Raw genomic sequence first — 57671 nt, 5'->3', positions numbered from 1 at the left:
TTGGCACCTTTTAAGGAGGCTCAGGTACTATCAACTACCAACGGTACTATACAGCAGTTGCGGTTTAATTTGGGCGATCATGTTACCGAAGGACAAGTATTGGCCGTGATGGATACCCGTATCGCGCAGCTCGATTTGCAAAAAGCGCAAAGCAACGCGGCTAAACTACGCCGCGACCTCGAAACTTATACCGAACTGTTACAGGGGCAGGCCGCAACGCAGGAAAAGGTGAATGAAATAAACCAGAATTACCTTGATGCGGCCAACCAGGTAAGCCAGATAAAAAAGCAAATTGCCGATGCAGCCGTAAAGGCGCCAACCAGCGGTACCATTTCTGAAAAACTGGTAGAGCAAGGGGTATATGCCAATACCGGTACGCAGATAGCAACAATCGTTAACCTGTCGCAAGCGAAGGTGCAGATAAATCTTACCGAGGCCGAGGTATACCAGGTAAAGCAAGGACAAACCGTTAAGATCAGTACAGATGTTAATCCGGATAATGTATTTATGGGTAAGATCACTTTTATAAGTCCGCAGGCGGATGAAACGCATAACTATCGGGTTGAAGTTACCGCTGCAAACAACGAAAGCAATCCGCTCCGTTCGGGTACGTTTGTTACTGCTGATTTTTCAAGAAAAACCACCCAAAATGTATTGTTCGTTCCGCGGGACGCAATTGTGCAAAGTGTAAAAGATGCATCAGTATATGTAGTGGAAAACAATGTAGCGCATTTGAAACCAGTTCGCACAGGTATCGAACAAAACGGTATGATACAGATCATGAGCGGTATTAAAGCCGGTGAAACCGTTGTTACATCCGGACAAATTAATTTAAAGGACGGCTCTCCAGTGTCTATCTCAAAATAATACAGTAACCATGTCAATAACAGAAATTGCCGTTAAGCGGCCCCTGCTAATCATCGTAATATTCACGGTGCTGTTTATATTTGGTGCGCGGTCATACTTTAGCCTTAACTACAACCTGCTACCTAAAATAGAGGTGCCAACGGTATCGGTGAGTACAATATATCCCGGTGCAGCGGCGGCTGAGGTGGAAACATCCGTAACTAAAAAACTGGAAGACGCTTTTTCATCAGTAGAAGGTTTGGATAAAATAAACTCTACCTCTCAGGAAGGATTTTCAAGCGTAGTTATACAACTAAAGGCCGGTACAGATATAGATCAGGCCGAGCGGAACATTCAGCGCAAGGCGGATCAGATACAGAACGACCTGCCTGATAATGTTGACAAACCGATTGTAAATAAAATAAACCTGGAAGATGCGCCGGTTATTAAAGCCGGGGTTACATCTAAGCAATCACCTAAGGAGCTTTATGATTTTGTTGATAAACAACTGCTGCCATTGCTGCAAAACGTAGCCGGGGTAGGGCAGGTTAATATCATTGGCGGCGATGAGCGGGAAATACAGGTTAACATCGATCAGGATAAAATGAAGGCTTATGGCCTGGGTATAGCGCAATTAACCAATGCCATTAACAATGCCAACCAGTCGTTTCCGGCGGGCAGTATTGAAACGCAGAACGAGCAGCAATCCATCCGTTTTGATGCCAACGTAACCACAACCGAGCAGATCCGTAACGTTATTGTGCAGCAGCGGCCGGGGGGCGGTAGCGTTTATGTAAGGGATGTTGCCGAGGTGGTAGATGCTACTTCAAAAACTACTGCCATAAACCACATCAACGGCATACCGTCTATCGGCGTGCAGATCATTAAGCAAACCGATGCCAACGCGGTGGATGTGAGCGAGCTGGTAAAAGAGGAATTTGCACAGATTGAGGCGCAATACAAAAACGCCGGTTTGAAATTTACGGTGTCTTCTGATCAAAGTGTTTATACCCTCAAATCTGCCGATGCGGTAATGGAAGACCTGGGGCTTGCCGTAGTAATAGTAGGCATTGTGATGCTTGCGTTTCTGCATAGTTTCCGTAGTTCCATGTTCGTGCTGGTGGCACTGCCATCGTCAATCATCCCCACCTTTATCGCCATGTACGCCCTGGGCTTTTCGCTTAACTTGATGACGTTGATGGCCATGTCGCTTGTGGTAGGTATTTTGGTTGACGACTCTATTGTAGTGCTCGAAAATATTTATCGTCACCTCGAAATGGGTTCGGATAAAGAAAAGGCCGCGCTTGAGGGCCGCTCTGAAATTGGCTTTACAGCGTTGGCTATTACCCTGGTTGACGTGGTGGTGTTCCTGCCCATCTCTTTTGCCGGTGGTATTATAGGCTCGTTGCTGCAGGAGTTTTCGCTGGTAGTCGTTTTTTCAACGCTGATGAGTTTGTTTGTGTCTTTCACCGTAACGCCCATGCTTGCCGCCAAATTTGGTAAGGTAGAGGAATTGAATAGGAAAACTTTATGGGGACGGCTGAATTTAGGTTTCGAACATTTTATAGATGTGCTGAAAGAGGACTATGCCAAGCTGCTAAAAGTTGTTTTGGTAAAAAAGCGCTGGTTGTTATCGGGCGTTATTGTTTTGATTATCGGTTCCATAGCTTTGGTGCCTGCCGGTTTTATCGGCGCGGCGTTCATTCCATCTGCTGACCAGGGCGAACTGCTTATTAACCTGGAACTTGCGCCGTCAGCATCAATTTATCAAACCAACATGGTTACACAGGAGGCTGAAAAGATGATTATGAAGCAGCCGGAAGTTACCCGTGTTTTCTCGAGCATTGGTTTTATAAGCGGTAGTGTGGCCGGTACATCAAACAACAGCAACCTGGCCGAAATTACGGTAACCATGGTCGACAAGAAAGAGCGTAACGTTACCGCCGAGGAGTTTGGCGGCATTCTGCAAAAAAAGCTAAGCGCGGTTATCCCAGGGGTAAAAGTTACTTCGGCGCCAACATCAATTACCGGCGGGCCTAACCAGGCGCCTATCCAGATCGCTGTTAAGGGTGTCGACCTAAAAAAGGTAAGGCAAGTGGCTGAAGATTATAAACAGATTGTGGCCACGGTACCGGGTACCCGCTTTGTTCAGCTTTCCGTTAAAGATCAGAAACCCCAGGTGGAGGTAAACCTGAACCGCGATAAAATGACCCTGTTAGGGATAGATGCCAGCCAGGTAGGTACGGCGTTACAAAACGCTTTCTCAGGTAATGATAACAGTAAGTTTAAGGAAGCAGGCAACGAGTACGACATTCTGATTAGTTTGGATAAATACGATCGCTCTGATATTAACAACGTGCGCAACCTGGCATTTACCAACGCTAATGGGCAAACATTTGTGCTAAGCCAGTTTGCTGATGTTAAAGAAGGCTTGGGTGAGAGCGCGCTCCAGCGTATCGACCGGCTGGGCTCAATCACCGTAAATTCCTACGTGGCCGGCAGGCCGTCGGGCTCAGTTACGGATGATATTAAGAAAAAATTAACACAGGTGAAATTGCCGGAGGGAGTATCAGTAGAATTTTTAGGTGATGCCAAAAATCAGGCTGATGCCTTTGGAAGCTTGTTTTTTGCATTGGGTGTTGCCATTGTATTGGTTTACCTCATCATGGTAGCCTTGTATGAAAATGCTGTTTATCCTTTCGTAGTATTATTCTCTATACCGGTTGCATTGGTAGGGGCTTTATTGGCGCTTGCGCTCACCATGCAAACCCTAAATATATTCTCACTGATTGGTGTTATTATGCTGTTGGGTTTGGTTGCTAAAAACGCCATCCTGATTGTGGATTTTACCAACCAGCTTAAAGCGGAAGGCCGCCCGGTTAAAGAAGCCTTGATAGAGGCCGGTAAAGAACGTTTGCGACCAATATTGATGACCACCCTGGCCATGATTTTAGGTATGCTGCCCATTGCCATAGCCAGCGGTGCCGGTGCCGAAATTAAGAACGGCATGGCCTGGGTTATCATAGGCGGCCTTACCAGCTCCATGATTCTTACGCTTTTTGTTGTACCGGCTATGTACCTCATCATAGAAAACCTTTTGCTTCGGTTTAAAAAGAAGAAACCTGATAACGGGCAATTGCTTTTAGAAGCCCACTAAGTAACAATTAATATAACCAGCTAATGCATGTGCCTGCGGAACACCCGCAGGCCTGCACATGGCCGCGCTTTGACCTTTTTTTGCCATACTCACAATGAAAACTCAATCCTTTCTACACATCATTTTCGCCTGTCTCATTTTTAAATCATCCCTTGCGCAATTGCCTAAAGAGGTGGCAATGAAACGGAAGATCGACTCGATAAAACTCGCGGCTTTGGGCGATTATGCCACCAAATATCCGATGTTAAGGCAGGGGGCGTTCGCGGTAGATATGATCGGCAGCCGGCGGGTAAAGGGCGAACTTAACGGCAGCAATCTGTTTGAAGGAAAAACCAATATTACCAGAATACGCTCGAATTTCAATATCCCGCTTGCACAGTTTGGTAAAAACGTAGTTGCCGGAACCATCAGCTACCAACAAATTAATTTTACAACGAGAGATGTTAAAAGCTATCAGCCTGATTTCGCTGCGGTTGATCAAAGCCTGACCAAGCAGACCGTTGGCTTTACCGTATCATTCACCCGGTTAGATAGTTTGTTTAATCGCCCTATCAGCTATTCAGGCAGTTTGTCGGGGTTGACTAATGAGTTTTCTTCAATTAAAAGGCTCAATTACATTGGCAACGTAGTGTATTCGGTGAGCAGAACGCCTACATCATCCTGGGCTGTTGGTCTTGCGGTGGTCATCGATCCATCGTCGGTTGCGCCGGTGGTACCTTTTGTAAGTTACTGGCATCATTACAAGAACAGTAACCTCGATTTGTTTATTGATATGCCAAGCCGTGTTGCGCTCAGAAAACAACTGTCCAGAAAAAGCTGGGCATCCATGGGCAGCGAGCTGGGCGGTAACCTCTATTTTTTTGACCTAGAGCAGGCATCACTGCCACAAAATGCAATTTACTCTACTATCGACTTGCGAACAGGCTTGACATTGGAATATATGCTAACAAGAAAACTGGTTATTGGCATCAGCGGCGGAATGTACACCCTGGCCCGCTCTACCATGTTTGAGCATGACGCTAAAACCAGCGATTACTTTTTCAGAACTAACGGCGGAACGGTCCCTTACCTGACCGTAAGTATGTCGCTTTTGCCTTTTCTTAAAAGCTGGAAATAACAACGCAAATGCGCACTTATCGTGAAGGAGTCAACTAACTATTATAGATATTCTATTGATCAACCACTGTCATAGCGAGGGCTTGACTGCTTTTGGGCCCTGCCAGTCTACTGATCTTGCCGTTAAGCCAGTAAACTGCTTCATAGTCATATAACGAATTGCTAAGATAGCGTACCCCAACCATGTGGAGATCGTCACCGCTAATTGCAATTTTAATAACTGACGATTGGTCTGACACTATTGTTTTAACCCCGTTTTTCCAATAAGCACCATTGTTTGCATCCGGTGCGCCTGTATAAACGTCGCCATTTTTTACCGCTATGGTATTAAAACCGACGTTATTCCTTGATTCATTTGGCTGGGCGTATTTTTGGCTGTTTTTCCAGTAGGTCAGATCTTCTAAGAAGCCGGAAGAACCCGACAAGTAGAAGTTGCCGTCTTTTACAATGGCTTGTGAAATATAGTTGGTTTGAGGGGATTGGAATACTTTGTAAAGGCTGCCGTCGCTGTTCCAGATTACCGGAAACTGGGTTTGCTCGTTTGCGGCGGTACCGCAGATGTAAATTTTACTTTCATCGACGGCCAGAACAGTAGGTTGAAGCTTATCCCGGTCTGTACAACACCCAAAAGGCCGTTCTAAATTGAGTAGTTGCCCGTTTTTCCAAACAACATTAACATATGTTTCTAACGGAGTAGGGTTAATTAGCAAGCCCGTTACAATTACATCATTCCCTACTGCTGCAATTGCTCTTGTGTTCGCTGCACCGCCAGGCAGGCGCACAAGCTTTCCGTTTTTCCAGTAAGCCGCAGTACCGTAACTGCCTTCGTTAATTGTTGCGCTTATGTATAGGTCATCGCCTGTCGCAAATATATCTGACGCTATCGCTCGCGGTTCCAATTGATTGAGTTCGCCGTTTTTCCAAAATACAGGAATGTAACCTTCAGAATCGTAAACATAGCCGCTAATGTAAACGTTAGGCATTATTGTGAAGATTGTTTTAATCGTTCCGGGTTCATATTTGTCATTACCTTGCTGTGAAGCAGTAATCTCAACCGTACCGGCTTTTTTTATTTGTATGCTTTTACCCTTTATTACAGCAACAGAAGTGTCGCTACTGGTATAAGTTATTTCAGTAGGATTATTTGTTTCGGGAGCCGGTATTTCAAAGTCAGGACTTCTGACATATCTTGGCTCAATTGAAAAAGTAGACAAATGTGTCTGCGTTTTATCTGGTTTAGGATTGTTTTTTTTGCAAGAGTAGAAAAGTATGGATACGATTAATAACAAGAAAGCTATACCTTGACGCATGTAGTGATATGGTTTAGAATTTCAAGCAGTAAATATAACATAATTATCTCCCGATTTTAATTCGCTCTGTTGCCTAATAATACTTTCAGGGAATGTGATTTTTTGAGGTCGGGAGCCATCGTAATAGAGTTAGTTTATATTATTTGCTGATGATTGCATAATGTAGATAAAGGTAAAAGAAATGACAAATAACATTTTTGACGAAAGCCTTAAAACAATAGGCATGTTACATGTTGACCATGACAGCTTAAACGTTATTAACTCCGATGCTTACAAATCCTATATTAAGGTGATGTACCTGCCGGGAGGATGTAAGATCAAGGTTGATTTTGATGTTTATCAAACAGATGGTCCGGCGTTGTTTTTTATCGGTCCCAATCAGGTGCTTCAAATAGAGGGACTTTGCCCGCAGCCCGGCTATTTCATTTTTTATAACCGCGATTTTTATTGCATACAAATTCATGATGATGAGGTAGCCTGTGATGGCTTGTTATACAACAATATCAACAATATGCCGATGACGGCCGTGCCGGAGCAGGAGGCAACTTTTATTGATTATTTGTTCAAACAAATTGAGGCGGAATTTATATTAAAAGACGCATCGCAGGAAGAGATGCTGCGTACCTATTTAAAACAGTTGCTCATAAAATCAACAAGATTATGGAAACAGCAGCACCTTGACGGGGTACTAACGGATAAGAGCAACGACCCGGATGCATTTCGCCGGTTTACGCAATTGGTGGAGGCAAATTATAAACAAAAACACACCGTTGCAGATTATGCCGATATGATGCTGGTTGCGCCCAAAACGCTTACACACAAATTTAAACGAATGGGTTTGCCACAACCCGGCGAAGTGATCAAAAACAGGATTATACTTGAAGCGAAAAGGCTGTTAGTACACACCGCGATGACAGCAAAAGAGATTGCCTATGAATTAGGTTATGATGACCCGGCATACTTTAGCCGTTTATTTTTTATAAAGAGCGGCGAATCGCCTTCGGGTTTCAGGGCTAAGTATCTTGGTCAGGCTAATATTTATGCATAAGCTCACATTAAACCGGTAAAAGGAAATTTAAAACGATTGCTTATCAATCGGCATCGATTATTGAAAAATATGTAGAAAGGGAAAAAAGTACAATACACTCAGCGATATGTGCATTCCGCAGGTTGTGGTTTGTGGGCACCTTTGTAATGTCAAACAACAACAAATAATAATAATAACGACATAACAAACAGTAAAAAACTCACAACAATGAAAACACTAATCACAACCATCGCCCTGGCCATCACAATGATCATCAGCCAAAACGTAAACGCCCAAATTAAAAGAGCACCGGCATCAGCAGGCAGGGCGGAATACGTAGAGGTAGAAAAAAATGTGAAACTGCATATAACCGACCTGGGCGAAGGGCAGCCAATTGTACTGATCCACGGCTGGCCGCTGAATGATGCCATGTACGAGTATCAGTACCAATACCTGGTTAAAAAAGGTTTTCGTGTAATTGGTATCTCGCTGCGCGGCTTCGGTAAATCAGACAGGCCTTATGGCAAATACGACTTCGACACCTTTTCAGACGATATAAAAGTAGTACTGGAAAAGCTAAAGATAGAAAAAGCGGTACTGGGTGGATTCTCCATGGGGGGTGCAGTGGTAACCCATTATGCAGCCAAGTATAATGGTGCTCACATCAGCAAACTTGCCTTGTTTGGCGCAGCAGCACCATCATGGAAACAACGTGCTGACTATCCTTACGGCATTACAGACGAGGGTGCGGCAGGCCTGATTAAAACCATTGAAACCAACAGGCAGCAACTGATAGAAGGCTTTGGTAAAGGCTTTGGTGCAACCGAGACCAGCCTTTCAGGCCCAACTGCCAACTGGCTTGCCAGCATCAGCGCGGATGCTTCACCTTATGCTACCGCACAAGCCATAACCGCATTGCGCAACCTTGACCTTCGCCCGGCACTGGGTAAGATTACAATACCGGTAGCCATATTTCACGGCACTCAAGATAAACTGTGTGACTTTGTATTTGCCGAGCAACTGCACAAAGGCTTAAAAAATTCATACATCGTAAAATTTGAAAAAAGCGGCCACGCCCTGTTTGTGGAAGAGATGGACAAATTCAATACCGAACTCGAAAAATTCGCCAGATCATAATTCACCAAATTGGTTTTGCTTAATTACACAGGCAAGTAATATAATTTGATACTTATAAAGCTCTTCAGAAAAACCTGGAGGGCTTTATTTATTAATACCAAACTCCACTTTCAGTATTTTGGTAGCTGATGCTGAATAGCGTACGGCTTTAGCAGTACTTTCTCGGGGCATAATGACAACCAAAGGGTAAAAGGTCTTTCAAACCAATTCAGGCTTAAGCTAATTAATCCGCATTAAAAAAGATAAATTTGTCGAGCCTTTTAGTGGTGGTAAATTTAAGATATGACGTGGTCAGATAAATTCAAGTTAAAAAAAGGGTTAATACAATCTTTAAACGAAGCTGGCTTCGCAGCTCCTAAAGAAATTCAGCAAAAAACATTGGCACGTATCAACGGTGGCCAGGACATAATAGCCGTAGGCCCGGAGGGCTGCGGCAAAACAACCACTTACGTATTAGCCACGCTAAATAAGTTTAACTACATGCCCGATGGTGTGCCTAAAGTATTAATACTGGTGCCCGATAAAGAAAAGGTAGAAGCAGTTACCGCTAAAATTGATCAGCTTAATAAAAACAAAACGCTGTCCGTTGTGCCTTTATTTGCCACCCCGGGTTATGAAGCTCAGATGGACGCTATGGCTGATGGTGCCGATATTGTGGTTGCAACACCTGACAGGGCGCGTGCTATTTATCTTAAGCTTGGCCTTGATTTAAATAAGATAGAGTTATTGGTTATTGACGACGCCGATTTGATTGTTAAGCAAGGCCTACAACTGCCGGTTACTGAACTGGCGGATAGCATATCCAGATGCCAGCACCTTGTTTTTACCGAAGTGCTGCATGAACGCTTAAACAAAATGACAGCGCCCTTTATGAAGCAGCCCGCTGTTATTGAAGTTGAAGAAATAGGACAGCCGCAGTTTAACACCCTGCCCCAGATATTATACCTGCTACCCAACTTTGGCACAAAAGTAAATTTGTTGAACCTGTTTATGCAGGATGAGGATGTATTTACCAAAGTGGTGTTGTTTGTAAATACCCGCCCAACAGCCGAGAAAATATACAAAAGCCTGAACGGCCGCAGTAGCATAGCTGCTTTGCTAAACTCGTGGCATTTTGAGATGGATAGCTTTACATCGCTGGAAGAGTTTAAAAATTCAGCAACCCGCATGCTGATTGTGGTTAATGATGGTGAGCAGCAATTGGACTTGACAGACATCCCGTTCCTGATTCATTTTGAATTGCCGATTGAAAAGGAAACATATATCCAAAGGATGATCAGCGATTCGCAGGATGTTGAAAACGAAACCATAGCCATAACGTTCGCTACGGATATTGAACTGACGACTGTTAAAAAAATTGAGCAAGCTACCGGGCAAAAAATTGCATTAGGCGAGTTGCCCGGGGATCTGATTATTGAAAAGGAGCGCAAGGCTGCTGCTTCTTCCGAAGAAAAAGTCGCCCGGGCTACGGCAGACGATGACACCCGGGGAGGTGCTTTTCACGAAAAGAAAGCCAGCAACGCAAAAACTTACAACTATAGGGCAGGCTTAAAGGCTAAGATGAACAAAAAGAAAAAGCATTAATACTTTTAATGCACTATATCGGCTGGCTTGCGGCTGAAGTATATTAATCTAAATATTAAACGGGGTGGAAACATAAAGGTCTTCCACCTTTTTTCTGGCCCAATCAGTTTTACGCAAAAATTTCAGGCTCGATTTAACGCTTGGATTATCATTAAAACAATTGATACGAATACGGCGCCCTAATTCAGGCCAGCCATAATAGGCCACCAGTTCGTTTAAAATAGTTTCTAATGTTTTACCGTGAAGGGGATTGTTCTTTTGCTGTTGCTCCAATTGATACGGTGCTTTTGATGGCTTAAAAATACCAAAACCTGAAGATATATCGTTGTAGAGTTTTTGCAGCGCAAAAAGCGATAGCAAATGTCTAAGCACTTAGCTTAAATCTAAGTCTAAACTTTATCTTTACGATTTAAACTTTATATCACAATTAATTATCTCTACATAAATGCATAGTAAAAAGCGGGTGTTATTTTATTTGGTTGATGGAGCTCACAGCGAAATAATGCCTGAGCTGATAGCCAACGGCACCCTACCTAACATAAAACGTATTGTAGAAGAGGGCACAATCCGCAAGGCCACCAGTTGCTTCCCATCAACTACAGGGCCGGCTTACCTGCCGTTTTTAACGGGGCACTATCCCGGCACAATGGGCATAACCGGTATACGCTGGTTTGATAAGCAGGAATTTAAGCGTACCCGCTGGAATAAAATGGCCATGCGATCATACTGCGGGCCCGAAGCCGCCTTTTTTAATACCGATATGCCGGCAGACAAGCCAACACTTTTTGAACTGATGGGCGAATCATACAATCTTTATAACATGATTACCCGTAATGTTAAAGATGAGTATGATCTGGGTAAAAAAGGGAAGGGCTTATTATATACCCGCGCTCATTTTTGGAAGCGCCATCACCCGGTAGATCACCAGGGCCACCAACGCGTGATGGAGATGCTGCAATCAGGTAAGGATTTCGATTTTTTGTTTGCCGTTTTTCCGAGTGTTGACTGGGATTCACATTATCACCATGTGCGCGATGAGCGTACTATCGAAGCGTACAAGATAGTAGATACTAGTTTGGGCGAAGTACGTGCCTTACTTGAAAAGCAAGGCAAATGGGACGATACGCTGTTTGTGCTGACATCTGACCATGGCCTAACCCCAACGCATACCCATTTGGATGTAGGAGATTGGTTCACCAATAACGGCCTAAAATCCGTTTACTACCCCGTTATCTGGAAAAGCAACCCGAAATCTGCAGTGATGATTTCGGGTAATTCGTTCGGCGCAGTGCACCTGCTTAACCATGAGGGCGACCACGTACTGCGCGAGAAACAAATATTCGAGCTGATGGGTAAGGAGCGTTTTGATAAGTTGTTGAATGAAAACGCTATTGACTTCGCTACTTATCGTGGCGAGGTTGATAATACGTATCACGTGCACAACCAAAACGGCCGTGCGCTCATAAAAAAAGAAGGGGAGACCTACAGCTACCGACCGGAAACTGCCGACACCCTTAAGCTTGGCGGCGATGTAACCGTAACCGGCCATCGTGCGGCATTAGAGGCAACATTCGAGAGCGAGTACCCTGATGCCTTATTCCAGATACATCAACTATTTCAAAGTCGACGCGCGGGCGATATTGTTTTAAGCGCCAGCCTGGGGCATGACCTGCGCGACTTCTGGGAATATCCGGAGCACCTCGGTTCGCATGGCTCCTTGCACAGGCTGCACATGCACGTACCGCTTATTTATAATCAAAAGGACTGGGCCACTCACCCGGCCCGTACCGCCGACCTTTTCGATACCATTTTGAAATGGAAAGGCATTACACCCAAATCATCCCAAGGCGAACCGCTGTTTTAAACCATGCAAACTAACCCCACCACACCAGCTACTACGGAAACAGATAAGCAGCCCGAAAAAGAATCGGTTTTTAATAAAAAACTGATTATTAAGGGCACGCTATGGTTCGCGCTGATTACTATCATCACCATTGCGGGTATATTTTTTTATAACAATACCGGCGATGCGGTAAAGGCGCTTTCGCATATATCAGGCAAATACATCGCGATATGCCTGCTGATGTTGTTTGTTGACCTGATGCTGGGGGGCTGGCGTAATCACATCTACATACAAAAACTGGCGCCTGGCGTATCGCAATGGGTGAGCTTTAAGGCCAACGTAGCCAATATGTTTATGGGGGCCGTAACACCTGCACACGGCGGTGCCGGGCCTGCGCAAATTTATGTATACACCAGCAATGGTGTGACCTTTATTGATGCCTTTGCCGTGAGCCTCATCAACATGGGCGCTACGTTGATATTTATGCCCGCGGCCGGTTTTATAGCCATTATGCTGATGGATACCAGTTATGTAAGCGGCATAGTACCGGCCATGCTGCAATATGGGTTTATATTTTTCCTGCTGTTTTTGGTGGCTTTTTTACTGGCCTTTTGGAAGCCTACCTGGATCGGTGCAGCCATTAAGCAAATAGCCGTTCTGCTCTCCAAAATATTCCCCAAGAAAAAAGAAAATTTGTACAACTGGGCAGATAAATCGGGAGCTAACATAGCACGTTACCAGCAAACCTGCAGCGTAATACTCAAGCAAAACCCATGGCTGTTTCCTTTGAGTATCCTCATTACTACGGTACTCTACTTAAACAAGTACTGTTTGCAGTATGTGATATTGTTAGGCCTGGGCATTAACACCAGCCTGGTACAGGTTATTTCTATACAGATATTAATTCAGTTTATGATTTACTTTGCGCCAAGCCCTGGTGGTAGTGGCTTTGCCGAGGTAGGTATATCGGTACTGTTTGGCAAAATAGTGCCTAAAACTGCCATCCCGATATTTACACTGCTGCAACGCTCATTTCTGCTGTTTATACCAGCTATGGTGGGGGCTTACGTAGTGATCAGTTTACTGCGAAAACAATCAGTGCGGTATTCTACAACGGAGCGCTAAGCGGTATAGATTAGGTTAAATAGTTAAGGTTTTTTTATTGGTTTTAATACTTTATAAGCAGGATTGAAGCTTATCACTAATGTTAAACTTGTCCCTGGTTTTATTTTCAAGTATTGCAATATAATAAATATAAAATAGCCTGTAAATAAATAATTTACAGGCTTCTATGGCTTTTTTGTGTGAGTGGCAGGATTCAAACTTCTGCTTTAGTGCAGACAATAATGTTTCCATTCTGGATATTTAATTATAACTCAACAGTCCTGATTGTTTGGTGTCTGCTGTTGTTTACTTTGTTTTACAGGGCAGTACTATCAGCACGCTTTATTTGACATTAGCCTAAAGCGGCATAACGTAACTGCTCTAAAAAGCTTCTATCAGTTAACCGGTTCGATAGCAATTTCAAGTCCGTTAACCACTTCGCGCCATTCGTTCAACTCAGGCACACCGGGTTTTCGCTTACCAAACATTTGTAATATCATTTCGCCTTGCTGGTCGTACAACTCTATCGAATTTACGTCGCCATCTGTTGATGGTTTTACAACGTGCCAGGTTTCGGCAATGGCATCCATACGCAGGTGCAGGTTAAATTCCGGATCCAGAACGTTGTACCATGGTCCCATTTCTACCAGTTTGTCAATATTGCCGGTGTGTATTTGTATACAACCGTGATTAGGTACGAAAATCATCACCGGTATATGGTTACCGGCGCATAATTCGCAAGCCTTTTTAAAGTTCTCCGCATTCAATTTCTTCGCAAATCCTTCGGGGGCCAAACGTAGTGCCTGTGTGCGGGATACGTTGAATCTCCTCAGCAATCCAAAAAATTCATGGCTGTCGCCCATGCCTTTCCATGCGGTTTGAAAGTCTTCAACCTGAACGGCTTCGTCAGGCATTTCGGCATTGTGTTTGTCATCTTTATGCGCAACGCTAATTGCTTTTAGGGAGTTATCTACAAAATCATTCAGGAGGTTTTGGTAGGCTTCTTCATTGCTTTTATCTGTTATATATATCTTATGCAGGGCGGTGCCGGCTTTGTCAAAAAACTGCAGGCTTCTTCTACCGTTCTCACTAACCGCAAAACCAAACTGCCAGTGTTGCATAAACAGGCGCAGGTCAATATCTTCACCCAAAACCAAACCGGCATGTGGTGTAAATGATATTTTTTCGTAAACACCTTTACGTTCGCTCACGCAGTATTCGTTACGGGTAAGCGCCATAACATATCCCAGTTCTGGTACGCGTTTAAGCAGGTTTTCAAAATCTTTTTTTAGCGGGATGGCTGTTTCACCAATTCCGGTTGCTACCAGTTCGGCTTCGCTTATATTCAAATCAGCCGCAATTTCACGAATGCGTTTTTTGGGGTTGGCCGCTTTGTATTCGGTGTACCTTTGTTTCAGGTTGTTTTGTGTGGTTTCCATATCCGTAGGGTTTAAAGTTTGTTTATAGTTAAAAGCCACTTCGCGCGGCATAATCATTTGCTTTAATGTAGAAGGATTGATTACGATATCTGCTTCTATTTCAAAAATTTCGTAAACAGGTTTGGGTTGTAATGTTTCATGCGGACTACCGTCATACCATTTGCGGCCATTCTTAAGCATTATCACACGGTCGGCATAATGCGACGCCAGGTTCATATCGTGCAATACGCATATTACCATGTGGCCGCGGCGGGCCATTGCCTTCAGGATAGCCAGCGTTTGCTGCTGGTATAATATATCCATACCGGTAACCGGTTCGTCCATCAGCAACAACGAATTTTTTTGCTGCCATAACTGGGCTAATGCACGGGCCAGCTGAACGCGTTGCTGCTCTCCGCCGGAAAGCGTGAGGTATGATCGGCCGGCCATTTGGGCAATGCCGGTTGCCTTCATTACTTCATCAACCACATTAACATCGTTTGCCGATGGCGAATTTTTAAAGTAAGGGTAGCGTCCCATCATCACCAGCTCGGCTACCGTAAAAGGCAGGCTTACGTTATTTTGCTGATTGAGTACGGCCCGGTTTATCGCAAGATCGGATGTTGTATACTCGCCAAGTAATTTGCCATTGAATAAAACTTGCCCATTTTCCGTTTTATGCATACCGGCAATTATTTTAAGCAGTGTGGACTTCCCGGCACCATTGGCGCCCAGCAAAACCACCATTTCACCGGGGCGTATGCTGAACGATACATCGCTTACCAAGGTGCGGTGCCCCACTTTAAATGATATGTTGTTTACGGTAAGCATAAAAGTTAAATCATCAGTTTTCGTTTATCCCTTATAAGTATATATAAAAATACCGGAGCGCCTATTAGGGCAGTTATTACACCTATTGGTAATTCAATAGGAGCGATGATGGTGCGCGCTATCAAATCAGCAAGTGTAAGCATTAAGGCGCCTGACAGCGCTGAGGCGGGCAGCACATGCGCATTGTCAACCCCGATCAGCAAGCGTACAATGTGTGGTACAAGCAATCCAACAAAACTGATAATGCCGGTTAATGATACTGCCGCACCAACCGCCATGGTTGAAAGTAGTATAACGTGTTTTTTTACTTTATCAACATCAATTCCTAAGTAACCGGCTTGCGCCTCACCAAGTGAAAAGGCATTTAAAGCCTTACCCGAGAATGGTAGCAGAATAGCCGGTAACAGTACAAATGGTGCAAGCGTTATAATGGTTTGCCAGGTTGCGCCACCTAAACTACCCAGCAGCCAAAAGGTAATATTACGCAACTGCTGCTCGGTAGCAAGGTAGGTGATAAGGCCGGTTAAAGCCCCCGCCAGGGCATTTATAGCAATGCCCGCTAACAACATAGTAGTGATGTTGGGCCGCCCCTCATGTTTTGATATATTATATATAATGAGCGCAGTAACTCCCGCGCCGGCAAACGCGCCGAATGCCAGCAGATAATAGCCGAGTAAATTGCTCAAACCGGCAAATAATATGCCTTCAAGACCTATAACCGCTACTGCCGCTAATGATGCACCGGCCGATACACCGATGAGCCCGGGCTCGGCAAGCGGATTGCGAAAAATGCCTTGTATTGATGCGCCCGATATGCCCAGCGCGGCTCCGGCTAATAAGCCCAACAATAATCGTGGTAAACGTACAATGGTTACAATAGCTTCGTGTTGTTGGTTGGCCCCGCCAACTGATCCGGTTATTTTATTCGCTAATATACCGGCTACCTCAGCAGGGGGGATGTGTACTGCTCCCAAGCCGATGGATAATATACCAGCTGTTATGATGCCTGCTATCACAAGTATATAAAAGAGCTTTTTATTCATCAGAGCTTATTATGTAGTTGGATGATGGCCTGATCGAGCCTGGTGCTGAAACCAACCAGCAAGCCCGAATCCATTTGTACAATGCGCTTGTTTTTGCCCGCTGTAGTTTGCAGCATACCGGGTATCTTCAAAATACTTTCAATTCCCCCAAGGCTGTTAAAGCCAAAATCAAACATCAGTATCACATCCGGATCGGCTTCTACAAGCGCCTCGGTAGTAAACGGTTTAAAATCATCAAAGCCGGTTACGGCATTTTGCCCGCCTGCAAGGCTGATCATGGCATCAACACTTGTTTTTTTACCGGCAACCATCATTACACCCGTACCCCGGGCGTAAATAAACAATACCTTAGTTTTTTTGGGATGCTGTTTCACAAAACTTATGACTGTGTTCACTTTGGTTTGCAACGATTTAATAAGTGCCGCACCCTTTGCTTGTACCTGCAATGCAGATGCGACGTCCTTAATTAATTGGTAAGTGCCTGACGGCGAATAAAGTTGTTTAATTTGAACCACTTTGATGCCTGCGGCGGTTAACTGGTATTCAATCTCTTTGTTTATACCACCTTCTGCGGCAAGCACTATATCCGGATCAAATGATAGTAACCCCTCTGCCGACACTGAACGGTTTTTACTCGCTTTCGGGAGTTTTGCTACATAGGCTGGATAGGTGCTGGTTACGTCAACCGCTACGAGGTTTTTGCCCAGGCCAAGCGCGTCAACGGTTTCTGTAAGCGTATTGTTAAGCGTAATGATACGTTTTGGCGATGCTGCTATTGCAGCGTTTAAAGTTGCCAGCCAAAGTAATAATATGAGGACGTGTTTTTTCATGCTCGCATTAGTTGGATTTGTTGATGAAGGCGTATCTAAACGTATAGTAGCCCGCTTCGCCGTCTCCATTTTTATAATAATTTAATATTTCAAGCTTGGCATATTTGCCCGAAGCTGTTTTAACCACAATCACCCGACCGGGTGCTGGATTAACGGTATGGTTAGTCATGTCATACAAATACCAGCCCTGGCCGCTACCGGTTGGCATAGCTTTGCTTTGCGCTGTATCTTCGGTATATCCGTCAGGGGGCGCGATGGTCACTTTATCAAAGGAGGTATTTTTTAATATCTGGGCAGTGGTTGCGCCTTTGCCGCTACTGCCGCTGTTCACTAAAATGCCGGTACGTTGCAGCGCCATATCCCATTTAGCGGTCGCTGTATCTGTTCCGGTTATTGTTTTACCCTCATCAATACTGTAATAAACTCTTGATAAGGCCGGCAGATCTTTTACAATTTTTATGTCGGCAGTGGTTTGTGCTTTTATTTCAAAACAGGTTATAAGTGATAAACCTAATGTTAACCCAAAGCCGATACCGGTATATTTTAAACGCGATTTCATGCCGCAAATGAACCGCTTATTTATAAGCATTCCAAATAAGGAGGAGGAGGCTTACGGAATCGGGATTGTGCAATTCATCTGGGCTAATGTCTCGCTCTTGAGTTTGTGTATTGTGTTATTTGGTTCTATATAAAGTATTTATAATCTTTTTCTCTTTCGGCTTTATGCTTCTCGGGCATACATTTTAGGTAATCCGCCGCGCCTTTTTCCTTAATAATCATCCCAAAATCGTAAAAAATAATCCCGATTTCGGTAATAAACTATCAATTAAACTACACACCTTTGTCTTGTTGTTATTTAGACTGATTAAAAATAATATCAGCCCTTGATTAAATGAAATACACGTACTGCTTGTTACTTATGCTATTATCATCATTACATATCGCCTTTGCTCAAACGCCCTCAGGGCGTATAAGCGGCACTGTTACTGATGATAAAGGGAAGGCAGTGCAAGGTGTGGCTGTCACTATAATTCAAACCGGGCAGGGAGCCGCAACCGGAGATCATGGCGAATTTGTCATTAACAACATTACTGCGGGCAACTATCATGTGCGGGTAAGCGCCGTAGGGTTAAAGCCTCAGGTGGTGAAAATCAGTGTTAAGCAAGGGCAGCAAGTAATATTAGCCATATCGGCAGAAGCAGATGTGAACGCCTTAAACGAGGTGAGCATTAACACTAAGCCTTATAATCCGGATAACCTGATCGATTTTCAGCGCACGGCAATGCCGGTTACAGTTATAACCCGTAAGCAAATTGATCAAATGGGCAGCCGCAGGCTCGATGAGGTTTTAAAAGAACAAACCGGTCTGGCAATTGTGAGCGATGTTGGCGCCGGGCCGCGTGCGGTGGGCTTACAAATGCAGGGCTTTGATAGTGGTTACACCATGATCCTGCTTGATGGCCAGCCTATGACCGGCCGTAATTCCGGTAACTTTGACCTGTCGCGCATCACGGTTGCTAATATTGAGCGTATCGAAATCATTAAAGGTGCATCATCCTGCCTGTTTGGCAGCGAGGCAATGGCGGGCGCGATAAATATTGTTACCCGTCAACGTATATCGCAAAGCCAGGGTATGGCGTCGGTACGCTATGGCAGCTTTAATGTAGTTGATGCTAATCTGGAAGGAGAAATGCCATTTGCAGGCGGTAAAGGATCGGGGTACATAGGCGCAAATTATTACCGTACCGATGGTTTTAATGCCAATCCATATCTTACTGAAGGTAAGACGGTGTATCCATACAGTAGTTATACCATACAGGGCCGTGGCCGTTACGCCCTTAGTGAAATTAATTCACTGAACTTTACCGGGAGATTTGCGTCGCGCGAATCAGTAAACAATAAATCATTCAACACTGCTACGCAGCGTGATGCCATGAGTGAGGATGATCTGAACGCATCGGCAGTACTGAACACAAACCTGAAAAGCGGCTTACGGCTGAAAACACAATATTACCTTACCCGATATTTTACCCGCCAAAACAATACCGACCTTACATCTACCCAAACTTTAACTGCGAATAATTTTACGCAGTACCTGCACCGTGGCGAGGTGCAGGTATCAAGGTCGTGGCATAACGCCTTTACGCTTACCGGCGGAGTAGGTACCCAGTACGAAACAATGAACAACACGCTGTATGGTGGAAACCGTAGTCAGCAAAACAGTTTTGTTTATTCACAAGGAGATTGGCAATTAACCAATAACACTACGGTAGTTGGCGGGCTAAGGCTTGAACACCATAACCGCTACGGCAGCAGCTTAACCCCAAGCATCGGTGTTGACCATAAACTAAGCCATGCTTTTACGTTGAAGGCGGCTGTAGCATCGGGCTTTAAAACGCCTGACTACCGGCAATTGTACATGGTGTTCACCAACTTTGCAGGGGGTGGTTATACCGTTTTAGGCAATGAAGTTTTTGAACAGGAGCTGCAACGCATGCAGCAGAACGGCGAGATATCATCAGTATTCCCGAATGCGGGTCGTGTGGGGCAATTAAAGGCCGAGCGTTCTGTATCGTACAGCGCTGGCTTTGCCTATACTCCCTCGAACAAGGTCAATATGCAGGTTAACGGCTTTTATAATAATGTGCGCAATTTTATCAATACAGAGCAGGTGGCGTCAAAGTCTAACGGGCAGCAGGTGTTCTCTTACTTCAATATTGATAGGGTATTCTTAACAGGCGTCGAGGTAAATGGCATTGTTAAAGCAGCACGCGGTTTAACCATATCGGCAGGTTATCAATTGCTTTACGCTAAGGACAGGGGTGTTATTGATTCAATAAAAGCAGGTAGTGGCGACTTTGCAACAATACACATGCCCGAAACAGCTACAGACAGGCGATCTACCACTTCTGATTATTTTGGCCTTACCAATCGCTCGCGCCATATGGCCAACCTGCGTTTTGTGTACGATTATGAGCCAAAAGCGATAACCGGAATTTTGAGAGTGAATTACCGGGGCAAATACGGCTTTATGGAAGCGGGCAGGCGCAATAATTTTTTAGATCCTTATGATACCTACGTGCCCGGATACTTCTTGCTGAACGCTTCCGTGCAAAAGGTTTTGATGCAAAAGCATCTGTCGTTACAAGTAATAGTTGATAATATCATGAACTATCGGCACGAGCTCATGCCTGCCAATTCGGGCCGAACGGTATTGCTGGGTATTAATTACCGCTTTTTTTAAATCACTACGTATGAAACTAAATCGACTTATAAAATTAAGATCATTTGTGTTAGGTGTGGCTTTAGTGGCCGCCCTGAGTGCCTGTACCAAGCAGGAGATAAAACCTGTATTAGCCGATGGTAAAAGTACCGTTGTAGATGATTTACCGGGGGATGTTGGTAATACCGTGGGTAGTGGCAAGCCATTCACGCCGGTTTATTTCAGTTTTTCGACAAACGTAAAAGTTGATAGCAGTGAGAAAAAGACGCTTAAATGGGATATCGCTTTTGCCAGGGAGTACAACTCTTATGTATACATAAATAACGGTACTAATGAGTCGAGTTTCGGCTTGGGCGGGCCGGGCAAGGGTGCTTTGATCGCTGTAAATCAAAATTATGACAAGCTTACTACGGCACCGTCTGATGAAGAATTTAACAAGAATGGAATAACTGCGGCTGGTTGGGACAGTGGCAACGGCAACGGCTGGTATTTCTACGATCTGAAAACCCACATCGCCATACCCGTAAAAAACCGCACTTACGTGTTGCGTACGGCTGATGGAAAATTTGCCAAGCTGGAAATGGTAAGCATGTACAAAGGTGCCCCGGCGGTGGTAACGGATATAACATGGCCTGCGCCATATTTCACATTCAGGTATTACGTACAGCAGGATGGCAGCCGCAATCTGTCAACCAAAGACCAATAATCTATTTACTAACAAATACATATACAAAACATGATGCGATCATTATTAAAAAGTTCAGGAAGATGGTTTTTTATGCTGACAGTAGTGAGTGTGCTGTTTACAGCATGTTCAAAAGATAACGATGTTGTGCCAGATGACAAAACCGGAACTGAAACACCTAACCCTAACGGCACGGTGCCTTACTATAAAATACAACGAGTAGAGAATTTTTTGGCACCGATAGACGACAGCCAGCCAACCACGCCGCCACCGGTAGTTTATTTCAGCCTTGAAAATAAGGAAGAGGTAGCCGCTGAGTTTAAGAAAACCGCCCGTTGGGACATCAGCTTTGGTAGTTTGTATAACAGCTTCATCGGATCAAACAACGGTAAAGATGAAAAGAACGAAGGCTACGGAGCTAACGGAGCCGGTGGTATTTTGATATTGGAAAAGCCGTTTGAAGAGATTACCGACGTGCCTGCAAGCGGTGAATTTTCAACATCAGCTACTTATGGTACTGACAAACTTGGCGCATTTGGCGATGGAACCGGCTGGTACCTGTACGATTTTAACGGTACTATCCGCGGCGATGGCAGTGAGCAAAAAAAGCATGTGGCTTACGCTATGCCTGAGTCGCGCACGCTGGTAGTTCGCACCGCATCAGGCGATCTGGCTAAAATTAAAATGATCAGTTGCTACAAAGATGCCTTTACTCCTGATAAGTGGTTTAAAGATACTCCGCATATGTATTTCACTTTTGAGTATGTGCTTGTACCTAAAGGAAGCACCAAATTCGAGATCAAGTAATCTGAACCTCATCCTTAAAATGAAACTAAAACTTATTCAATTTATACTATTGTTGCTGGTTGCGGCAGGCATGGCATCATGTACTAAAACAATGGATCTGCCTGGTTTGCCACAAAGCAAGATAACCTCATATAAAGTGGTTAACCTGCCGGATACGGTGATTTATGGCGCTATTGATAATATAGAAAAAACGATAACTGTTTACGTGCCATTTTACTATAACATGGTAGTGATTGACCCGGAGATCACACTGTCTGAAGGGGCTAAGCTTAGCGAACGGGCACTGCCGGTATCAGTAAACGCTAAAGATGTTAAATACACAGTAACAGGCGTTGATGGCAGTAAGAATGTTTACACATTGAAAATTGTCAATCAATCCATCACTTCACTTGAGATTGACTGGCTCGCAACCGACGAACAGGTTGCTAATCCGGTAGGGGTGTTGCCGAGCATCAAAGGCAATTTTCAAAGCCGGAATGCACAGGCGGTGGGTATTGAACTTGCCAAACGTGGTTCAGGGCAAAAGGTAAACCTTGCAATGGCTGCTTCAGGTATGCAAACTGAAGGCAATGATTACACCCTGTTTAATGTGCCTATACCGGCAACTATTGATACGGGTTACTACGATGTTACCGTAGCGTTTGCCGGCCATACAGCCAAACTTACCAAACCGGTACATATCACATTTCAGCAGCCTGATTTATTGATACCCAGCCGCGAGGTTAAGCAAGGTGGTGAGATCAGTTTTGATGCTTTTAACACGGTGTTTGTTGGCCTGAAAGCCGCTTCGGTCACGGTTAACAATCAAACCTATCCGCTTACCATACTAAGTTACGACAGGCTGAAGATGACCCTTAAAACGCCTGACGATCTGCCGGTAGGTGTGTATAACTATACTGCCACTTACAACTTTGAGTTTGAGGGCTGGCCTACAGTAACTAAGGTTGGGGCATTAACAGTAACATCCAAATAAACAAAGGTTATTCCGCTTTAGCGTACGGAGAGCGACTAACATACATCAAATCTATTTACATTTTTAATCTTAAAAACAATGAAAAACAAATTATTCAGCACCGTAAGGTCAGTAACCGCAATTGCCGCTATCGCCATTGTTGCCGTATCATGTAAAAAAGATGCTGCTGTGCCTGAGTCATCAGCTTCATCAAAATCAAACCTAACAACCAACGCGGTGCCAAGCAGCGCTACCTACACCATTAACGGACGTTATGCTAACCCGGCTTTAGGCCCTGCAGGTTACGGTACCATTTATGTTGATCTGGCTACAGGTGCTCAGGATAGCGTAGCTACTTTTTTAGGTGTTGATGTGCATTTTACCAGCACTAATAACTCTGTTATTCAAGTGCCTTCAGGTTCAACGCTGAAAACACTGTATAACACTTCAAAAACATTCGCTTCACTAAAAATATCCGATTTTACAGGTAGCGCTGTTGCCAGTGTTGGTCGCAACACATCAACTACAGGCACACCTAATGGCTGGTATAACTATGCCGTTCCGGGTGGCGTAACGCCAATTGCAGGCTTCTTTATACTGGTAACTCCTGCAAGCGGTAGTCCTTATGCCATCCAGGTTACAGCAGCAGCTGGTCAGGGTACTGCAACCAGCAACAGGGGTGTGTACACCATTAAAACAGGTGTAATTAACAACTTATAATTGCCTCAGTAACACAGTTGTGCCCGTAATGGGCACAACTGCTTTTAACGTGGAAAAAGCACGCATTTATTAAACATGTTTAAAAATGATCGGCATTAAACGCATTACAGTGATCAGAAAATTTTACCCATTTATTTTAATTATTGCGGTATTGGCAGGTTTATCATCCTGTAAAAAGGAATACCCGGCCTTACCTTATAACAATATTGAGCAATTTACCATTAAGGATGCCGCAGGCAACGATATTAAAGCATCTATTGACGGTGCAAGCATCATTGTTTATTACCCACCTTTTCAGACAGTTCCGGCTAAAGTGAAGCCAGTTATTGTAGTATCTGAAGGTGCAACTGTTACGCCCCAATCAGGCAGTGAAGTTGAATATAAGGACGGTGTAACGTTTGAGGTTAAAGCAGCTGATGGCAGTACAAAAACCTACACATTAAAAGCATTGGTAAACCAGCCAACACCAACAATTGAGGTTGGCGATACTCAGTTAGATTATGGTTTATCAATAACCGGCGAATATTTATTGCCCGATACCAATCAAACAAAAATATATTTAATCAATTCTCAGAATAAAGAAACTCAAGTACCGGCTTCTACTTTTACCGAGTTCTCAGCTTCACGCATTTCAGCCCCAATACCTGCTGGTATTGACACCGGCCGTTACCGGGTACGTGTAATTAGCGGTACACACAATATAGTTAAAGGTTCTATATTAATTGGACCGCCGACGCTTTCCTTTGATTTGGCGCAAGAAACTGTGAAAAGAGGAGGAGAGATAACTATAACAAATTCTAATGGAGCACTTAAATACTATCGTAGCGGTATTGCAGCCAAAGTCAGGCTACTCTACTCTCGTCGGGATTTTGTTGAAGCTGACATAATCAGCATAAGCGATACAGAAATAAAAGTAAAAGTGCCTGTCGATTTCCCTGCTAATAGTATCACTCTTGTGGTGGTAAATGTAGAAGGTGATGATAACGTGATTTCACCATTAATGGGTACCATAACAGTTACAGATTAATGTACATACACAACCTTTTAATCACTAAACAAAAAAAGCCCTGTGTACCCATGCTGGTTTGGCATGGGTACGGCAGGCACAACTGTTACTAATGCACATTAAATCAAAAATAGAGGGATTTGAAGATTGGCTGTTCATCGAAGAACTGCCTGATACGTTTAACGCCGGCACGCCATTGGCCGAAAAGCGCATGACGATTAAGCGGCCGCCTGTTCATGAATTTTCTAATTATATGCTCAGCTCGGGTGGTGTTTTTTTAATGCATGCAAAAATGCAGTTTACCGAACCTGCCACCATTTTGTTTGAGATTGAAGGCGAAACCATTAACTCGCAATTTATTTTTTACGATAATATGCCCGCAGGTGATGACAAGGGCAGCAAAAAGCCAAGGGGCGGCGCCCGCCATAATATCAGGTATATTCCCTCTCTCTCCGGCAAATATGAGCTTACTAAGGGCGTTAATTACAGCTATTTCCTGGTAGTACTTTCCAAGGAATATTATTTTCATTTAATTAACAAAGACTCTATACTGCATGCCGACTTTGTTGAGGAGATAAAGAATGGCAAGTACACCTCAATATCAGCTAAAGATTTGCTGGTTTCGCACGAGATGCGGCAGATTATTAATGACATTGTTGAATGCCGTAAAACGGGTGAACTTAAACGGTTGTTTACCGAGGCAAAAATACTGGAGCTGCTGATGTTGCAAATGGAGCAGATACAGCACGATCAGTTAAGTGAAACCAACACCTTTACACCCGCCGAGCAAGAAAAGGTAGAGCATGCCCGCGATCTGCTGGATGAACAATTTGTTAATCCGCCCGTATTACCAGTGCTGTCACGTTTAGTCGGCTTAAATGAGTTTAAGCTTAAACGTGGCTTTAAGGCTTATTTTGGAACAACCATCTATGGCTACGTTACCCGCCTTAAAATGGAACATGCGCGGCATTTACTAATTGATAAGAAATTAACCGTGCGTGAGGTTACGCACGAGGTGGGCTTCAAACATCAATCACACTTGTCTGAGGCCTTTAAAAAATACTTTGGTATTTTACCAAGTGAGATTAGGTAATGATTTCCTGAAAATAAAATATAGCAGTTAATGACTGCTGAATATATTCCCTCCTGCTAAACAACTGCAACCGTTACGCTATATCACTTACTTAAAATTTTACCGGTAACAAATTCACTAAAGAAGTAATCCCTGTAAACATTGCCGATCGGTATTTCATTTTCTCTGATGTAAACCGTGTTGTTATCCACAGAATCAATGTTGTTTACATTGATGATGTAAGATTTGCTTACCCTGACGAAAGAACTTTTTGGCAACAAGTCATGAATAGTTTTAATATTCATCAGGGTGATCACCTTTTGATTTGCCAAATAGATGATCACATAATCTTTTAAGCCTTCGATATAAAGTATATCGCTAAAATGAACTTTAAATATCCTGCGTTCTGATTTTACAAAAATGTAATCCGTAGTAATGTTTTCAATGTTGCTGTTAGCTTGTTCAGTATGGAACAGCTTACAATACGTTTGAGCTTTTTCAACCGCTTTTTTAAATCGCTCTAATTTTACGGGTTTAATCAAATAGTCAATGGCGTCTACTTCATAACTCTCGGAGGCAAACTCGTGGAAAGCTGTTGTAAACACCACTAAGGTTTTTTTAGGAATGGTTTTGGCAAATTCAATACCATTCACGCCGGGCATTTGAATATCCAGAAATACCAGGTCAACCGCATTTTTTGATAGAAAAACCTTTGTTGATTCTGCGCCGTTAAATGAACCGATAACTTCCAGATTATCGGTTTGGTGAACCAGTTTTTCAATAGCCTTTCTGGCCAACGGCTCGTCATCTACTATAATACAGTTCATTGTTTAAATTTAAGGATAAGGTAACACTGTATGTATCAGGATGGTCGTCTATCTGCAAAACGTGTGATGACGGGAACATTAACGCTAACCGTCTTTTGATATTAGCTAAACCTAATCCTCCGGGCTTACTAACTGCTTTTACCGCGGGTTTAGAGTTTACGCATTTAAAAAAAAGCTCGTTATGGCGCACATCAAAATACAGGTTCAGGTAGGATAGTTTTGCAGCGTCGTTATTATGTTTCACCGCATTTTCTACAAATGATATAAATAACAGCGGAGGAACCTGAACCCCGCTCAATTCACCCTCCTTAGATATTAAAAAATTAAAATTGTCTCGCCTGACTTTCTCCAGGTTTAAAAAATCTTCCAGAAAATGGATCTCTGAGGTTAACAGAACTTTATCTCTTGAGCTGTCATAAAGTTGGTACCGGAGGAGGTCACTCAATTTAACCAACACCTGCGAGGCTTTTTTCGGATCATCCTCAATTAATACGTTAGCATTGTTGAGCATATTAAAAAGAAAATGAGGGTTGATTTGGTTTTTGAGCTGCTCCAGTTCAGTATTGGTTTTAGCCAGTTCCAGTTCATAAATCAGTTGCGTGTCAGATATCCATTGCTGGAATATTTTGACCGCTGCTGATGCAATAATAAGCATCATGATCATGAAGGAAAAGGTAATAAAGTTAATAGTGTCATCCTGGTAAGGAAGTGCTTTATGCTTAAAGTAAAAAGCAAAACACTCGTGAATGTAAAACGAAAGCACGATGCCTAAAAGCGCAAAAATTCCATAGCTCAGATATTTTTTCTTGAATAAAAAATTGGGCACTAAAAGATACATATTCCAGTAGGCCAGTAATATGATCTGGATAAAAATAACCAGTCGGTTATAGGTCTCAAAAGGTTCTACATAGTCCGCCGGGCTGTAATACAAAACAATAATACAAAACACGATCACAAAAAAATGACGTTGAAATTTGTACTTTGCTGCAACAATCCACTGTAGCATCCAATTGGTATCTATAGCTTTTGCGTGTAGAGGTATACTCATAAATTTAAATCTAAGGCAAATCAAGTAAACCTCCGGAATTAAAAAGAACTTACTATACCAAAGCCCGATAATTATATACCAAATTAGGTAGTTGAATTTTTTAGATACTAAAGCAGGTTGCTTCTAAAAAGTGTCGGCTTGTTTTTCTATAAGGGATTGCCGCTGGCTCCTCAATTTGTCCTGTATTTCAGTAACTGCTTTCTTCTTGTTTTTTTTTATTCCCTCAAGCAATGTTTTGGGGCCGCCGTTTGGATTGTACCTGGAGCCCCAGTTAAGAATTTCAACCATAAAAGGTACCAATTCAATACCCTTATCAGTTAACAGGTACAAGAACTTTGAAGCATTTTTTGGCGAGGTTATTTTAGTGACGATACCTTCGTTTAAAAGTATGTTCAGCTTTTCGGTAAGTACGGCCGAAGATATTTTTTCGGCTGATGCCCTAAATTCCAGGAAGGAGTTTTTGCCGTTAAACATTAAATCCCGTAAGATCAAAAGCATCCATTTATCGCCAAAAATTTCTACCGAATAGTTGATTGGGCATGATGATCTTCTTTCGATTGTTTCCATAGTGTCAAAATAAAAAGCAGTTCATTTTTAAAACTACTTTTGTATACATTTGTAGTTCGAAAAACAGACTACAAAAGTAACTAAAAAATTTAATTATGAACTTTACAAATAAGAACGTCGTGATTACCGGCGGCACTACAGGCATAGGCCTGGCAACAGCTAAAGCATTTATAGCAGCGGGAGCAAATGTTTGGATTACAGGCAGAAAAGCAGAGAATCTGCAAAAGGCAGCCGCACAAATAAATAGCCCAAAATTATTCACCGTTGTTTCAGACACTTCAAAACTCGAAGGTATCTCGGTTCTTGAAAAAGCAGTTTCGGAAAGTGGGCAGCAATTAGATGTACTATTCCTTAACGCGGGGATCGGGGTATTTGAGCCAATGGAAAAAGTAACGGAAGAAAACTTTGATGCGCAATTTAACACAAACGTTAAGGGGCATTTCTTTACGTTGCAAAAATTACTTCCACACTTAAAGGATGGGTCGGCAGTGTTATTTACATCTTCAACAGCGGCCACCGCTGCTAACGCCGGGTCTCTTATTTATTCTGCTACAAAAGGCGCATTGAACAAAATAGCCCAAATTGCCGCGAATGAATTGGCAGGAAGAAAGATACGCGTCAACATCGTAAGTCCGGGCCCTGTTGAAACACCTGGTTTAGATACTGTAATACCTGCAGAAGCAAAAGGGTTTTTAGCCGGTGCTACAGCGCTTCAACGGTTGGGCGATCCTGACGAAATTGCTAAAACAGTGTTATTCCTGGCTTCTGATGCCGCAAGCTTCATCACAGGAACTGAGATTGTTGCGGATGGCGGCTATCTTAATTACGCGCTAAAATAATTACCGCATTATCTGTCAAAGAAAGGGGTTCAGTTTTGTACCCCTTTTTTTTTAATAAGGCCAGTAATGCAACAACAGACTTTTAGCGAGTATTTGTCAATTATAAACGATCACTTTTTGCAGACGATATACCAAAAACGCTGCGTCGGTTTATTTCCCAAATTCTCTTTCGGTTCGGTAATTTCTCTGGCTTCGATTAAGCCGTAATCGCCAAAATCAGCTTGTATCGATTCCGGATCGTAGAAATACAAAGTGACACCATAACTCTTCCTGATCGTGTCCTTGTCTACTATTTCACCTTCCCGATATCTGGGGTCATTTTTAGAGATAGTGATGAAAACCATATAGCCATTGGTTTCAAGTTGTTGATAACATTCGGCTATCAGCTTTGACCGTTCTGCCGGGCCTAACAAATGTATAAGAGAATAGCAGAATACGCCATTATACAATTCCTGGTCAAAAGGCATGGAACCGACCGGCCCATGGTGGATTTTGACGCTCTCTCCGAAATGATTTTTAGCTAAATCAATTGCTGTTTCAGAAATTTCAATTCCTGTAACGTTAAATCCATTGTCATAGAAGGGTTTAGCATTTCTACCGTAACCGAAACCGGGTATCAGTATTTTATTTAACCCGTTTCGCTTAAATAATTCAACTGTTTCAGCTACAGAATCAGCCGGTTCCCATCCCCACATTTCCTGTTTGTCCTGAAAACTTTTTTCCCAAAATTCTGCCATAGTGATGCTATGCCTCCAATCTTATATTTCCAAAGCTTCACATTTAAATCTATTGTATCAAGAGGCAATAATCAGGCGCATTTCATTTTTACTATGCTGGTCTTTTTCGCCAAAGCCTTCATGCGCGTTTATTTTTCTATATCTAAAAGCTGCTTTAATATATAAAGAAACAGGTTTGGTATATATAAAAATACGGGGTTCTGTAATAAGATAGTTTAGCCGAAAACATAGCATTTAACTCTAAACTTTTTTAAATGAAAAGCAGAATCCTACCCGCGCTGGCACTCCTCTTTGCCTCGGTGCTTCAGGCCTATTCCCAGGGGAAGGTTACCCTCAGCGGCACAATCACTAACAGATTAAACACTGAAACACTCATCGGCGTGAGTATTTACATCCCTGAAGCGAAAGTTGGTTTAACAACCAATTCCTACGGGTTTTACTCCACCACCTTGCCCAAAGGTACTTACACCCTGGTCATCACCTACGTGGGGTATGATCGCCTGGAAGAAACTGTCACGCTTAACGAAAACACCAAACGGAACTTTGGTATGACGGAAAGCAGCCGCACGCTGGATGAAGTTACCGTCAGAACAAATACGCCGCAGGCCAGCATCCGCAAACCGGAAATGAGTACCAACAAACTCTCTATCGCCACCATTAAAAAAATGCCGGCAGTTTTGGGTGAGGTGGATGTGCTTAAATCGATCCTGCAGCTTCCCGGGGTTACCAATGCCCAGGAAGGGGCAACGGGATTCAATGTAAGGGGTGGATCCGTAGATGGCAACCTGGTATTGTTGGATGAAGCCACTGTATATAATACCTCACACTTATTCGGTTTCTTCTCCGTCTTTAACGCGGATGTGATCAAGGATCTGAAACTTTACAAAGGGGGCATACCGGCCAACTTCGGCGGCAGGGTTTCATCCGTACTCGATATTTATCAAAAAGAAGGCAATAACGAGGAGTTTCATGTTAACGGCGGGATTGGACTGGTTTCCAGTCGCTTGCTGGTTGAGGGGCCGCTCGCCAAGGGTAAAAGTTCTTTTGTAGTTGCCGGAAGAAGTTCATACGCGCATCTTTTTCTAAAGTTGGCGAATGAATCCAGCTCAGCCTACTTCTATGACCTGAACACCAAGTTCAACTACAAATTCAGTGATCGGAATAATGTATTTGTTTCGGGATACTTTGGCAACGATAACCTGAACTTTAACAACAGTTTTATTAACACGTACGGCAACAAACTGGTTAATTTAAGGTGGAATCACATCTTCTCCAGCAAGATATTCTCCAACGCGTCAGCAATCTACAGTGATTACGACTATCGGATCAAGATCAAGGTTATTGGCCTTGACTGGAAAGCAAATGTGAAGAACTATAACCTGAAATATGATTTTAAACACTACGTTTCTAATAACCTGACTTTAAACTATGGTCTGAATGCCATTTACTATGATTTCAACCCGGGAACGATCAAGCCGTACGGAGCCACCTCCGCCATCAACCCGGATCAGATAGCTAAGAAATATGCCTATGAAAGCGCAGCCTATATCAGTGCCGACCAGCGCTTATCCGATAAGCTATCCCTGAATTATGGCCTTCGGTACAGCAACTTTCAGCGGGTAGGCGCGCAGGAAGTCTATACATATGCCAATGACCGGCCGCTTCTTTACAACAGGGAATTGAATATCTATGAAGAGGCAGAACCAACGGGAACGATCAACTATAAGAAAAATCAGAAAATTGCAAGTTTTGACAACCTGGAGCCAAGGTTAGCTATTGCTTACGCATTAAACAATGATAATTCGGTTAAGGCGAGTTATAACAGGATGAGCCAGTATGTACACTTGATCTCTAACACCGCCTCGGCCACACCACTTGATATTTGGGCCCCTTCTGACAAATATCTTAAACCGGAGATATCGGATCAGGTAGCACTGGGATACTTTCACAACTTTAAAGACGATAAATACTCCTTAGAAGCGGAAACCTTCTACAAAAAGACCAAGAACAAATCAGATTATATAGACGGTGCTGATCTGTTGGGTATCGACGCGGTAGAACGAGTGCTATTGAATGGTGAAGCAAGGGCATACGGCCTGGAAATGATGCTAAAGAAAAACACAGGCAAGCTGACGGGTTGGGTATCCTACACACTTTCCAGGGCGCAGCAAAGAACGCCAGGCAGAACAGCCGATGAGCCAGGCATTAACAACGGGGAATGGTACAGGGCGAACTACGACAAGATGCATAACCTGTCTGTAACCGGCGCTTATACCGTAAGTCCAAAATGGTCTTTTGGAGCCATTCTTACCTACCAAAGCGGAAAAGCGGCAACCTTTCCTAATGGAAAATACCTGTACCAGGGCGTTACCGTGGCCAGTTATGGTGTGAGAAACGGGGATTCCTTATCACCCTACCATCGCCTGGATGTATCGGCCACTTATACGCCTAAACCTGACAAGAAAAAAGGCTGGCAGGGCGAATGGAATTTCAGCATATACAATCTCTACAACAGAAACAATGCGGCATCGTACTCATTCCGCCAAAATGAAGAAACGGGAAGGAACGAGACAAAAAGGATATCCATTTTCGGTATCGTGCCGAGCGTAACCTATAACGTAAAGTTTTAATATCACTATTTATTCTAATCAAAATGAAAATCAAATTAATTAAAATAATACAAATCCTATTCGCTTCATTAATCCTGACGGGATGCGAAAAAGTTATTAAAGAGGATCTTAAAACAGCGCCACCAAGGTTGGTAGTGGATGCTTCTATCGATTGGGTGAAAAATACATCCGGCAACGAGCAGAAGATTGTGCTGACCACCACCACAGGGTATTACAGCTCCGAATTTCCTGGCGTTGCAGGCGCTGTGGTAACGGTAACCAATTCGGCAAATAGTGTTTTTAATTTTGTTGAGAAGCCGGGAACAGGGGAGTACATTTGCAATAACTTTTTACCTGTTATCGGTGAGATTTACAATTTGAAGATTGTTTTGAACGGCCAGACCTACACGGCCTCAGAAACCTTCATGCCTGTTCCGAAAATTGAAGACAACATTGAACAGAACGACAAAGGTGGTGAGGTTGGTGATGAAGTCGAGATCACCTTTTATTACCAGGACGATGCCAGCCAAAAGAATGCTTATCTGAGCAGCGTTACCCAACCGCACACCGTATTCCCGGAATTGGAAGTTGAAGATGACGAATTCACCAATGGTAACTTAAATTCGGAATCCTATTCGCACGAGAAATTAAAGGCCAGAGACAAGGTGGACATCAAACTGTACGGCATTTCCAAAAGCTATTACAATTATATGTTCAAGCTGATCGTAGCTTCTGGTAATGATGGTAACCCTTTCCCGACCATACCCAGCGCCGTTCGCGGAAATATCATTAACCAAACCAACCGTGATAATTACGCCTTCGGTTATTTCAGGCTGACAGAAGTAGCCACGAAGAGCTACACCATTAAGTAAGAGTAGGAGGGGTGAGTGGAATTTGGGATCGAAGGTAACGTCATGACCTATTCCGCTCGCCAAATTTGGGGTCGGGTTCAGCAATTTAACAATGTGCTGTTTGCCTTGTCATCATAGTATTTCCTTTCATGTAGCAGTCGTTTACAATGTGCAATATTTGTATATTTAATCCGCATAATCTGTTACAGGATGCTAATGAGATTTAACTATAATCTTCGTATTGCAGCGTTGTTGCCGTTAGTACTTATAACGTTATTAGGGTGCTTTTCTTCCTGCGCTACGCGTAAAGGCAATTCAAAGATCGCCGCATTAAAAAATGATTACTGTGCCCCGGCTATAAAATACCAGCAGGATGACTCTTTAAGCTTGGAAGATGGTCGTTTGGCAGATCCTTCGATTCGTGCAAAGTTGAATATGCACGACCTTAAGATGGCATCGCATCTTGGGCTTAATAAAATACTTGTGAGTTATCTAAATAGCTCGTCTTCTGTAGACAGACTTGCTGCCAAACAGCAATTGATTGAAAAAATATTACTGTTTAATACGCAGATAGAAGCCATTGTTGCCGAATTAGACTGTAATGGCGAGCGGTATGAGCAATTAGCAAGGTATCTTGATGGTAAGAATGGCCACACCACAAGTCGCTTAACGGTCGCCTCAATTATCACGGCCGCAGCTGTTTCTGTTTCTACGGCATTAATAAAGAATGATAATGTAAATAAAGGTATCAACATTGGCGGTGGATTAGCTGGTGCCGGATTAGGTTTTATGTTACTTAATCCAAAGGGTAAAAAAATCAAATTACAAAGTGGAAAAGGCTTGCTAACAAACGTATGGAATGAGAACAATACCGATACATCATTTCCACCAGCTTTATGGCGCATTATGATGGATAAAACTTTTAGCAACAGCGGCGAATCATCATTGTTGCAAACATTAAAAAGGAGATGGGTGCTATTTGTTTTCAATGGAAAAGTTGACAGCACAGACGAAGTTCGCTTTTTTAATTCAGGCGGTTATTTCTCTGAGCAGGATGTGCAACATTTGGCCGATATGCATAATCAACTACAGGCAAGTGTACGATCTGTTCAGCAAGATACTCGTGGTTTGATCGAAGCCATTAACCGTTTGTAATAGAAGTTGATTACTCAAAAAGTGTTAGCTTAACTGTTGTTGGCCTAATCATGGCTAACATTGTACAAAAGTGATAAACAGATAAAAGTTTTTTACAAAACTTCATCAATAAAAAAAGCCCTTCAGAGTGTTTCTGAAGGGCTTTTTAGTGGGAGCAACAGGATTCGAACCTGTGACCCTCTGCTTGTAAGGCAGATGCTCTGAACCAGCTGAGCTATGCTCCCTTTAACTTGGTTGGCTTTTAGTAGCGTTCCTTTGTTTTGGGACTGCAAACATAGGGTGTTTTTTTATTTTTTCAAAAATATTTTTTGAAAAAATATTTAATCGTTGATAGCCAGCTGATTATTTTTTTAAAGCCTAACTTTCTGTTCAAGGTTGCCGGAATCAAATGTTTATAACAGATATAAATCGCTTGGTTATGGTAAGGAATGTGGAAAAGCACTTCAATGTGGAAAATTACGCTATCCTCTCTTTTTTTTAAATTTTCGTAATAAATAAGCAGAAAAATGGATTTTTGTTGCGAAATATTAATTTTTTAACGTTTTAAGATGTCGTTTAAATAATTTTAATCTGAAAACGCCTTATTTATCGGTGTTTTATATTAAATATGTGTTAAAAAAGGAATAAAAATTAGTTTTTTTAAATTTCTAAAATGTATATTTGATCCGTATAATTTATCGTCCTAACACAAAACGTTCTTTATGGTAAATTTTATGAGGTCAGTTAATATATGAAAGAGAAAGTTGCTGCTTTCTCTTTTTTTATATCCAATCAGGTTTGATGTTTAAACATTTATATTTAAATTATTTGCTTAAACATATCTGCTATTTCAGGCGTTAACAGTAAAAAACCAATAGTTATGACTGATATCACACCAGCCGAAAAAGACGGCAGATACCATTTTACGATTTCTTACTCTGAGCGTGAGCTATCTTGCGAGGTAGAGAAAGAACAGGATATATTACGCGTTACTATCGACAAAACGTTACATTCTGATCTCAAAATTAATAAAGATGGTTCGGTTGAGCAGGTGCAAGGGGCGCCAATACCCGCTTCAACCATTGAATACATCAAAAAGAGAGTGCTGGGTTAATTGCCTTGCAGGGTTGATTTTCGGGTTTATTCCCCGGAAATCAACTTAATACTTCTTCCAGTATCTCGTTCGATTTAACGTTGCCGAAACCTTCAACATGCAACGCATAATACTCCAGTATCTTATCTATCAGATAGCGTCGTTCCGAGTTGTCAATCTTTAGTTGCTCGGGTTTAGCAATGTTGGTTCGCAGCAGGGCGGCAAAGTTTTGTGTGTGCGGGGCGGACAGGTATAGTATACTTTCAGGCTTCCAGTTGGAAAACACTCCGTTCTTCATGTCAAAATATGCTGAGTTGTCTGCATTGGCCCTGTCCGGGTAAAAGCCCAGGTATCGCGTAAGCTGCACCAGAAAAAGCAGATGGAAATTAGCGAGGCCCTTTGCTTGGTGATCCAACCATTCAATAGCGTTAAATATGAAATCGAACAATTGCTCATCCGGCGATTGCTGTTTTACGGCTTTATACAGCACCTCGTTCAAAAAAATAGCAATACAGCTTTTAATAACATTGTAAGGGATAGTCTGCAAAACCGGCGTAGCTTTCAGTTCTGATATACGCTGTACTGCACCGTTGTTTTTATGATATACAACCATGTCAACCAAATGCAATGGCTGCAGCATGTTGCGGGGTATTTTAGCTTTAGGCTTTTTTACCCCATTTATGATGTAGGATTGCAGGCCAAACTTCTCCGTAAAAATCTGCACAATTACGCTGCTTTCGCTGTAATCAGTCGTCCTGAAAATAATACCCCGGGTTTTATGCAGCATGGTTTACTAACAAAAGCAGTTTGGGCAAAAATACAACAGCCGCGGTAATCACAGCAAATACAGCGGCAATAACCACGCATCCCGCGCTAATATCTTTTACGTGCCCGGCTTTGTTATTGTACCCGGGCGATGTCAGGTCGGTAAGCAATTCAACGGCCGTATTCAGCATTTCGGTAATAGTTACCAGCGTTATAGCCAAAGCTATCCATAGCCATTCGCTGGCGTTGATGCCCAACAGTAGGCCCGATGCAACAGCTATAATGGTAGCGGCGCTGTGTATCCTGAAATTCAGTTGAGTAGTATAAGCATAACTTATCCCCTTAAAAGCGTAACCAAAGCTGCGTATAACCTTTTTCATGTAAAAACGAACTACTTAATAGCTATTTAACCTGTAATGTATAACTTTCTAAACTAAAAAATCCGTATTTTTGCAACCTCTAAAAATTGAGGTAGAACACATTGATGTACAACGAATATAAACAGTTAAACTTATCCGAAACAGGTAAACAGATATTGGCGTTTTGGAAAGAGAACAACATATTTGAAAAAAGTATCAGCAGCCGCCCTGCAGATAATCCGTATACTTTTTATGAAGGCCCGCCATCGGCCAACGGTATGCCCGGCATTCACCACGTAATGGCGCGTTCAATCAAAGATATTTTTTGCCGTTACAAAACCCTGAAAGGCTACCGTGTAGAGCGTAAAGGTGGTTGGGATACCCATGGTTTACCTATTGAACTGGCAGTTGAAAAATCACTGGGCATTACTAAAGACGATATTGGTAAAAGCATATCAGTTGAGGATTATAACGAGGCCTGCCGCAAGGAGGTAATGCGTTATACTGACATCTGGAATGACCTTACCTTAAAAATGGGTTACTGGGTAGATCTGGATGATCCGTACATCACGTATAAAAACGAGTACATCGAATCATTGTGGTGGATACTAAAACAGCTTTATAACAAGGGCTGGTTGTATAAAGGTTACACCGTACAGCCTTATTCACCAAAATCAGGCACAGGCTTAAGCTCGCACGAGCTAAATCAGCCGGGTACCTACAAAATGGTGAAAGATACCACCATCACCGCCCAGTTTTTTCTGAAGAATGACCAGCAGCATCCGCTGATGCCGTTGTTGTTCAGTAAGCCGGGTGAGGAAACAGCTATTTTAGCCTGGACAACTACGCCGTGGACGCTTCCATCAAACTGCGCGCTGGCTGTAGGTGAGGATATAGAATATGTAAAGATTGCCACTTTAAACCCATATACATTTAAGCCTGTAAGCGTAGTACTGGCGAAGGCTTTGGTAGGCAAATATTTTAAAACGGAAGGTGAAAACGTATCGTTTGACGCTTATAAAGAAGGAGACAAGGTTATTCCGTGGAGCCTGGAAACTTCGTTCAAAGGTTCTGATCTTATTGGCTTGCGCTATCACCAGTTGATGCCGTATGTAACCAATACTGACCTGGAGCAGAACGCTTTCCGCGTTATCCCGGCTGACTTTGTAACTACCGGTGATGGTACCGGTATTGTGCACACAGCATCTGTATTTGGTGCGGATGACTTTAGGGCCTGTAAAGAGAACAACGTGCCATCAGTAATGGTGCTGGATGAAACAGGCAAAGAAGTGCCTTTGGTAAACAAGCAAGGCCGCTTTGTTGACGAAGTAACCGACTTTGCCGGCCGATATGTGAAAGAAGAATATTACAGTAAGGAAGAGCGCGAAGAAGCCGGTTTTAAGCCGACCGACGTGCTTATTTCTATTAAGCTTAAAGAGGATAACAAGGCTTTTAACGTACAAAAATACGAGCACAGCTACCCGCACTCATGGCGTACGGATGAACCGATTTTGTATTACCCGCTCGATAGCTGGTTTATCAAAACCACCGCGGTTAAGGATAAACTGGTTAGCCTGAACAAAACCATCAACTGGAAACCTGAATCTACTGGTACAGGGCGTTTTGGTAACTGGCTGGAAAACCTGGTAGACTGGAACCTTTCGCGCTCACGTTACTGGGGCACCCCGCTGCCTATATGGCGCGAGGAGAACGGCAGCGAAGAAAAATGCATCGGCTCAATTGAAGAGCTGAACCAGGAGATTGAGAAGTCTATTGCAGCAGGGCACATGCCGCAAGGCTTTAAGCTTGATGATATGCACCGCCCATATGTTGATGATGTGGTATTAACTTCATCAACCGGTAATAAAATGCTGCGCGAGCCTGACCTGATCGATGTTTGGTTTGACTCAGGCGCCATGCCTTATGCACAATGGCATTTCCCGTTTGAAAATGCTGATCAATTTAAAAACGCTTACCCGGCTGATTTTATAGCCGAAGGTGTTGACCAAACCCGTGGCTGGTTCTTTACCCTGCATGCCATAGCGGTAATGCTGAGCGAAAGCAGCGACGAGATCAAAGGCATAAACGAGGCGGTTGGTAATGCCGGTATCGCGTTTAAAAACGTGGTATCAAACGGTTTGGTGCTGGATAAGAACGGCAACAAAATGTCAAAGCGTTTAGGTAACGCTACCGATCCTTTCGAAACCATTGAAAAATACAGCGCCGATGCTACCCGCTGGTACATGATCAGTAATGCATCGCCTTGGGATAACCTGAAGTTTAACATTGATGGCCTGGATGAGGTACGCCGTAAATTTTTTGGTACTTTATATAACACTTATTCATTCTTCGCGCTTTACGCCAATATTGATAAGTTTACTTACAGTGAACCTGAAATTGCCTTAAACGAAAGGCCGGAGATTGACCGCTGGATCATATCGTTATTAAACACCTTAACCAAAGAGGTTGATGAGTTTTATGCTGATTTTGAGCCAACCCGTGCTACACGCGCCATTCAGGATTTTGTTGACGCGCACTTTAGCAACTGGTACATCCGTTTAAGCCGCAGGCGTTTCTGGAAATCAGAAAATTCTGAGGACAAATTATCAGCTTATCAAACGCTTTACACGTGCCTGGTAACTATAGCCAAACTTATATCGCCGGTGGCACCGTTTTTTGCCGAACGTTTATACAACGATTTGAATAAGGTAACCGGTAAAGAGCAGTTTGAATCTGTACACCTGGCTTACTTCCCGGAGTACCATGCCGACCTGGTAAACAAGGAGCTGGAAGAACGTATGCAGTTAGCGCAGGATATATCATCACTGGTATTATCGCTGCGTAAAAAAAGCAGCATAAACGTGCGCCAGCCGTTAAGCAAAATATTGCTGCCTATACTCGACAGGAACTTTGAGCATCAGGTAGAGCAGGTTAAAGAGCTGATACTTTCTGAAACGAATATCAAAAATATTGAATATATTACGGACGCAGCCGGGTTTATTAAAAAGAAGATAAAACCTAACTTTAAAGCATTAGGCCCTAAAGCAGGTAAGAGCATGAAAGCCGTTGCCGATGCTATTGTTAACCTGGATCAGCAGGCTTTGGCGAAATTTGAGCAGGAAGGCAAAACAACTTTCGAGATCGATGGTTCGGTTTTCGAGATAGCAATAGCCGATGTTGAGATCATAGCTGAAGACGTACCGGGATGGCAGGTTGCAAATTTAGGCAAACTAACCGTTGCTTTAGATGTTACAGTGACTGACGAACTGAAGAAGGAAGGTATATCGCGCGAGCTGATAAACCGTATCCAGAACCTCCGCAAGAGCAAGGATTTTGAAGTGACCGATAAAATTAACGTGCGCATCAAGACTGACAGTACCGCAATTATCGATGCCGTGAACGCTAACATAGCGTACATAAAGGCCGAGATACTTGCTGATACCATTGAGTTTAACAATGAGCTTAGCGAAGGTGAGTTAACAAATATTGACGAAAACGAATTATTGATTTCTTTAAGTAAAATATAATGGCAAACGAAACCACAAAGACCAGATATTCTGACGCAGAACTACAAGAGTTCAAAGACATCATTTTAGAAAAAATGCGTACCGCTAAAGAAGAGCTTAACGCCCTTGCTTCATCATTAAGCTCGCCAAACGCTAACGGTACTGACGATACTGCAGGTACTTACAAAACCTTAGAGGATGGCTCAGCTACTTTAGAGAAGGAGCAGATAAACCAGCTTGCTGCAAGGCAGAAAAAGTTTATTGAGCAGCTTGACGCTGCACTGGTACGTATTGAAAATAAAACTTATGGTGTTTGCCGCGAAACCGGCAAGCTTATTCAGAAAGAGCGTTTACGCGCTGTGCCGCATACAACGCTTAGCATGGAGGCTAAACTTCGACAGAATTAATGAAGGCATCGTACGTTAAACCTTTCCTTGTAGCCACGTTAGTGGTATTGGCCGACCAGGCGATCAAGATCTGGGTGAAGACCCATATGTATCTTGATGAAAGGATTCATTTTTTAGGCGACCGTGGTATGCTGCGCTTTATCGAAAATAACGGTATGGCGTTTGGCATGGAGCTTGGCGGAGAATTAGGCAAGCTAACCTTAACCCTGTTTCGCATAGTGGCTGTGATAGCCATCGGGTTTGGCCTTGTGCATTTAATAAAGCACAAGTATCATCGCGGACTAATAATGAACGTAGCCTTAATTTTAGCCGGTGCACTGGGTAATATTATTGACTGTGTTTTTTACGGTAAAATTTTTGATTACGCGCCATGGTTTCACGGCAGGGTGGTTGATATGTTTTACTTCCCGCTAATCAGGGGTACTTATCCGCAATGGTTTCCGTTTTGGGGTGGTACCGAATTTGAGTTCTTTAGTCCGATATTTAACCTGGCCGACGCCGCAATATCAGTAGGTGTGATTATGATACTGTTATTCCAGAAACGTTATTTTAAACAGGAAACGCCCGAACCGGTGAGCACTAACAGCGAAGTGGTTGAGGAGTAAAAATAATAATATTATATAAACAGCACAGGCCTTGTCGAAAAACAAGGCCTGTGCTGTTTATAATGGTTTAAGATAAATTGTATTCTTACATTTGATTATACCAACACATCTGCCATGTCATCATACACCGAAATTGAACTCATCAATAACGAACCTATCCATAACTTTGAACTGCATGTTGAAGGCCACCGTGCTTTTGTTGACTATTTGAAAAAGAAAGATAAATACTACCTCATACATACCGAGGTTCCGGAGGAACTGGAAGGCAAAGGTGTAGCGTCAGCAATGGTTGAAAAGGTATTTCAATACATCGAGCAGCACAATAGCAAAGTTGTACCGTTATGCGTTTACATACAAAGCTTTTTAAAGCGGCATCCGGAGTGGAATAGGGTAATAGCCTGATCTATTTGGCTTCTTTTTCTTTGCTATCCTCGTCGTCTTTGTCTTTATCTTTTTTGCGGTTCTTGTTCAGTTTGATCTTGATCTTGCCATCATCACCGTCTGCTGCCAATAAATGCAGCACAATGCCCTTCATGCGTTTTTTTCGACGCTCTTCAGGATCGGTTATCTTGTAATCATCCTTAGGGTTACGTAAGGGCACATCAATAGCAATGTTGGTTCCTGTACCCAGAGAATATACGCCGGCTAAGTCAATATTCAGTACGCTTGAACTGATTTGCATCGGCCTGATATTGATTTTTTCACCACGCAGATCAAACGTACCATTCAACTGCTGAAAGGTGATATTGTCCAGATCACGAAACGGGAAGGCAAACTTGCCCACACTTTTTATGGGATCGAAAGATTTTAAAGCACCCTTTTTCAGGTCGAATGACAAAGTTCCAAATACGGAGCGTGGTACCAGGCTGCCTTCATTAGTTATACGTCCTTTAACACTTGCATTCGAGTTTAGGTAACCGGTCAGGTTCTTGCTTGTAAGGCTGCTTAGGCCAAAGTTATCAAACGCGTAAAAGAACGTGCTGATGTTTACATTGCCTACTTTGGTTTTAATATCAAAGGTATTTGATTTGCCATCAGGCACCACACGGCCGCTAATGTTAAGCGAACCACCTGCGTGTTTAAGGCTGATACTGTTTATATTCACGCCGTTGTCAGTAAGCTCCGCACTCGCGATAGCATCCGTAGCCAGGAATTTTTTGTAGTAAACCTTTTCAACCAGCATGTGCAGTTCTGCGGTTGCCTTTTCAAATACGTCATTAAGCTGCTCGGCCAGGTTGCCGTTGTTGGTGCGCTTTTTTTGCACTTTACGCACGTAGCTTTTTTTGTTGAGAAAGCCTAAAAACTCTCCGAGGTATAATTGCGGACTGCGAACATACCATGTCAATACCATTTTCTCCGGGTCTTTATAATAAAGATTGAGAAAATTTTTCACCCGGCCATCCATATTCACTACGCTTCGGCCGCTTTGCAATCTGATGTTCTTAAACAACAAATCATTATCCGTAAAGTATAAAGATAATGACGAATTTTTGAGGTTCAATCCGCGCGGTACATACGTCATATCCGCGTTTTTTATGTTGATAGCTCCACGGAATACCGGCTTGTTCAATTGGTAATCTACAATATCAGCTTTATAGTGCAGGTTCAAATCCGCAACGCCGTTAGTAAACCGCAGCGGGTCGCCTTCAAAAACATTGTTCAGCTTAGCCACATCAAATTTTGAACGGAAGGCACCGGTAGCTATCGGCTTATCCAAATTTACAATGGTAACGGTATCCATGGTAAAAGGCATCTCCTTGTAATTACCGGTAAAATTATAAAGCCCGATTGCCGAGTTTTCGTCACCCAGTTCTTGCCCTTTTGCGTAGCCATTGGTAAACAAGCCATTAAAACTGCAATTTTCCATTACGCCGCCAGGAGTTTTTAAGGTTGTGTTGGCAACCTTACAGCGCACGTTAATTGCCGGATCGCCGCCGCCGCCAAAATCACCGACCAGCGATGTGGTTACAGCTAACGGTTTTGATATGCTGAACATGTTAAGCTTAGCCGCTATATTAGGTGCAAGCAAGTCTGCTGCATGCTTCCAAAGCAGCTCATCAACTTTAATATTGATGGTGAATTTAACCGGATCCTTGGCAGTTTCAAACTTTGCACCGATGATAAAAGGATCTTCGCCAATATTTAATTTGTTGGGGGCCACGGTTATTACACCATCCTTTTCAGTGTACTGAATATCGAACGGTCCGCGCAATTGTTTGTCCTTAATAAAGCTACCACGCTTGGTGTTAAAAGCAAGGCTTTTCACTTTGGTGTCCAGGTTTATTTTAGCCTTCCAGCCCTCGCTTGGGTAGTCAACTTTTCCCTTGAGGGAATTAATGTAAAAGCTAAAAAGTTTATTGGCCTTTTGATTATCCAGCGCAAAGGCAACCTTATTCAGATCGATCCGTTTGATGATTGCAGCTGCACCTTCATCATCGTCCTTTTCTTTTTCAGCATCCTCTGGTTTGGGTTTGCCTTTTTTGAATACGGCGGTATTGCTGTAGCCTGTGCTATCGGTAAAAAAGTCGATTGAGGCGTTGTTTATGCTGATTTTCTGAATATTAACGCTGCCGCCAATTAAGGATAATGCGTTTACCGCCACTTCAACATCACCGGCACGTAGCAAAGTATGCTTATGCTTTGCCCATTGATTATCCTTTAGAGAAACGTTTTTTAACGACACCGCCACGTTCGGAAAGGCTGAGAAAAAGGTGGGGTCGAGCTCGCCGATCACCAGCTTTCCGTCGATGCTTTTGTTAACGGTTTGGGTAATAAGCGTTAAAACCTTTTGCTTGTTAAAGGTGATATAAAGGGTTGCGGCAATAAATAAAAGCAGTATAAGCGCAATTATTCCGCCTACCACTTTCAGCGTGATTTTAAACCATTTAGGCATATATTCAGATGATTAGAAAATATTACATCTTGTAGATGCAAAAGGTATTCCAATCAGCCGGCCTACACAATTCAGGAATGCTTACTGCTTCAGGTGCTGCCAGATAATATCAAAAACATCGGGCGCGTTGATGGTTCCGGTTACGGCGTTATCAGTTATCAGCACCGGCTTATACTCATCAGCAATATTAACCCTGCCATGCGAACCTTTGATCAGTGTGGCATCCAACGGAATCACATCCATTACATAACGGAAGCCTGCTTTTTTGCGTAGTAACTTATAACCGGCTCGGGCTTTTGAGGTCATGAACATTTCAACCGGATCATAACCCGGTTTTTTGTGAATGTCAACTACACGGGCATAGTCGGGCGCTACGGCATCATCCAGCCAAAAATAATAGGTGAACCAGCTATCCTTATCGGCCATAACAACCAGGTCACCGGCGCGTTCGTGGTTAATGTGATATTTGGCCTGTTCCTCACGGTCAAGCACCAGTTCAACGCCTTTAACGGATTTAACGAGGCTTTTTACTTTTTCAGTAACCGATGGATCATTGATATAAATATGGGCTATCTGATGATCGGCCACGGCAAACGCTTTTGATGCGCCTGCGTCCAGTAACTCTAACCCACGCTCAATACGTATACCCAGCAGATCGTGCTGGCGCAGCAGGCGGTTCAAGTGTATCGGGTTATTTACAGGGGCGATGCCGTATTCAGATAACAGGATTGTCTTAGCGCCTTTTTGCTCGTAAAAAGTGACCAGGTCTTTTACAACGTCATCTATCTCCTTTAATTCAGTGGCGATTTTAGTGGTATCCGGGCCAAACTTTTGTAAACAGTAATCTAAATGTGGCAGGTAGATCAGCGTTAGGGTAGGGTTATGCAGGTCATCTGTATGCATGGATGCATCGGCTATCCACCGGGTTGATTTAATATTAGCGCCCGGTCCCCAAAATTGAAACAGCGGGAATTGCCCGAATTTTTCCTGCAACACATCGCGCAACTCTGCCGGGTGCGAATAACAATCAGGCATCTTGCGCCCATCCGCCAGATAATTAGGGCGGGGCGTTACCGAATAATCAGCGGTTGAATACATATTGTACCACCAAAACATCATGGAGGCGGTGAATGATGGATCTTCCTTTTTGGCTTTATCCCATATTTTTTCACCGTTAACCAGTTTGTTCGATTGCTTCCAGAATTTTACTTCGCTGTCCACACGGTCGTACCAGCCATTGCCTACAATGCCATTATCTGTTGGCCATTTGCCGGTTAGGTAAGCTGATTGTACCGACGTAGTAACCGCCGGTAAAAGCGGCTCAATGGTAGTAAGGTTTTTTTTAGCGATGTATTGTTTCAGGAAAGGGGTATGCTCAGCAATAACCGAGGTTGAAAGGCCAACAATATCAATAACAACCGTTTTATTCATAGGTGCGATGTATTAAATGCTTAGTTTGTTTTTTACCCATACCAGTTCGCGACTGATGGACTGCGCCATAGGCACCTTTAACGCTGTTGGCAGTACGCCCCAGGTATAAGTTTCGGCTTCGAGGTGATTGGTGAAGGGCTTGTTCTTCCAGATATCCAGCACCTCGCTGATGTCGCTCTGGGTTGATTGCAGCAGGCCAAAATCTTCTAAGAATATGGGGACATGAAAATGTGCGCGCCATTCGGCAGCGTCATCTTTTAGCAGCAGGGCATCGGTCAGGTCAGGGTAGCGGGCAAGCTGCCCGTCATGCAACCGGGCAATTACCTGGTGCAGATAGGTTGGTTCATCAAATTTGGCGAACTCATCCAATATGGCTTGCTTATTATCCGGCTCGCCGGTAAATGTCGCTTTAAGCGCCGCGCTGATCTGTATTTTTCCCGTAGCGATGCCTTTTGCCTCCAATTCATCTATCACAGCCTGATGCGGCTCATAACCGATGGCGAAGTGACAGACATCATAACATAGTGTAATGTGGCGCTTTATCAGGGCTTTGGCTTCATGAGCTAACAGGTTGTGCTTTTCTGCAAAATGGCTAATGCCATGCGGCAATAACACCTGCTCGTACCAATCAATAAATTCACGACCAGTTTCCAGGATGCCATCCGGCTCAGGCTCAATATCAAGGTGCAGTAAAATGCCGGTTTGCTCATAAATATTGTTTAACTCCTCGGCTACCAGTAAAATTTTTTTTGTAGCGACGAGTTTAGCATCTTCCAGTTCAACGCCGGTATCAAACCAATGCTTGTAGCTTAATGGCGAGGTGGATATGCCTCCTTCCAAACCTTCCGGTATTAATGCGGTAAGGATGTGAAACAAACGCAGGGTATATGCGAGCCTGTTGCTGGTTGTCCAGTCGGGCGCGTGCACCTGGTCTTTTACCACCGTATCATGAAAACCGCCGTACGGAAAGCCGTTCATGGTAAACACATAAGCATCGTTATCAAACAGCCACTGTTTAAATTGCTGTAGGTTGTCGCCCATCAGTATTTCCAAACTTGCCTGGTTTGACAGACGGAGGCCGATACCCATCGGCTCATGTGGCGCTAATTGTGCCTTAACCTCCGGAAAGTTTTGTTTCAAGGAGGCGAAATGATCGGCCCAGCTTTCGCCCGGATGTATGTTGGTGCAGTAGGTTAAATGCGCGTTGTTGATCTGCATAGGTAGATAACGTTTATTGCAACTGATGTTGCTGAGTATCGGTTAAAATATGGCCGGCTTGTTCAAGCAAGTTGGCATCCATTTCATGTACCTCCTGCCCCTGGCCTATAGCGGTAAGCAGCATAATGGTAAGCTGTCCGCCCAGGTGTTCCCTGAACTCCTCGAGGCCGTTAAGTATCGGGCTGTCGCCCTCGTTTACCTGCAACAGCGGGTGGGTAACCTCAAAACCTAAATTAAGCAGCAATTGAATTACCCTTTGGCTTTCAGCCGATGATAAGCGGCCCGACAGGTTAGAATATACTGTATCTAACGCTATGCCCATGGCAACGGCCTCGCCATGCCTTACCTCAAAGTTGCTCAGGTACTCCAGTTTGTGCGCGCTCCAGTGGCCGAAATCCAGCGGACGGGACGAACCGCTTTCAAACGGATCGGCACCGGCAATATGCTCCATGTGCAGCTTGGCACAACGCCATATCAGTTGGTTCATTACGGTCATGTCGCGCTCAACCAGGGCTTGCGCGTTAGCCTCTATCCAGTTAAAGAAATCGGCGTCCTTTATAAGCGCTACCTTAATGGCTTCGGATATGCCCGAACGCCAGTCGCGATCGCTAAGCGTGGTCAAAAACTGTTCGTCGTTAAATACCGCTACCGGCGGTACGAAGGTGCCTAAGAAGTTTTTTTTATTGAAGTAGTTGATACCATTTTTTACACCGATGCCTGAGTCGTTTTGCGAGAGCACCGTTGTTGGTATGCGGATGTGCTTAATGCCCCGGTGCGATACAGCTGCGGCATAACCCACCATATCCAGCACCGAACCTCCGCCAATGGCCGCGATGTACGAGTGGCGGTCGATGCCGTAGGTGTTTACCGCCTCAACAACCTGGTCAAAATACCTGGTGTCATTTTTTACTTGCTCCCCGCCGGGAATGATCAGGATATGATCAACCAGCTTTACAGTATTATTACTGGCAAAGTAAGCCTTGATGTTTGCTGTTAATTGGGGATGCGACTCGGCTACACCCTCGTCAATTACAAAAAATATCTTACGCTGTACGGCAGTGTTTGCCTGCGACAAAAAATCGTTGAAAATGCTGTTGCCTGCTTCGAAAAGACCGGCAGTGAAAAATACTTTATATTCAAATTTTACAGTGAACGACTGTTGTAAATGCTCCATTAAAGCTCCAAATCAAAAACGTTTAAACAATAAATCAGGTGACGGCGAATGTTTTTGCCAGCCACATGGATAATGGTAACAGGCAGGCTATCAATAAAGCTACAAAAAATGTGCTGAATGTTGCCGCCCATGCCGCATCCATCAATATAAGTGATATTACCCCGGCCTTAACCGCCGCGCCTATATTTTTACCAACCGGTTGCTGAATAGCCTTTAATAGCGGACGGAAAATCATAAATATGAATGGTATCAAAAACACAGCAGTTAGCAATAATGTACCGTTACGATAACCAAAGTAGGCGATTATGCCCGCTACAATACCGTACAATCCCGAAGCGATATACAGGTTGCCCTTGCTGCCACCATGCACCTCACCACGACTGATCATGGTAATGCAGAATATGTAGATGATGGGCACCACGGCCAGCATATACCAATGCTGCAAAACATCAGGCAATATGCTGATGCCTAAAAGCAGGTTCAAACCTCGACATAAGCCCATATTAAGCGGCCCAAAAAACGGATGATGCTTGCTGAGCTTGTTATAAAGCAATGCGAAAAACGCAATAGCTACGGCTAACATACCCGAAAGGCTTCCGCAAGCAAAGGCAGCTAAAATACCCGCAATAAGCAATATACTGCCTAAAGTAGCCGCAGATGCTTTGCTGATGATACCGCTGGGTATAGCACGCTCGGGGCGTTCAATTTTATCAAGTTCGGCATCAAAAACATCGTTAAATACGATGCCGCCGCCATACAGGCAGGCGGTTGAAAAGCATAATAGCAGGGTGATTGATAAATATCCCTGCATCATAAATGCGCCCGAATCGGCAAAAATACCGGTGATGGCTATGCCCGCCAGCACATCAGCTACCGAGGTAACAATGTTGGCAGGGCGCATCATGCGCAGGTAACTGATGGTTTTACTCAAAACAATTAACTGATAATGATGGACGATTTATCTACCCTTGGCTGCTGGCCGCCACGTAAAATGCTGTTGCCTTCAAACTTGGCGCTTTGGTCAATGTTCACGCCAAAGTCGGCCTCATCAATTTGTCCGCTTTGGGCAAAGGCGGTAATGGCGTTGCGGTAGGTTACCAGTTCAATATCTTCGGCGCTGATGCCGTTAAGTTTCATTAAGGCGGCGGTTTTTGGTACAGCTAACGGGTCGCTGATGCCCCAATCGGCGGCAGAATTAATCATGATGCGTTCTGAACCGTATTGCTTTACTACTTCAACCATGCGCTGGTTACCCATTTTAGTAAAGGGATAGATGGTAAATGCGGCCCAAAAACCACGGTCAAGTACCTCTTTTACGGTTTCCTCATTATTATGGTCGATAATGACGGAATATGGATCAAGGCCATGCTCAAGCGCGATATCCATACTGCGCTGAGTGCCATGTTTTTTATCTCGGTGCGGGGTGTGTACCTGCACGGGCAAACCGGCTTCCTTAGCCAGATTCAGTTGCAGGCGGTAATATTTGTCTTCGGCTGCGGTTTGGTCGTCAAATCCTATTTCGCCAACGCCAACCACGCCGTCTTTATAAACAAACAGCGGCAGTATTTCCATTACCTGCTCGGCAAGGGCTTCGTTATTAGCCTCGCGTGAGTTAAGGCCAATGGTGCAATAATGCTTAATACCAAATTGCGACGAACGGAAACGTTCCCAGCCAATTAAACTGCTATAATAATCGCGAAAGCTATCAATGCCGGTACGTGGCTGGCCCAGCCAAAAGGCAGGTTCAATCAGGGCTACCACACCGGCATCAGCCATAGCCTGGTAATCATCCGTGGTGCGCGATGTCATGTGCACATGCGGGTCAAAAAATTTCATGCCTTTAACGGCGCTTATATCAAATGCCTCGGGCTTTTGGCCCGGTAGCGGTTTATCTTCAAATGAATGGCTGCAGCACATATCGTTCTGTTATAATTGGGGTTATTAAATGGTACTATATTGTTGTTTAACGGCGTTTACAATACCGGCATCAGTAAACGGTGATGCCAGATGCCAAAGTTCCGGCACTACGGTACGGCCTGCCGCGCCGCGTTCGCGGGCAAAATCCATCAGTATGCGGGCAAGCTCCTGGTTGTTACGGTGGTTGAGGCCTGTAATTAAATCAAGGCGCTTCTCCGTAAAAATGGCTTTCATAATTAGCTGGTTCCAGGCAGCTTCGGGCAAATATTCGGCCGGGTAAGGGTTGTTGTACATAATGGCTTCCAATACGCTGCCAATATTGCTGCGTATGCCCTCGGCACAACGTTTTACCAAAAAGTCAGGATAAGCCAACACCGGTAATGCTGAATATAATGCCACTAATTCGTTCATTTCAGCGGCTAAAAATAAGTTTTCAACAACGTCAAGATAGCGCTCCCCGTCACTTGCATCTGCTGATAGCAAGAGATATACGCGGCAAAGACGGTCTGCCGTCCAGCCGTCAATATTGAAGCCTTTGCGGATAGCGTCGAGTTCCTGTGCCTGTGCAGGCGTAATGCTGATCTCTGCCTTGCCCGTTTTACGCGGCATCATGGCAAATGCAGCGTTGAATGCCGCTCTGCTTTTTATATCGCCCTGTCGGCTTAGCCAAGCCCATGCATCAGCGGTAATATTATTTTGAATAATGGCAGCTATTGTTTGCTGTAATGCCGCTTTATCGTACCCAAACATTTCCTTTAAACAGCTAAAAAGTTAATTAATAAAGCCCCGGTAATAATCAATAGTCCAAAAAACTCACGTGTTTTTTCAATGTAAGGCTTTTCGGCCTGCATACTTTCAACCAGGCTTGGTTTATTGTATTTGCTTATCCAGTCGCGCACGCCGTCTTTCTGAAAAAACAGTAATGCCGCGTACACCAGGTAAAACGCGATAAGCAATAAATATATAGTAGGGTAAAACATACCCGCGGCGGCAAAACCACAGCAAGCGGCTGCGCTAAGGTAAATTGGTACCCACAGATACCAATCGATATCATCAAAGTTCAGATAAGCAAAGCCAATAAAGGCAATGCAGAATATAATATTCAATATAATTAAAAACATAATTCAGGGAACCGATAAAGTTTAAGTCAACGCAGTGTTATCGATCGCAATAAAGCTAAATTAAAGAATATTAAGTTTTCGGAATGTAATTATTCATAAATGTTACAAGGGCTTGTATCTTTGAGGTATGCAACGCTACCTATTTAAATTCATCCTGCTAACATTGTTTTTTGCGGTAACTTTTGCCGCGGCTAACGCACAAAAAGTTGTTGAACCTACAGATGTGCCGGCAGAGTGGTCAAAACCATACCAGCCCTTCCGGATAGCCGGTAATTTATATTACGTAGGTACTTACGATTTGGCAAGTTACCTGATCGTTACGCCTAAAGGTAACATCCTGATCAACACCGGACTGGCAAATTCTGCCGGTATCATTAAACAAAACGTCGCTAAACTCGGCTTTAAATTTAAGGATATCAAGATATTACTCACAACTCAGGCGCATTACGACCATATGGGTGCTATGGCTGCTATTAAAAAGCAAACGGGCGCCAAAATGCTGGTTGATGAAGCCGACGCGCAGGTAGTGGCCGATGGCGGCAGTTCTGATTATGCTCTGGGTAATGGCGTCATGTCCTACGCGCCGGTTAAGGTTGACCGTGTGTTGCACGATAAGGACAGTATTGTCCTAGGTGGTACTAAGTTAACTATGCTGCATCACCCGGGGCATACCAAGGGCTCGTGCAGTTATTTGTTTGATGTAAAGGATGCGGTGCGTACATACCACGTGCTGATTGCCAATATGCCAAGCATTGTTATTGAAAAGGCTTTTGACGAGGTTACCGCTTATCCCGAAATCGAGAAGGATTATGCTTACACTTTTGACGCTATGAAAAAGCTGACTTTTGATATATGGTTATCATCACACGCCAGCCAGTTTGATTTGCAAAAAAAGCATAAGCCGGGCAATACCTATAACCCCGAAGCATTTATTGACCGTAAAGGTTATGATGAGGCACTTGCCAACCTGGAGAAAGAGTTTGTAGAGAAACGTACGAAAAAATAGTTTCGTTATTCCTGGTTTTTCAGTATATGCTCGCGGTGCCTTTCGCCCCATAAGGCCAGTTGGGCTAAAACATCTCTAAAGCTCAGGCCATAATCGGTCAGTTGATATTCAACCACTAAAGGCTGGGTGTTGATTACGTTACGTGTAACCAGTTTATTCAATTCCATCTCTTTCAACTGCCTGCTCAGCATTTTGCCGGATATACCGTCTACCTCGCGCAATATATCTGAGTAGCGCATAGGGCTGTCGCATAACACAGCCAGGATGTGAATTTTCCATTTACCCTCGAGCAAATCCATTGCGTCTTTAATAGCCAACAGCTTTTTATTGCACTGCGATTTAGTTAACGGCTGCTTACCTTGTGGTGACTTGGTTACTTCCATGTTACTGTGAATTATGGTTACCTTGTGACAAAAGTAAACAAATAATGCCTCACATTTGTCATTATAAAAACGTAATTATAATGAGCTTGATAGAGGATCTGAACTGGCGCTATGCCACCAAAAAAATGAACGGAGCTGTTGTTCCGCAAGATAAACTTGATTATATATTAGAGGCTGCCCGTTTGGCCCCATCGTCATCGGGTTTGCAGCCATACAGAATTATTGTAGTGTCTGACAAAGAAGTGCTGGAAAAGATCAAAGCCATCGCTTTTGATCAAAGCCAGATTGTTGATTGTTCGCACCTGCTGGTTTTCGCTGCATGGGATGGTTATACCTATGAAAAAATTGGTGAGGTGTTTAAACGTACAACACAAGAGCGTGGACTACCGGACGATGCCATGAGCGCTTACCATGACAGGCTATGGAGCATGTACGAGCCACTTGGCCAGCAATGGCATTTTAATCATGCAGCAAAACAGGCATACATCGCCCTTGGTACAGCGGTAGCCGCTGCTGCTGAGCAACGTGTAGACGCAACCCCGATGGAAGGCTTTATTCCCGAAAAGCTTGATGAAATTTTAGGCCTGGCTGAAAAAGGCTTAAAGAGTGCCGCCATATTACCGCTGGGTTACCGCGATGAAGCTAACGACTGGCTGGTTAACCAAAAAAAGGTACGAACCCCTAAGGAAGAATTTATTATCGAGGTGAAATAATTGTGACACTCTCAAAAATAAAAGGAGCGCTTACGTAAGTAAGCGCTCCTTTTTTGTATACGATGTATGGCTTTATTGTTTTTTGATCTCAACGCGGCGGTTTAGCGCGCGGCTGGCCTCATCAGTATTGCTTGATATAGGTTTGCTTTCTCCGTAACCTTTTACGGTAAGCCTGTCGGCACTGATGCCGCTGTTGGTAAGGTAAGTTTTTACCGAGTTAGCACGCTCTACGGAAAGATCCATATTGTGTTTTTCAGAACCTTCGGCAGATGAATGTCCGTCCAGCATGAATTTTACTGAGTCGTCTTTTTTCATTTCAGCTACCGCTTTATCAAGCAGCGCGTATGAATCGGTTTTCAATATGCCTGAGTTAAACTCGAACTGAATATTGCTAAAGTTGTAGTTGGGCGCTGCCGGTGGTGGCGGCGGAGCAGGTGTTTCCTCTTTAACCGGTGGCGGTGGCGGCGGCGTAGCCGGGGTTTCTGCCGGTGGTTTTGGCGGCGGCGGAGGTGCTACAACGGCTTTCTTTGATTTACAGGCTGGCATTGCTGCTACCGAAGCGGCAATAAGCAACATGCTGCCATATTGTTTTAGTGACTTCATTTTTCAAAAAAATAGTTAATGTTGAAAACGGGTTTTACACGGCTTTTATTGCCGTGGCCGAAGTTAAACGTTTTGCGCTAAGTATGTATAAACCGCTAAAAACTTCTTTGCGGGCACTTTACACGGTAGGTATTGTTAAGCAAAATACCGATTACAATTTCGTGCGAGCCGCGGCTGACGGTGTTCAGGTTTGAAGTAGTTATATCGTACGAATAACCGACGTTAATAAGTGAGCTCAGGTTAAACCCGGCCAATATGCCAAACGAGTCGTTTCTGCGATATGAGCCGCCTATCCAAAAATCATCCCGAAAGGCAAGCTTCATATTTACATCATAAGTTGTCGGTGCAGGATCAATAACTTTTACCAGGAAGGATGGCATTAGCGTAAGGTCATCGGTCATATAAAGTTTCAATCCACCTGTAAGTAAAAAATGCGGTACACTTTTGCTTTGGTTGTAATTAGTGGAGAATATACTTTGCGATAATACCTGTTGTACCGAAATACCTGTATAATAGTTAGGGCCGTACAATAGCGCGCCTACGGTAACATCGGGGCTCCACTTGCTGTTATTGCCGTTATTAAGTGCCGGGTCAATCGGGTTTTCAACAGTTATGGCTGATGTATTGATGGCATACTGGCTAACGCCTGTCGTTAAACCAACCGCAAGATTTGAAGTAGGCGACAAGCCCAGGTGATAGGCATAACTGCCTGCTATAGTGTTTTGAGATATAAGGCCGGCCTTATCCGTAATAACCTGCAAACCCACGCCATGGTGCGGTTCGGCGGCCATGTAAGTACGAAGGTATGAGCGCTCGTTTGGGTTGCCGCTTCCGGCACCGCCATTTAAAAAGTTTTCGCCAATAGGCGCATTTATAGTAAGATAAGTGGTTTTCGGCGCGCCTTCAAGGCCCGTCCACTGGCTACGGTGCCCGAGCTTAAGGTCGATATAATTTTCAATACCTGCAAAGGCAGGATTAACAAGGTAGTTGTTGAACGGGTATTGCGTATATTGTGGTTTTTGCTGCGCCTGCAGGTTTACCGTTGCAATAAGCAAAATGCAGGTTAATAGCCGAAATAAGTGTTTTGATAAAGCCGACAAGCAGTTTAAATGAAAATTGGTAAATAAAAGGTGTCGTCCAATTTAACAATTTATACTTGATGCGTGCAAATAATACAATAGTTTATTACAAAGCACCTTCAAACATCAGTAACTTAACCTTTAACACGGCCGACACCGTCATGCTGTCGGTTATCTCGCCCCGGCAAACCATTTTGTAAACATCCTCAAAAGGTAGCTTTTTAATCACCAGTTGTTCGGTTTCTTCAGGCTCGGGTTCAAATTGTTCAAGGTTTCGGGCCAGGTAAATAATGGCCAGTTCATCGCTAACGGAATTGGAAAGGTGCATGCGCTGTATCTCGGTCCACTCGGCAGCCTTTAATCCTGTTTCTTCCAAAAGCTCGCGTTTTGCCGAGTCGAGCGGATCAATACCGATAGAGCCGCCACCCTCGGGCATTTCCCAACTGTATTGCTCCAGCGGAAAGCGGTATTGGCCCACCAGGTAGGTATTGCCTTCAGCATCAAGCGGCAAAACACCTATGGCCAGGTTTTTAAAACTTACTTTACCATAAATGCCCGGGTTACCGGCCGGGTTAAGTACTTTATATTCGGTAATATTAATCCAGGGATTGTCGTATTTTTCGTGCTCCCCGGTTATTGTCCAGGGGTTTAGGGTAGGGTTTGCCATCAGGGTAAATATACGCCATTATACGCTTAGCCCGGCAATGAGTATCAATGTTAGCTATAATTTAATACCGGCTCAATATCTTTTTATCTACATAAAAGGTACCGAAAGGTATTATACAGGCTAATAAAACCTTCCAGGTAGTTTCGCTGAATTTCCAGCGCAGCTCAATGCCCGCGCTTATGGTGTTTACTACAAAAAGTAAAAACAATACGCCATGCACGGGGCCAACCGCCTTTACCCATGAAGCATCTCCCAATATATACTTAACAGGCATTGCAACAAATACCAGTATGATTAATGATACACCTTCGAGCAAGGCAAGTAACCGTAAACGGCCAATATTTGTATTTAATTGTTTAAGCATAATATGTCAAAAGGTGCTTAAAAGCGGCCTTTGCGCCAATGGCGAAAACGGCCAGGGTATGCTGATTAGTATAATAATCAAACCTATAATGAACCATAAGGCCATGGTTTTAAATTTTTGCTTATCTGTTGTACACCGCTTAGCAACGGATGAGCCGATGGTGATCAAAATAACGGCCATCGTCATCATACCAATGTGTATCATACCAAAAAATAAATAGGGCAACTGTTTTACCGCTTCGTGATAATGCTGCCTGAAGTAAAGCACAAACGGACTATTAAAATATAGTACGAAACCAATAGCCAGCTGAATATGCGCAATAGTGGCCGTAATATGGCGTGCTTTATCATCCGCACTGGTGTAGGCACGCCCGGTAAGCCAACCGCGCATGGCGTTAACTATGGCACATAGCAATGATGCCAAAACCAACCAGCGGGTAACAGAATGCAGAAAGATCAAAACAGCGTACATAAATAAAATTTACGTCAGCAAATCTCGAGTTTGTTTTATTACACTTATAGGATGCATCAGGCCATTATCAGCACTTATCAATCGCGCGGTAAGCCGAGGGGGTGATGCCTTCATACCTCTTAAACAAGCGGGTAAAATAGGATGGATCATCCAGTCCTACAGCATGTGCTATTTCGCTTATTGTAAAATCAGTTTGTACCAGCAACACCCTTGCCTCGCAAATAAGGGCTTCGTCTATCCATACCGATGGTGATTTTTGAGTTGCCTTGCGGATGATCTTGTTAAGATGGTTTGGCGTAATGTTGAGCATCCCGGCATAGTCGGCAACCAGTTTACTTGTTCGGAAATTTTCAAAAACCAGCTCTTTGAATTTGTTAACGATCGTGTTTGATTGTGCATTGCCCTTAGGTAGTAAAGGTACATAAGCCCTGTTTATCTCGGTAAGTAAGCTTAGCAGGTAGGGTTGCAAAACGTCGACGTTAGCGAGCTTGTTTTGGCTGAATTCGATAATGAGGCGCTTAAACACTTCTCTTATATAACCGCTTGTTTCAGCGTCAGGCATAATCAGCGGATTGCCCCATATCTTCAAAAACTCGAAGCTGTGGAGCAATTCAGCGCTGCCGAATTTCGCGGTAATCAATCCGTTACTAAAGTTACAGATGTATCCCTTATTTATATCTCCGGGCGCAAAAGAGAACACCTGCCCGGCTGCCACTACCAGCATTTGGTTGGGGCCGATGGTGTAATTGGTACTACCTACACCCATACGTGCTTCTCCTTCGGTAATATATAATATAGAGTGCGATGTTGCCCGTATTGCAGGCACCGGGCGCGCAAGGTGTTGATACATATCCTCAACGGGCAATACAAAAAAGTCGCCTGCGAGGGCTTTCATTTCGTCCACAGGCATGAAGCGCGAGGTGAAAGCCAACGGGTCATATGTTTTTATATCTGTTGATGCCATACAAGCGAAGGTATCAAACAAAAATAGCGGCGGGTATCACCCGCCGCTATCGCTATAAAATATTATTACCGGTAAATTACAGTCCGAAGGCTGATTTTACCGCGTCAACATGGTCAAGTTTCTCCCAGGTAAACAGTTCAACCTCTTTAGTTACCGAGTTGCCGTCATGGCTAATAAAGGTTTTGCTAATGGTTTTACTCTCTTTACCAAAGTGGCCGTAAGCTGCAGTTTCGCTATATATCGGGTTGCGCAATTTAAAGCGGGTTTCAATTGCATAAGGGCGCATGTCAAAAATAGCTTCAACTTTTTTGGCGATCTCGCTATCGTTCAGGCCTACTTTGCTGGTTCCGTAAGTGTTTACGTAAATACCCATAGGTTGCGCGACGCCGATAGCGTATGATACCTGCACCAACACCTCGCTGCAAACACCGGCAGCTACAAGGTTTTTGGCAATGTGGCGGGTAGCGTAAGCCGCAGAGCGGTCAACCTTTGATGGATCTTTGCCCGAAAATGCGCCACCACCGTGCGCGCCTTTACCACCGTAAGTATCAACAATAATTTTACGGCCGGTTAAGCCTGTATCGCCATGCGGACCGCCGATAACGAACT

At 43.7% G+C, this 57671-nt stretch carries 54 protein-coding genes and 1 tRNA gene (2 of these 55 running past the window's edge); 26 read left to right on the top strand and 29 right to left on the bottom strand.

What is annotated here, in order from left to right; genetic code table 11:
- From LT679_RS10365 to LT679_RS10355, 3 genes are all read left to right on the top strand, one after another.
- Positions 1 to 867, top strand: the 3' portion of a protein-coding gene (locus LT679_RS10365; protein ID WP_232177463.1) for an efflux RND transporter periplasmic adaptor subunit. 192 nt of this gene lie to the left of the window's left edge; 867 of the gene's 1059 nt are visible here — the last part of the coding sequence; its start codon lies off the left edge, out of view; it ends in the stop codon at positions 865 to 867.
- 10 nt (positions 868 to 877) lie between these two features.
- Positions 878 to 4003, top strand: a complete 3126-nt coding sequence (locus LT679_RS10360; protein ID WP_232177461.1) for an efflux RND transporter permease subunit — start codon at positions 878 to 880, stop codon at positions 4001 to 4003.
- A 94-nt stretch (positions 4004 to 4097) separates the two neighbouring features.
- The gene (locus tag LT679_RS10355; RefSeq protein WP_232177459.1) at positions 4098 to 5120 is read left to right on the top strand and encodes a DUF6268 family outer membrane beta-barrel protein; all 1023 of its coding nucleotides are present in this window, start codon (positions 4098 to 4100) and stop codon (positions 5118 to 5120) included.
- 52 nt (positions 5121 to 5172) lie between these two features.
- Here the strand turns inward: LT679_RS10355 and LT679_RS10350 are convergent, their stop codons facing one another.
- Complete coding sequence (locus LT679_RS10350) at positions 5173 to 6429, bottom strand: hypothetical protein (protein ID WP_232177458.1); 1257 nt, start codon at positions 6427 to 6429, stop codon at positions 5173 to 5175.
- Between the two features lie 181 nt (positions 6430 to 6610).
- Here LT679_RS10350 and LT679_RS10345 point away from each other — a divergent pair, with 181 nt between their 5' ends.
- From LT679_RS10345 to LT679_RS10335, 3 genes are all read left to right on the top strand, one after another.
- Positions 6611 to 7477, top strand: coding sequence for a helix-turn-helix domain-containing protein (locus tag LT679_RS10345; protein ID WP_232177457.1), 867 nt, complete (start codon positions 6611 to 6613; stop codon positions 7475 to 7477).
- Between the two features lie 207 nt (positions 7478 to 7684).
- On the top strand, positions 7685 to 8593 hold the full coding sequence (locus tag LT679_RS10340; protein WP_232177456.1) for an alpha/beta fold hydrolase: 909 nt from the start codon (positions 7685 to 7687) through the stop codon (positions 8591 to 8593).
- Positions 8594 to 8875: 282 nt separating this feature from the next.
- On the top strand, positions 8876 to 10177 hold the full coding sequence (locus tag LT679_RS10335; protein WP_232177455.1) for a DEAD/DEAH box helicase: 1302 nt from the start codon (positions 8876 to 8878) through the stop codon (positions 10175 to 10177).
- 48 nt (positions 10178 to 10225) lie between these two features.
- Here LT679_RS10335 and LT679_RS10330 read toward each other — a convergent pair whose 3' ends face one another.
- On the bottom strand, positions 10226 to 10549 hold the full coding sequence (locus LT679_RS10330; protein WP_317206544.1) for a VF530 family protein: 324 nt from the start codon (positions 10547 to 10549) through the stop codon (positions 10226 to 10228).
- A 73-nt stretch (positions 10550 to 10622) separates the two neighbouring features.
- On the opposite strand from LT679_RS10330, the gene LT679_RS10325 reads away from it, so the two are divergent.
- Both LT679_RS10325 and LT679_RS10320 read left to right on the top strand, forming a co-directional pair.
- Positions 10623 to 12041, top strand: a complete 1419-nt coding sequence (locus tag LT679_RS10325) for an alkaline phosphatase family protein (protein ID WP_232177454.1) — start codon at positions 10623 to 10625, stop codon at positions 12039 to 12041.
- 3 nt (positions 12042 to 12044) lie between these two features.
- Positions 12045 to 13145, top strand: a complete 1101-nt coding sequence (locus tag LT679_RS10320) for a lysylphosphatidylglycerol synthase transmembrane domain-containing protein (protein ID WP_232177452.1) — start codon at positions 12045 to 12047, stop codon at positions 13143 to 13145.
- Between the two features lie 374 nt (positions 13146 to 13519).
- On the opposite strand, the gene LT679_RS10315 is transcribed toward LT679_RS10320, so the two are convergent.
- The 4 genes from LT679_RS10315 to LT679_RS10300 are packed head-to-tail and all read right to left on the bottom strand — an operon-like array spanning position 13520 to position 17805.
- Positions 13520 to 15373: a heme ABC transporter ATP-binding protein gene (locus LT679_RS10315; RefSeq protein ID WP_232177450.1), complete on the bottom strand. Its 1854-nt coding sequence runs from the start codon at positions 15371 to 15373 to the stop codon at positions 13520 to 13522.
- Between the two features lie 5 nt (positions 15374 to 15378).
- Positions 15379 to 16416, bottom strand: coding sequence for a FecCD family ABC transporter permease (locus LT679_RS10310; protein ID WP_232177448.1), 1038 nt, complete (start codon positions 16414 to 16416; stop codon positions 15379 to 15381).
- Positions 16416 to 17315, bottom strand: coding sequence for a heme/hemin ABC transporter substrate-binding protein (locus tag LT679_RS10305; RefSeq protein WP_232177447.1), 900 nt, complete (start codon positions 17313 to 17315; stop codon positions 16416 to 16418). Before LT679_RS10305 ends, LT679_RS10310 begins: the two co-directional genes overlap by 1 nt.
- The gene (locus LT679_RS10300) at positions 17254 to 17805 is read right to left on the bottom strand and encodes an HmuY family protein (protein ID WP_232177445.1); all 552 of its coding nucleotides are present in this window, start codon (positions 17803 to 17805) and stop codon (positions 17254 to 17256) included. The genes LT679_RS10305 and LT679_RS10300 overlap by 62 nt, the downstream gene beginning before the upstream one ends.
- 333 nt (positions 17806 to 18138) lie before the next feature.
- On the opposite strand from LT679_RS10300, the gene LT679_RS10295 reads away from it, so the two are divergent.
- The 7 genes from LT679_RS10295 (at position 18139) to LT679_RS10265 (ending at position 25732) form a co-directional block, all read left to right on the top strand.
- Positions 18139 to 20490, top strand: a complete 2352-nt coding sequence (locus LT679_RS10295) for a TonB-dependent receptor (RefSeq protein ID WP_232177444.1) — start codon at positions 18139 to 18141, stop codon at positions 20488 to 20490.
- A 10-nt stretch (positions 20491 to 20500) separates the two neighbouring features.
- The gene (locus LT679_RS10290) at positions 20501 to 21175 is read left to right on the top strand and encodes an HmuY family protein (RefSeq protein WP_232177442.1); all 675 of its coding nucleotides are present in this window, start codon (positions 20501 to 20503) and stop codon (positions 21173 to 21175) included.
- A gap of 30 nt (positions 21176 to 21205) precedes the next feature.
- Entirely contained in the window at positions 21206 to 21961 is a 756-nt protein-coding gene (locus LT679_RS10285) for an HmuY family protein (protein ID WP_232177440.1), read from the top strand.
- A gap of 19 nt (positions 21962 to 21980) precedes the next feature.
- On the top strand, positions 21981 to 22934 hold the full coding sequence (locus LT679_RS10280) for a DUF5018 domain-containing protein (protein WP_232177439.1): 954 nt from the start codon (positions 21981 to 21983) through the stop codon (positions 22932 to 22934).
- A 78-nt stretch (positions 22935 to 23012) separates the two neighbouring features.
- Positions 23013 to 23633, top strand: a complete 621-nt coding sequence (locus LT679_RS10275) for a Vmc-like lipoprotein signal peptide domain-containing protein (protein WP_232177437.1) — start codon at positions 23013 to 23015, stop codon at positions 23631 to 23633.
- An 85-nt stretch (positions 23634 to 23718) separates the two neighbouring features.
- Positions 23719 to 24660, top strand: a complete 942-nt coding sequence (locus LT679_RS10270; RefSeq protein ID WP_232177435.1) for a DUF5018 domain-containing protein — start codon at positions 23719 to 23721, stop codon at positions 24658 to 24660.
- Positions 24661 to 24751: 91 nt separating this feature from the next.
- Complete coding sequence (locus LT679_RS10265; RefSeq protein WP_232177433.1) at positions 24752 to 25732, top strand: helix-turn-helix transcriptional regulator; 981 nt, start codon at positions 24752 to 24754, stop codon at positions 25730 to 25732.
- Positions 25733 to 25815: 83 nt separating this feature from the next.
- Here the strand turns inward: LT679_RS10265 and LT679_RS10260 are convergent, their stop codons facing one another.
- The 3 genes from LT679_RS10260 to LT679_RS10250 form a co-directional block, all read right to left on the bottom strand.
- Positions 25816 to 26538, bottom strand: a complete 723-nt coding sequence (locus LT679_RS10260; protein ID WP_232177432.1) for a LytR/AlgR family response regulator transcription factor — start codon at positions 26536 to 26538, stop codon at positions 25816 to 25818.
- Positions 26516 to 27586: a sensor histidine kinase gene (locus tag LT679_RS10255; protein WP_232177430.1), complete on the bottom strand. Its 1071-nt coding sequence runs from the start codon at positions 27584 to 27586 to the stop codon at positions 26516 to 26518. The genes LT679_RS10260 and LT679_RS10255 overlap by 23 nt, the downstream gene beginning before the upstream one ends.
- Before the next feature lie 123 nt (positions 27587 to 27709).
- Positions 27710 to 28153, bottom strand: a complete 444-nt coding sequence (locus LT679_RS10250; RefSeq protein ID WP_232177428.1) for a winged helix-turn-helix transcriptional regulator — start codon at positions 28151 to 28153, stop codon at positions 27710 to 27712.
- 95 nt (positions 28154 to 28248) lie between these two features.
- On the opposite strand from LT679_RS10250, the gene LT679_RS10245 reads away from it, so the two are divergent.
- Positions 28249 to 28992: an SDR family oxidoreductase gene (locus LT679_RS10245; protein ID WP_232177426.1), complete on the top strand. Its 744-nt coding sequence runs from the start codon at positions 28249 to 28251 to the stop codon at positions 28990 to 28992.
- Positions 28993 to 29102: 110 nt separating this feature from the next.
- Here the strand turns inward: LT679_RS10245 and LT679_RS10240 are convergent, their stop codons facing one another.
- A complete protein-coding gene (locus LT679_RS10240; protein ID WP_232177424.1) occupies positions 29103 to 29729 on the bottom strand; it encodes a class I SAM-dependent methyltransferase in 627 nt (208 codons plus the stop codon).
- Positions 29730 to 29983: 254 nt separating this feature from the next.
- Here LT679_RS10240 and LT679_RS10235 point away from each other — a divergent pair, with 254 nt between their 5' ends.
- From LT679_RS10235 to LT679_RS10225, 3 genes are all read left to right on the top strand, one after another.
- Complete coding sequence (locus tag LT679_RS10235) at positions 29984 to 32359, top strand: TonB-dependent receptor (protein WP_232177422.1); 2376 nt, start codon at positions 29984 to 29986, stop codon at positions 32357 to 32359.
- Between the two features lie 23 nt (positions 32360 to 32382).
- Positions 32383 to 33210: a DUF4249 domain-containing protein gene (locus LT679_RS10230; RefSeq protein ID WP_232177420.1), complete on the top strand. Its 828-nt coding sequence runs from the start codon at positions 32383 to 32385 to the stop codon at positions 33208 to 33210.
- Positions 33211 to 33405: 195 nt separating this feature from the next.
- Positions 33406 to 34344: a hypothetical protein gene (locus LT679_RS10225; RefSeq protein ID WP_232177418.1), complete on the top strand. Its 939-nt coding sequence runs from the start codon at positions 33406 to 33408 to the stop codon at positions 34342 to 34344.
- Between the two features lie 149 nt (positions 34345 to 34493).
- Here the strand turns inward: LT679_RS10225 and LT679_RS10220 are convergent.
- A tRNA-Val gene (locus LT679_RS10220) sits at positions 34494 to 34568 on the bottom strand.
- Positions 34569 to 35203: 635 nt separating this feature from the next.
- Between LT679_RS10220 and LT679_RS10215 the strand changes: the two genes are divergently transcribed.
- On the top strand, positions 35204 to 35437 hold the full coding sequence (locus tag LT679_RS10215) for a hypothetical protein (protein WP_232177416.1): 234 nt from the start codon (positions 35204 to 35206) through the stop codon (positions 35435 to 35437).
- Positions 35438 to 35477: 40 nt separating this feature from the next.
- Here the strand turns inward: LT679_RS10215 and recO are convergent, their stop codons facing one another.
- Both recO and LT679_RS10205 read right to left on the bottom strand, forming a co-directional pair.
- A complete protein-coding gene (gene recO / locus LT679_RS10210) occupies positions 35478 to 36203 on the bottom strand; it encodes a DNA repair protein RecO (protein ID WP_232177414.1) in 726 nt (241 codons plus the stop codon).
- Positions 36193 to 36561: a diacylglycerol kinase family protein gene (locus tag LT679_RS10205; RefSeq protein WP_232177412.1), complete on the bottom strand. Its 369-nt coding sequence runs from the start codon at positions 36559 to 36561 to the stop codon at positions 36193 to 36195. The genes recO and LT679_RS10205 overlap by 11 nt, the downstream gene beginning before the upstream one ends.
- Positions 36562 to 36665: 104 nt before the next feature.
- Here LT679_RS10205 and ileS point away from each other — a divergent pair, with 104 nt between their 5' ends.
- The 4 genes from ileS (at position 36666) to LT679_RS10185 (ending at position 41460) form a co-directional block, all read left to right on the top strand.
- A complete protein-coding gene (ileS, locus tag LT679_RS10200) occupies positions 36666 to 40067 on the top strand; it encodes an isoleucine--tRNA ligase (protein ID WP_232177409.1) in 3402 nt (1133 codons plus the stop codon).
- The gene (locus LT679_RS10195) at positions 40067 to 40453 is read left to right on the top strand and encodes a TraR/DksA family transcriptional regulator (protein WP_232177408.1); all 387 of its coding nucleotides are present in this window, start codon (positions 40067 to 40069) and stop codon (positions 40451 to 40453) included. Before ileS ends, LT679_RS10195 begins: the two co-directional genes overlap by 1 nt.
- Positions 40453 to 41058, top strand: coding sequence for a lipoprotein signal peptidase (locus LT679_RS10190; protein WP_232177407.1), 606 nt, complete (start codon positions 40453 to 40455; stop codon positions 41056 to 41058). The genes LT679_RS10195 and LT679_RS10190 overlap by 1 nt, the downstream gene beginning before the upstream one ends.
- 114 nt (positions 41059 to 41172) lie before the next feature.
- A complete protein-coding gene (locus LT679_RS10185) occupies positions 41173 to 41460 on the top strand; it encodes a GNAT family N-acetyltransferase (protein ID WP_232177406.1) in 288 nt (95 codons plus the stop codon).
- A gap of 1 nt (position 41461) precedes the next feature.
- On the opposite strand, the gene LT679_RS10180 is transcribed toward LT679_RS10185, so the two are convergent.
- The 8 genes from LT679_RS10180 to LT679_RS10145 all read right to left on the bottom strand — a co-directional run bounded on the left by LT679_RS10180 (position 41462) and on the right by LT679_RS10145 (position 50812).
- Positions 41462 to 43951 (bottom strand): AsmA family protein, encoded by a 2490-nt coding sequence (locus LT679_RS10180; protein ID WP_232177405.1) that lies wholly within the window; start codon positions 43949 to 43951, stop codon positions 41462 to 41464.
- An 81-nt stretch (positions 43952 to 44032) separates the two neighbouring features.
- Positions 44033 to 45382: an alkaline phosphatase family protein gene (locus tag LT679_RS10175; RefSeq protein WP_232177404.1), complete on the bottom strand. Its 1350-nt coding sequence runs from the start codon at positions 45380 to 45382 to the stop codon at positions 44033 to 44035.
- 12 nt (positions 45383 to 45394) lie between these two features.
- Positions 45395 to 46600 carry a metabolite traffic protein EboE gene (gene eboE / locus LT679_RS10170; protein WP_232177403.1) on the bottom strand — a complete coding sequence of 402 codons (1206 nt, stop codon included), beginning with the start codon at positions 46598 to 46600 and terminating at the stop codon, positions 45395 to 45397.
- Positions 46601 to 46613: 13 nt separating this feature from the next.
- The gene (locus LT679_RS10165) at positions 46614 to 47774 is read right to left on the bottom strand and encodes a 3-dehydroquinate synthase (RefSeq protein ID WP_232177402.1); all 1161 of its coding nucleotides are present in this window, start codon (positions 47772 to 47774) and stop codon (positions 46614 to 46616) included.
- 34 nt (positions 47775 to 47808) lie between these two features.
- Positions 47809 to 48705: a UbiA-like protein EboC gene (eboC, locus tag LT679_RS10160; RefSeq protein ID WP_232177401.1), complete on the bottom strand. Its 897-nt coding sequence runs from the start codon at positions 48703 to 48705 to the stop codon at positions 47809 to 47811.
- 5 nt (positions 48706 to 48710) lie between these two features.
- Positions 48711 to 49691: a TatD family hydrolase gene (locus tag LT679_RS10155; RefSeq protein WP_232177400.1), complete on the bottom strand. Its 981-nt coding sequence runs from the start codon at positions 49689 to 49691 to the stop codon at positions 48711 to 48713.
- Between the two features lie 24 nt (positions 49692 to 49715).
- Positions 49716 to 50441 carry an EboA domain-containing protein gene (locus tag LT679_RS10150; protein WP_232177399.1) on the bottom strand — a complete coding sequence of 242 codons (726 nt, stop codon included), beginning with the start codon at positions 50439 to 50441 and terminating at the stop codon, positions 49716 to 49718.
- A 5-nt stretch (positions 50442 to 50446) separates the two neighbouring features.
- Entirely contained in the window at positions 50447 to 50812 is a 366-nt protein-coding gene (locus LT679_RS10145) for a transmembrane 220 family protein (RefSeq protein WP_232177398.1), read from the bottom strand.
- A gap of 127 nt (positions 50813 to 50939) precedes the next feature.
- Between LT679_RS10145 and bla the strand changes: the two genes are divergently transcribed.
- Positions 50940 to 51818, top strand: coding sequence for a subclass B3 metallo-beta-lactamase (gene bla / locus LT679_RS10140; RefSeq protein ID WP_232177397.1), 879 nt, complete (start codon positions 50940 to 50942; stop codon positions 51816 to 51818).
- A 5-nt stretch (positions 51819 to 51823) separates the two neighbouring features.
- On the opposite strand, the gene LT679_RS10135 is transcribed toward bla, so the two are convergent.
- Complete coding sequence (locus LT679_RS10135) at positions 51824 to 52201, bottom strand: winged helix-turn-helix transcriptional regulator (RefSeq protein ID WP_232177396.1); 378 nt, start codon at positions 52199 to 52201, stop codon at positions 51824 to 51826.
- 80 nt (positions 52202 to 52281) lie between these two features.
- Here LT679_RS10135 and LT679_RS10130 point away from each other — a divergent pair, with 80 nt between their 5' ends.
- On the top strand, positions 52282 to 52914 hold the full coding sequence (locus LT679_RS10130) for an NAD(P)H-dependent oxidoreductase (RefSeq protein WP_232177387.1): 633 nt from the start codon (positions 52282 to 52284) through the stop codon (positions 52912 to 52914).
- A gap of 72 nt (positions 52915 to 52986) precedes the next feature.
- Here LT679_RS10130 and LT679_RS10125 read toward each other — a convergent pair whose 3' ends face one another.
- The 7 genes from LT679_RS10125 to metK form a co-directional block, all read right to left on the bottom strand.
- Entirely contained in the window at positions 52987 to 53517 is a 531-nt protein-coding gene (locus tag LT679_RS10125) for an OmpA family protein (RefSeq protein WP_232177385.1), read from the bottom strand.
- Between the two features lie 95 nt (positions 53518 to 53612).
- Positions 53613 to 54617, bottom strand: a complete 1005-nt coding sequence (locus tag LT679_RS10120; RefSeq protein ID WP_262909273.1) for a PorP/SprF family type IX secretion system membrane protein — start codon at positions 54615 to 54617, stop codon at positions 53613 to 53615.
- Between the two features lie 85 nt (positions 54618 to 54702).
- Positions 54703 to 55263, bottom strand: coding sequence for an NUDIX domain-containing protein (locus tag LT679_RS10115; protein WP_232177382.1), 561 nt, complete (start codon positions 55261 to 55263; stop codon positions 54703 to 54705).
- A 61-nt stretch (positions 55264 to 55324) separates the two neighbouring features.
- Positions 55325 to 55627 carry a DUF3817 domain-containing protein gene (locus tag LT679_RS10110; protein WP_232177380.1) on the bottom strand — a complete coding sequence of 101 codons (303 nt, stop codon included), beginning with the start codon at positions 55625 to 55627 and terminating at the stop codon, positions 55325 to 55327.
- A gap of 6 nt (positions 55628 to 55633) precedes the next feature.
- Positions 55634 to 56098, bottom strand: coding sequence for a hypothetical protein (locus LT679_RS10105; protein WP_232177378.1), 465 nt, complete (start codon positions 56096 to 56098; stop codon positions 55634 to 55636).
- A gap of 67 nt (positions 56099 to 56165) precedes the next feature.
- Complete coding sequence (locus tag LT679_RS10100) at positions 56166 to 57062, bottom strand: AraC family transcriptional regulator (RefSeq protein WP_232177377.1); 897 nt, start codon at positions 57060 to 57062, stop codon at positions 56166 to 56168.
- A 76-nt stretch (positions 57063 to 57138) separates the two neighbouring features.
- Positions 57139 to 57671, bottom strand: partial view of a methionine adenosyltransferase gene (metK, locus tag LT679_RS10095; RefSeq protein WP_232177375.1) — the final stretch only. The gene runs 718 nt beyond the window's last position; 533 of the gene's 1251 nt are visible here — the last part of the coding sequence; its start codon lies off the right edge, out of view — the gene reads right to left on this strand; its stop codon occupies positions 57139 to 57141.

Origin of the sequence: Mucilaginibacter roseus, from assembly GCF_021215455.1 — a bacterium.
Classification (GTDB): Bacteria; Bacteroidota; Bacteroidia; order Sphingobacteriales; family Sphingobacteriaceae; genus Mucilaginibacter; species Mucilaginibacter roseus.
This window is presented reverse-complemented; position numbering and strand designations above follow the sequence as displayed.

Coding starts and splice junctions, on each gene's coding strand:
- LT679_RS10205 (WP_232177412.1), bottom strand. CDS start 36,561: ATGAAAAAGGTTATACGCAGCTTTGGTTACGCTTTTAAGGGGATAAGT.
- LT679_RS10110 (WP_232177380.1), bottom strand. CDS start 55,627: ATGCTTAAACAATTAAATACAAATATTGGCCGTTTACGGTTACTTGCC.
- LT679_RS10230 (WP_232177420.1), top strand. CDS start 32,383: ATGAAAATCAAATTAATTAAAATAATACAAATCCTATTCGCTTCATTA.
- LT679_RS10325 (WP_232177454.1), top strand. CDS start 10,623: ATGCATAGTAAAAAGCGGGTGTTATTTTATTTGGTTGATGGAGCTCAC.
- LT679_RS10250 (WP_232177428.1), bottom strand. CDS start 28,153: ATGGAAACAATCGAAAGAAGATCATCATGCCCAATCAACTATTCGGTA.
- LT679_RS10130 (WP_232177387.1), top strand. CDS start 52,282: ATGAGCTTGATAGAGGATCTGAACTGGCGCTATGCCACCAAAAAAATG.
- LT679_RS10175 (WP_232177404.1), bottom strand. CDS start 45,382: ATGAATAAAACGGTTGTTATTGATATTGTTGGCCTTTCAACCTCGGTT.
- ileS (WP_232177409.1), top strand. CDS start 36,666: ATGTACAACGAATATAAACAGTTAAACTTATCCGAAACAGGTAAACAG.
- LT679_RS10190 (WP_232177407.1), top strand. CDS start 40,453: ATGAAGGCATCGTACGTTAAACCTTTCCTTGTAGCCACGTTAGTGGTA.
- LT679_RS10295 (WP_232177444.1), top strand. CDS start 18,139: ATGAAATACACGTACTGCTTGTTACTTATGCTATTATCATCATTACAT.
- LT679_RS10255 (WP_232177430.1), bottom strand. CDS start 27,586: ATGAGTATACCTCTACACGCAAAAGCTATAGATACCAATTGGATGCTA.
- LT679_RS10180 (WP_232177405.1), bottom strand. CDS start 43,951: ATGCCTAAATGGTTTAAAATCACGCTGAAAGTGGTAGGCGGAATAATT.
- LT679_RS10240 (WP_232177424.1), bottom strand. CDS start 29,729: ATGGCAGAATTTTGGGAAAAAAGTTTTCAGGACAAACAGGAAATGTGG.
- LT679_RS10360 (WP_232177461.1), top strand. CDS start 878: ATGTCAATAACAGAAATTGCCGTTAAGCGGCCCCTGCTAATCATCGTA.
- LT679_RS10165 (WP_232177402.1), bottom strand. CDS start 47,774: ATGGAGCATTTACAACAGTCGTTCACTGTAAAATTTGAATATAAAGTA.
- recO (WP_232177414.1), bottom strand. CDS start 36,203: ATGCTGCATAAAACCCGGGGTATTATTTTCAGGACGACTGATTACAGC.
- LT679_RS10350 (WP_232177458.1), bottom strand. CDS start 6,429: ATGCGTCAAGGTATAGCTTTCTTGTTATTAATCGTATCCATACTTTTC.
- LT679_RS10100 (WP_232177377.1), bottom strand. CDS start 57,062: ATGGCATCAACAGATATAAAAACATATGACCCGTTGGCTTTCACCTCG.
- LT679_RS10225 (WP_232177418.1), top strand. CDS start 33,406: ATGAGATTTAACTATAATCTTCGTATTGCAGCGTTGTTGCCGTTAGTA.
- eboE (WP_232177403.1), bottom strand. CDS start 46,600: ATGCAGATCAACAACGCGCATTTAACCTACTGCACCAACATACATCCG.
- LT679_RS10185 (WP_232177406.1), top strand. CDS start 41,173: ATGTCATCATACACCGAAATTGAACTCATCAATAACGAACCTATCCAT.
- LT679_RS10305 (WP_232177447.1), bottom strand. CDS start 17,315: ATGGAGACGGCGAAGCGGGCTACTATACGTTTAGATACGCCTTCATCA.
- LT679_RS10310 (WP_232177448.1), bottom strand. CDS start 16,416: ATGAATAAAAAGCTCTTTTATATACTTGTGATAGCAGGCATCATAACA.
- LT679_RS10235 (WP_232177422.1), top strand. CDS start 29,984: ATGAAAAGCAGAATCCTACCCGCGCTGGCACTCCTCTTTGCCTCGGTG.
- LT679_RS10285 (WP_232177440.1), top strand. CDS start 21,206: ATGATGCGATCATTATTAAAAAGTTCAGGAAGATGGTTTTTTATGCTG.
- LT679_RS10125 (WP_232177385.1), bottom strand. CDS start 53,517: ATGAAGTCACTAAAACAATATGGCAGCATGTTGCTTATTGCCGCTTCG.
- LT679_RS10145 (WP_232177398.1), bottom strand. CDS start 50,812: ATGTTTTTAATTATATTGAATATTATATTCTGCATTGCCTTTATTGGC.
- LT679_RS10105 (WP_232177378.1), bottom strand. CDS start 56,098: ATGTACGCTGTTTTGATCTTTCTGCATTCTGTTACCCGCTGGTTGGTT.
- LT679_RS10260 (WP_232177432.1), bottom strand. CDS start 26,538: ATGAACTGTATTATAGTAGATGACGAGCCGTTGGCCAGAAAGGCTATT.
- LT679_RS10275 (WP_232177437.1), top strand. CDS start 23,013: ATGAAAAACAAATTATTCAGCACCGTAAGGTCAGTAACCGCAATTGCC.
- LT679_RS10340 (WP_232177456.1), top strand. CDS start 7,685: ATGAAAACACTAATCACAACCATCGCCCTGGCCATCACAATGATCATC.
- LT679_RS10320 (WP_232177452.1), top strand. CDS start 12,045: ATGCAAACTAACCCCACCACACCAGCTACTACGGAAACAGATAAGCAG.
- LT679_RS10245 (WP_232177426.1), top strand. CDS start 28,249: ATGAACTTTACAAATAAGAACGTCGTGATTACCGGCGGCACTACAGGC.
- LT679_RS10280 (WP_232177439.1), top strand. CDS start 21,981: ATGAAACTAAAACTTATTCAATTTATACTATTGTTGCTGGTTGCGGCA.
- LT679_RS10155 (WP_232177400.1), bottom strand. CDS start 49,691: ATGTGCTGCAGCCATTCATTTGAAGATAAACCGCTACCGGGCCAAAAG.
- LT679_RS10265 (WP_232177433.1), top strand. CDS start 24,752: ATGCACATTAAATCAAAAATAGAGGGATTTGAAGATTGGCTGTTCATC.
- LT679_RS10345 (WP_232177457.1), top strand. CDS start 6,611: ATGACAAATAACATTTTTGACGAAAGCCTTAAAACAATAGGCATGTTA.
- LT679_RS10215 (WP_232177416.1), top strand. CDS start 35,204: ATGACTGATATCACACCAGCCGAAAAAGACGGCAGATACCATTTTACG.
- LT679_RS10335 (WP_232177455.1), top strand. CDS start 8,876: ATGACGTGGTCAGATAAATTCAAGTTAAAAAAAGGGTTAATACAATCT.
- LT679_RS10115 (WP_232177382.1), bottom strand. CDS start 55,263: ATGGCAAACCCTACCCTAAACCCCTGGACAATAACCGGGGAGCACGAA.
- LT679_RS10300 (WP_232177445.1), bottom strand. CDS start 17,805: ATGAAATCGCGTTTAAAATATACCGGTATCGGCTTTGGGTTAACATTA.
- LT679_RS10315 (WP_232177450.1), bottom strand. CDS start 15,373: ATGCTTACCGTAAACAACATATCATTTAAAGTGGGGCACCGCACCTTG.
- LT679_RS10195 (WP_232177408.1), top strand. CDS start 40,067: ATGGCAAACGAAACCACAAAGACCAGATATTCTGACGCAGAACTACAA.
- LT679_RS10355 (WP_232177459.1), top strand. CDS start 4,098: ATGAAAACTCAATCCTTTCTACACATCATTTTCGCCTGTCTCATTTTT.
- LT679_RS10270 (WP_232177435.1), top strand. CDS start 23,719: ATGATCGGCATTAAACGCATTACAGTGATCAGAAAATTTTACCCATTT.
- bla (WP_232177397.1), top strand. CDS start 50,940: ATGCAACGCTACCTATTTAAATTCATCCTGCTAACATTGTTTTTTGCG.
- LT679_RS10135 (WP_232177396.1), bottom strand. CDS start 52,201: ATGGAAGTAACCAAGTCACCACAAGGTAAGCAGCCGTTAACTAAATCG.
- LT679_RS10150 (WP_232177399.1), bottom strand. CDS start 50,441: ATGTTTGGGTACGATAAAGCGGCATTACAGCAAACAATAGCTGCCATT.
- LT679_RS10290 (WP_232177442.1), top strand. CDS start 20,501: ATGAAACTAAATCGACTTATAAAATTAAGATCATTTGTGTTAGGTGTG.